Source organism: Streptomyces sp. NPDC005962 (genome assembly GCF_040629205.1).
Classification (GTDB): domain Bacteria; phylum Actinomycetota; class Actinomycetes; order Streptomycetales; family Streptomycetaceae; genus Streptomyces.
Genome location: NZ_JBEXVE010000051.1, coordinates 1 through 44,182, shown reverse-complemented (window position 1 = coordinate 44,182; position 44,182 = coordinate 1). Strand labels below are relative to the sequence as shown.

At 72.3% G+C, this 44,182-nt stretch carries 12 protein-coding genes; 9 read left to right on the top strand and 3 right to left on the bottom strand.

Going from position 1 to position 44,182, the window contains the following annotated elements:
- The 9 genes from ABZ370_RS43195 to ABZ370_RS43155 all read left to right on the top strand — a co-directional run.
- The coding region (locus ABZ370_RS43195; protein WP_358633823.1) for an SDR family NAD(P)-dependent oxidoreductase at positions 1 to 2,397 on the top strand (2,397 nt) is incomplete at its 5' end.
- Positions 2,398 to 2,444: 47 nt separating this feature from the next.
- A complete protein-coding gene (locus ABZ370_RS43190) occupies positions 2,445 to 9,044 on the top strand; it encodes a type I polyketide synthase (protein ID WP_358633820.1) in 6,600 nt (2,199 codons plus the stop codon).
- A gap of 65 nt (positions 9,045 to 9,109) precedes the next feature.
- Positions 9,110 to 14,968 (top strand): SDR family NAD(P)-dependent oxidoreductase, encoded by a 5,859-nt coding sequence (locus ABZ370_RS43185; RefSeq protein WP_358633817.1) that lies wholly within the window; start codon positions 9,110 to 9,112, stop codon positions 14,966 to 14,968.
- The gene (locus tag ABZ370_RS43180; RefSeq protein WP_358633814.1) at positions 14,961 to 15,443 is read left to right on the top strand and encodes a nuclear transport factor 2 family protein; all 483 of its coding nucleotides are present in this window, start codon (positions 14,961 to 14,963) and stop codon (positions 15,441 to 15,443) included. The genes ABZ370_RS43185 and ABZ370_RS43180 overlap by 8 nt, the downstream gene beginning before the upstream one ends.
- Positions 15,433 to 15,900: a nuclear transport factor 2 family protein gene (locus ABZ370_RS43175; RefSeq protein ID WP_358633811.1), complete on the top strand. Its 468-nt coding sequence runs from the start codon at positions 15,433 to 15,435 to the stop codon at positions 15,898 to 15,900. The genes ABZ370_RS43180 and ABZ370_RS43175 overlap by 11 nt, the downstream gene beginning before the upstream one ends.
- 26 nt (positions 15,901 to 15,926) lie before the next feature.
- Positions 15,927 to 17,357 (top strand): FAD-dependent oxidoreductase, encoded by a 1,431-nt coding sequence (locus tag ABZ370_RS43170; protein WP_358633808.1) that lies wholly within the window; start codon positions 15,927 to 15,929, stop codon positions 17,355 to 17,357.
- Entirely contained in the window at positions 17,354 to 21,418 is a 4,065-nt protein-coding gene (locus ABZ370_RS43165) for a type I polyketide synthase (protein ID WP_358633805.1), read from the top strand. The genes ABZ370_RS43170 and ABZ370_RS43165 overlap by 4 nt, the downstream gene beginning before the upstream one ends.
- A complete protein-coding gene (locus tag ABZ370_RS43160; protein ID WP_358633802.1) occupies positions 21,415 to 21,825 on the top strand; it encodes an acyl carrier protein in 411 nt (136 codons plus the stop codon). The genes ABZ370_RS43165 and ABZ370_RS43160 overlap by 4 nt, the downstream gene beginning before the upstream one ends.
- Positions 21,826 to 21,993: 168 nt before the next feature.
- Positions 21,994 to 22,860, top strand: coding sequence for an alpha/beta hydrolase (locus tag ABZ370_RS43155; RefSeq protein WP_358633799.1), 867 nt, complete (start codon positions 21,994 to 21,996; stop codon positions 22,858 to 22,860).
- A gap of 69 nt (positions 22,861 to 22,929) precedes the next feature.
- On the opposite strand, the gene ABZ370_RS43150 is transcribed toward ABZ370_RS43155, so the two are convergent.
- From ABZ370_RS43150 to ABZ370_RS43140, 3 genes are all read right to left on the bottom strand, one after another.
- Positions 22,930 to 27,921, bottom strand: coding sequence for a type I polyketide synthase (locus tag ABZ370_RS43150; RefSeq protein ID WP_358633797.1), 4,992 nt, complete (start codon positions 27,919 to 27,921; stop codon positions 22,930 to 22,932).
- Between the two features lie 25 nt (positions 27,922 to 27,946).
- Positions 27,947 to 39,976: an SDR family NAD(P)-dependent oxidoreductase gene (locus ABZ370_RS43145; protein WP_358633794.1), complete on the bottom strand. Its 12,030-nt coding sequence runs from the start codon at positions 39,974 to 39,976 to the stop codon at positions 27,947 to 27,949.
- Positions 39,977 to 40,018: 42 nt separating this feature from the next.
- The coding region (locus ABZ370_RS43140; protein ID WP_358633792.1) for an SDR family NAD(P)-dependent oxidoreductase at positions 40,019 to 44,182 on the bottom strand (4,164 nt) is incomplete at its 5' end.

The following is a 44,182-nucleotide window of genomic DNA, read 5'->3' as shown; positions in this document are numbered from 1 at the left end:
CACACCACCACAGACACCAACCGACCCAACCCCCTCGTAGCAGCCACCCTCACCCACAAACAACCCGACATCCACGCCCTCGGCCACACCCTCGCGCGGCTCCACACCGCAGGGGCCGACGTCGACTGGGCACCCTGGTTCCCCGCCACCCCGGCCCCCCGGCTCGTCGAATTGCCGACGTACGCCTTCCAGCACCAACGGTTCTGGCTCGCCCCGCCCACTCGCCGTCCCGACGGCCGCGACGCGCAGCGTGACCCGGTCGAGGCGCAGCTGTGGGGTGCCATCGAAGCGCAGGACGTAGACGCCCTCACCAGCACACTGCACCTGGAGAAGAACAGCCCCGACATCGACGCCCTGCTCCCCGCCCTCCCCCTTCTCTCGGCCTGGCGGCGACGGCATCGGGAGCACTCCACCATCGACTCGTGGCGCTACCGGATCGCCTGGGACCAGCTGCCCGACGCGATCTCCACTCCTACTCTCACCGGGACCTGGCTGCTGCTCGTGCCATCCGGTCTAGAGGATCACTCGGTCGTCCAAGCCGCCGCCCAGGCACTCGATGACCACGGCGCGGCGCGCGAGACGCTCACCATCGACACCGTTGCTACTGATCGCAAGGCCCTCGCCCAGCAGCTCGCAGGCGCCACAGACGCACATACCGCACCCGTCGGTGTGCTGAGTCTCCTCGGCCTCGACGAGACCGCGCACCCGGATCAACCGGCCGTTCCCACCGGGCTGGCCGCCACCACCGCCCTCGTCCAGGCCCTCGATGAACTCGGGTGGCGCGCAGCCCTGTGGTGCCTCACCCAGGGCGCCGTGACGGCCACCGCCTCCGATGGGCTCCCTCATCCGCACCAGGCACAGATCTGGGGCTTCGGCCGGGTTGCCGCACTCGAATACCCCCAGCTCTGGGGTGGTTTGATCGATCTGCCCGACACCATCGACGGCCGTACTCCCGGCCGTATCGCCGGGATGCTCACGCCGGGGCAGCCCGAGGACCAGGTGGCGATCCGTTCGGCCGTGCTCGGGCGCCGTCTGGAGCACGCGCCCGCCACCGATGCCCTCGCGGTCCCCTGGCAGCCGACCGGTACGACGCTCATCACCGGTGGCACCGGTGGACTCGGCGCCCACCTCGCACGCTGGCTCGCCCACAACGGCGCACCCCACCTCCACCTCACCAGCCGCACCGGCCCCGACGCACCCAGGACTGCCCAGCTCAGCGAAGAACTCACCGCTCTGGGCACCACCGTCACCATCACCGCCTGCGACGTCTCCGACCGCACCGCCCTCCACCACCTCATCCAATCCACCCCCGCCGAACACCCCCTCACCACCGTCATCCACGCCGCGGGCATCGCGGAGAACACCTCGCTCGCGGAGATCGATCTCCCCCACATCAACGAAGTCCTCGGGGCCAAGGCACTCGCCGCCACCCATCTCCATGAGCTGACCAAGGACCACGATCTCAGCGCGTTCGTCCTCTTCTCCTCCGGTGCGGCCTCCTGGGGCGGCAGTCGGCAGGCCACCTACGCCGCCGCCAACACCTACCTCGACGCCCTCGCCGAACACCGCCGATCCCAAGGCCTCCCCGCCACCAGCATCGCCTGGGCTCCCTGGAGCGACGCGGGCATGGCCGCCGACGAGGCCGTCGTCGACTACTACAACCGGCGCGGGATGAATCCGCTCGACCCGGGTCTCGCCGTCGCCTCGCTTCAGCACTCCCTCGACCACGACGACATCACCGTCACCGTCGCGGATATCGACTGGCAGAAGTTCCCCGCCAGCTTTACGGCGCAGCGGCCGAGTCCCCTCCTCCGGCGCCTCATGCCCGCCCCGTCGTCCGGCGCCGATACCACCCTGGATTCGACGGCCGATAAGACCTCGCTCCAACAACAGCTGCACAGCGGCACGCCCGCCCAGCAGCATCAACTCCTCCTTCACCACCTCCAGACGCACGCCGCCGCGATCCTCGGCCACTCCAGCACGGACGCCATTCCCCCCGCCCAGCTATTCCAGGAGCTGGGGTTCGATTCCCTCACCGCCGTCGAATTCGGGAACCGGCTCACCGCCATCACCGGTATCGATCTGCCACCCACTCTCATCTTCGATCACCCCACGCCCAACCAGCTGGCGGACTTCCTGCGCGAGTGCCTCGTCGACACGGAGGTGACCTCCGAGGGGCGGCTGCTGTCCGACCTCGACAAGTGGGATTCGGTGTCGGAGCCGTCGGCGGTGGACGAGGCGGCGCGTCGCCGGATCACCGGCCGACTGCAGCTGCTGCTGGCCAAGTGGAGCGACACGGAATGCGAAGCGGACCGTTCCACGGCTCACAGCGAGCTTGAGACAGCAACAGCGGAAGACATTTTCGACCTCATTTCCGATGAGTTCGGAAAGTCGTAAGCCCGATGAACTCCACCCTCCGCGCCGCGCCAAGGAGCTTGCGCCAGATGTCCAACGAAGAGAAGCTTCTCGATCACCTCAAGTGGGTCACGGCCGAATTGCGCCAGACCCGCCAGCGTCTGCGCGAGATCGATTCCACCGAGCCGGAGCCGATCGCCATCGTGGGAATGGCGTGCCGATTCCCGGGCGGGGTGCGGTCACCCGAGGACCTTTGGCAGCTGGTGGCGCAGGGCGACGACGCCATCTCCGCGTTCCCGGCGGACCGGGGCTGGGGGCTCGGCGAACTCTTCGACCCTGATCCCGAGCACTACGGCACGTCCTATGTGGACCAGGGCGGATTCTGTTACGACGCGACCGCGTTCGACGCGGCTTTCTTCGACATCAGCCCGCGTGAGGCGCTGGCCATGGACCCCCAGCAGCGGCTGCTCCTCGAAACGGCGTGGGAGGCGTTCGAACGGGCGGGATTACGTCGCGACACCTTGAACGGCAGCAACACCGGTGTGTTCGCCGGGGTCGGTTCCCATGACTATCTGTCGGTCATCGGGAACATCACCAGCGAGGTGGAGGGGTACGTCGGGGCGGGCAACCTCGGCAGTGTGGTGTCGGGCCGGGTGGCGTACGCGCTGGGCCTGGAAGGGCCCGCGGTCACGGTGGACACGGCGTGTTCGTCGTCGCTGGTGGCCATGCATCTGGCCTGTCAGGCGCTGCGCCAGGGCGAATGCGATCTGGCGTTGGCCGGTGGCGTGGCGGTGATGGCCACTCCGGGGGCGTTCATCGAGTTCTCCCGGCAGCGCGGCATGGCCCCGGACGGCCGGTGCAAGCCCTTCGCCTCCGCCGCCGACGGCACCGGCTGGGGGGAGGGCGCCGGGCTCGTCGTACTGGAGCGCCTCGGAGAGGCACGGCGCCGCAACCACCGGGTACTGGCGGTGATCCGTGGTTCGGCGGTCAACCAGGACGGGGCGAGCAATGGTTTGACCGCGCCGAACGGGCCGTCGCAGCAGCGCGTGATCCGGCAGGCGCTCGCCAACGCCCACCTGGCCACCGCCGAAGTGGACGCGGTCGAGGGCCATGGCACCGGTACGACGCTGGGCGACCCGATCGAGGCGCAGGCGCTGCTGGCCACGTACGGGCAGGGCAGGGCGGAGGACCGGCCGCTGTGGCTGGGCTCAGTCAAGTCGAACCTCGGGCACACCCAGGCCGCCGCGGGTGCGGCCAGTGTCATCAAAATGGTGCTGGCGATGCGGCACGAGCTGCTGCCCGCCTCGCTACACATCGACGAACCGACCCCCCACGCGGACTGGACCTCGGGTGGCGTACGGCTGCTGACCGAGCCGGTCGGGTGGCCACGGGGAGAACGGCCGCGCAGGGCCGGGGTGTCCGCGTTCGGCATCTCGGGGACGAACGCCCATCTCATCCTTGAGCAGGCCCCCGAGGAGAAGGAGCACACGGCAGCACAACCGGCCCCCGGCGGTGTCGGCGTGGTGCCGTGGGTGGTGCCGTGGGTGGTGTCGGCACGCAGCGACCAGGCGTTACGGGGGCAGGCGCGGGCGCTCGCGGAGCGGGTGGCCGCCGATGCGGACGTATCGGCGGCCGAGGTGGGCTGGTCGCTGATCCACACCCGCTCGGTGTTCGACCACCGCGCGGTGGTCGTGGGCGAGAACCGCGACGAGCTGATGGCGGGGCTCACGGCCCTGGCGGCCGGTGACACCCACCCCTCGGTGGTCGAGCCGGGCAGCGCGGCAACCACGGGCGGCACGGGCCCGGTACTGGTCTTCCCGGGGCAAGGTTCACAGTGGGCCGGAATGGGCGCCGCACTACTCGACGACTCCCCCGTGTTCGCCGCCCGCGTGGCCGAATGCGAACAAGCCCTGACCCCGTACGTCGACTGGTCCCTCACCGACGTCCTGCGCGGCGGTCCCCACGCCGCCGACCTCGGCCGCGTCGATGTCGTACAACCAGTCCTGTGGGCCGTCATGGTCTCCCTCGCCGCCGTCTGGGACGACCACGGCGTGGTCCCGGCCGCAGTCGTCGGCCACAGTCAGGGAGAGATCGCGGCAGCCGTGGTGGCCGGTGCGTTGTCGCTGGACGAAGGCGCCAGGATCGTTGCACTGCGCAGCCGCGCCCTGCGCAAACTCGCGGGCGGCGGCGCCATGGCCTCCCTCGCGATGGGCCAGGACCAGGCCGAAGACTTCCTGACCAGCCTGGGCACCCGGGCCGAGGGCGTCGGCGTGGCCGCCGTCAACGGACCCGCGTCCGTCGTCGTGTCCGGGCCACCCGAGCACGTGGCGCACGCGGTGACAGCATGCCAGGAGGCAGGCGGCCGGGCCCGGCTGATCGACGTGGACTACGCCTCACACGGCCCCCAGATCGACGAAGTCACAGACGAACTGACCGACGTCCTGGCCGGAATCGAACCGGCCCAGTCCGAGGCGGCGTTCTACTCCACCGTCACCGGCGGCCGCATCGACACCAGCGGTCTGGACACCGCGTACTGGGTGAGGAATCTGCGCGAGCGGGTGCGATTCGCCGACGCCGTACAGGCCCTCCTCGACGACGGCCACCGCGTGTTCATCGAGGCCAGCACCCACCCCGTACTCACCGTCGGCATGCAGGAAACCTTCGAGGAAGCGGGCGTCGGGGCCGTCACGGTGCCCACGCTGCGCCGCGACTACGGCGGCCGCGCCCAACTGGTCCGCGCCATGGCCCATGCCTTCACGGCGGGAGTCGAGGTGGACTGGTCCCGCTGGTTCCCGACCGACCCGGCGCCCCGCGTCGTCGACCTGCCGACGTACGCCTTCCAGCGCGAACGCTACTGGCTGGACCGCCGGGGCGGGCCCAGTGGCGATCCCTCAGAACTGGGGCTGATGTCCACCGGGCATCCGCTGCTCGGCGCCGCCGTGGAAGTGGCCGAGGGCGGTGCCCACCTGCTGACCGGGCGGCTGTCCCCGCAGACCCACCCCTGGCTGAACGACCACCGGGTGCTGGACACCGTGCTGCTGCCCGGGACCGCCTTCGCCGAACTCGCCCTGCACGCCGCCTCCCGGACCGGCTGTGACCAGGTGTCCGAGCTGGCCCTGGCCGCGCCGCTGGTCGTACCGGACGGCGAGGCGGTCGATGTCCAGGTCGTCGTCGGCGCCCCCGGCGACAGCGGTGAACGCTCCCTCACCATCCATTCCCGTCCCGCCGCCGAGAGCGATGAGACGGCGGCGTGGACGCGGCACGCCACCGGTACTCTCGCACCCGCACCCGCACCCCCGCCCGTCGCGCTCGACGGTGTGTGGCCACCGCCAGGGGCCACGCCACTGCCCGTTCAGGACTTCTACGCCCGGCTCGCCGACCACGGCTATGCCTACGGCCCGTCGTTCCAGGGGCTCACCGCCGCGTGGGGGCTGGACGAGCGTCTGTACGCGGAAGTGGCGCTGCCCGAGGGCGAACGCGCCTCCGCCACCGGGTACGGCATCCACCCGGCACTGCTCGACGCCGCCCTGCACGCCCGCGCCCTGGGCGTCGACCCCGATTCGGAGGAGGCGCGGCGGGTCCTCCTCCCCTTCGCCTGGAGCGGTCTGCGGCTGTGCGCCACCGGCGCCGACGCCCTGCGGGTGCGCATCACCCCGACCGGGGCGGACCGGCTCGCGCTGCGGGTCTGCGATCTGGTCGGCACACCGGTGGTGACCGTGGACGACCTGATTCTGCGGCCCGTACCGGAGGACGGACAGCTCGGCCGGGCCCGTGCCGCGAGCCGCAACGCGCTGTTCCAGCTCGGCTGGGCGCCGTTGCCGCTATCCGAAGGCGGGCCGGTGCTTCGTACGGCCGTCCTCGGGACCGGCTCGGAACCGCTGGCCGACGCCCTGCCCGACGCCGTTCGTCATCCCGGGCTCGACGCCGTACGGGCGGCCACGGCGGATGGCGCACCGGCGCCCGACGTCGTGTTCGCCACCGTCGCCACTCCCCCGGACGCCGACCCGGTCGAGCACACGCATCGCATCAGCACGGAAGTGCTCTCGCTGCTCCAAATCTTCCTCGCCACACCCGAGTTCCCCGGCTCCCGGCTGGCCGTCGTCACCCGGCGCGCGGTGGCCACGCAGAGCCATGACGACATCCGCGACCTGCCCGCCTCCGCCGCCTGGGGTCTGGTGCGCAGCGCCCAGTCGGAGAACCCGGGCCGTCTGGTGCTGCTCGACGTGGACGAGCATGAGCTTTCGGCGCGGGCTGTGGCGGGCGCGGTCGCGTCGGGCGAGCCGCAGGTCGCGCTGCGCGGTGGCCAGGCATATGTGGCCCGGCTGGTCCATGACGACGCCACCAAGCGGCTCACCCCGCCCGATGGCCCGGCGGCGTGGCGGCTGGGGCTCAGCGGGCGCGGCAGCCTGGACCATCTCGCCCTGGTCGACTGCCCGGACAACACGCGCCCGCTGGGGCCCGGCGAGGTGCGGGTGGCGCTGCACGCGGGCGGGGTGAATTTCCATGACGTCGTGGTGGCGCTGGGCATGGTGGAGGACCCTCGGCCGCTCGGTGGCGACGGCGCGGGGGTGGTGGTCGAAGTGGGCCCGGACACCGGCCGGTTCGCGGTGGGCGACCGGGTCATGGGCCTGTTCAACGGAACCGGGCCGCTGGTCGTCACCGACCACCGGCTGATCACCCGGATGCCGGACGGCTGGTCGTACGCGCAGGCGGCGACCATTCCGTCGGCCTTTCTCACCGCGTACTACGGGCTGGCCGATCTCGCGGGGCTGCGCTCGGGGGAGAAGCTGCTGCTGCACGCGGCCACGGGCGGCGTCGGTCTGGCCGCCGTGCAGCTGGCCCGGCACTGGGGGGCCGAGGTGTTCGCCACCGCGAGCCCCGGCAAGTGGCACGCACTGCGGGCCCGTGGCTTCGACGACCGCCACATCGCCTCCTCCCGCGCACTCGACTTCGAGGACCGTGTCCGGGAGGCCAGCGGGTCGGCCGGGTCTGCCGGAGCCGTGGATGTGGTGCTCAATTCGCTGGCAGGTGACTTCGTGGACGCGTCGCTGCGGCTGCTGGCGCCCGGCGGTCGCTTCATCGACATGGGCAGGACCGACATCCGCGACCCCGCCCAGGTCGCCGCCCAGTACGACGGAGTCGTCTACCGTGCGTTCGACCTCGTCAGCGGTGCCGGTCCGGACCGTATCCAGCGGATGCTGGCCGAGCTGTCGGTGCTGTTCGAGGACGGGACACTGCGCCCCCTGCCGACCACGGTGTGGGACATCCGCCGGGCTCCCGAGGCGTTCCGCCACTTCAGCCAGGCCCGCCACATCGGCAAGATCGTCCTGACGATTCCCCAGGCACTCGACCCGGAGGGCACCGTCCTGATCACCGGCGGCACCGGCACCCTGGGGGCCGCCACCGCCCGCCATCTGGTGGCCCGCCACGGCGTACGGAGGCTGCTGCTGGTCAGTCGCCGGGGGCTGGACGCACCGGGCGCCCCCGAGCTGGCGGCCGAGCTGGCCGCACTGGGCGCACACGTCACCGTCGCCGCATGTGATACCGCGGACCGGGCGGCCCTCGCCACGCTGCTGGCGTCTCTTCCCGAGCGTCATCGGCTCACCGCCGTGGTCCACGCGGCCGGGCTGCTGCGCGATGCCACGGTCGAGGCGCTGACGCCCGCTCAGGTGGACGATGTCCTGCGGGCGAAGGCGGACGCGGCGTGGAATCTGCATGAGCTGACCCGGGACCTGGGACTTTCGGCGTTCGTGCTGTTCTCCGCGGCCGCCGGGCTGCTCGGCGCCGTGGGGCAGGGCAACTACGCGGCCGCCAACGCCTTCCTGGACGCCCTCGCCCAGCGCCGCCACGCCCAGGGCCTGCCCGCGACCTCCCTGGCCTGGGGCTATTGGGAGCAGGCGACCGGGATGACCGGGGACATGACCGACGCCGACCGGGCCCGGCTGGCGCGGGCGGGCATCGTGGGGCTGGAGACCGAGCAGGGGCTCGCGCTGCTCGACACCGCCCTCGCCAGTGGTCTGCCCACGCTGGCGCCCATCCGCCTGGATTTGGCCGTCATGCGCCGTCAGGCCCGGGACACCGAACCACCGGCCCTCTTCCGTACCCTCGTGCGCGGTGGCGCTCCGCAGGCGGCCGCCACGGCGGCCGGGGTGTCCGCCACGGACCCGGCGCAGTCGCTCGCGGCGCTCTCCGCGGAGGACCGGCAGCAGGCGCTCCTCAAACTGGTGCGCGGCCATACCGCGACCGTGCTGGGCCACGACGCGGCGGAGTCCATCCACCCCGCGCAGAACTTCCGGGAACTCGGCTTCGACTCCCTGACCGCCGTCGAGCTGCGGAACCGGCTCAGCGCCGCCACCGGGCTGCGGCTGCCCGCCACTCTGGTCTTCGACCACCCCACACCCACCGCGGTCGTCCGGCTCCTGGACGAGCTGCTGGCCCCGGCCGGGGCGGCTCGTACCGGTTCCCTGCTCGCCGATCTGGACGCCATCGGCGCGGCCCTGGACGCGGTGGCCGACGACCGGGAGCAGCGGACGCGGATCGCGGAGCGGCTGCGGGAGTTGCTGCGCAGGGTGGACGGCGACACCGGGGAGGAGCCCGCCGGGGACGATCTGGAGTCGGCCACCGACGAGGAGCTGTTCCAGGTGCTCGACAGCGAACTGAACGTCCCCGCCGACGACAGTCTCCGCTGAGCTCCGCCGACCTTCCCCCGCCTTCCGATGAATCCAGACGGCCGTGACGATCGGGTTGATGTGACATGACGGACGACGAGAAGCTCCGCAGCTATCTGAAGCGGGCGACGGCCGATCTGCGCCTGGCCAAACGGCAGTTGCGCGAGGCCGATGAGCGGGCCCGGGAGCCCATCGCCATCATCGGGATGGCCTGCCACTTCCCCGGTGACGTGGCGTCTGCGGAGGATCTGTGGCGGGTGGTGAGCGAGGGGACGGACGTCATCTCCTCCTTTCCCGAGGACCGCGGCTGGGACCTGGACGGCCTCTACGACCCCGATCCCGAGCGCGCCGGGACGAGCAACGCCCGCGAGGGCGGCTTCCTCCGCGAGGTGGCCGATTTCGACGCCGACTTCTTCGGCATCAGCCCGCGCGAGGCCGCGGCGATGGACCCGCAGCAGCGGCTGCTGCTGGAGACGGCGTGGGAGGCGTTCGAGCGCGCCGGTCTCGGGCGCGACGCGCTGAGCGGGAGCGACACCGGGGTGTTCGCGGGGGTGGACTCGTACCACTATCTGTCGCTCATCGGACAGACGACCGGCGACTCGGCGGGCTATGTCGCCACCGGGAACCTCGGCAGTGTGGTGTCGGGGCGGGTGTCGTACTCCTTCGGCCTGGAGGGGCCGGCGGTGACGGTGGACACCGCGTGTTCGTCGTCGCTGGTGGCGACGCATATGGCGGCGCAAGCGCTGCGGCAGGGCGAATGCACTCTCGCGCTGGCTGGCGGGGTGACGGTGATGGCGACGCCGGGTGGCTTCACCGAGTTCTCCCGTCAGCGCGCGCTGTCGCCGGACGGACGGTGCAAGGCGTTCGCGGCGGCGGCGGACGGCACCGGCTTCTCCGAGGGCGTCGGACTGGTGCTGTTGGAACGACTGTCGGACGCGCGGCGCAACGGCCACCGGGTGCTCGCGGTGATCCGTGGTTCGGCGGTCAACCAGGACGGGGCGAGCAATGGGCTGACCGCGCCGAACGGGCCGTCGCAGCAGCGGGTGATCCGGCAGGCGCTCGCCAACGCCCGGCTGGCGCCCCGCGAGGTGGACGTCGTGGAGGCACATGGCACCGGTACGACGCTCGGCGACCCGATCGAGGCCCAGGCGTTGCTGGCCACGTATGGGCAGGACCGGCCGGACGGGCGGCCGCTGTGGCTCGGCTCGGTGAAGTCGAACCTCGGGCACACCCAGGCCGCCGCCGGGGTGGCCAGTGTCATCAAGATGGTGATGGCGATGCGGCATGAGCTGCTGCCCGCCTCGCTGCACATCGACGAACCGACCCCGCATGTGGACTGGACCGCCGGTGAGGTGCGGCTGCTGACCGAACAGGTCAGGTGGGTGACAGACGACCGGCCACGCCGCGCGGGGGTGTCCTCCTTCGGGATCAGCGGCACCAACGCCCATCTGATCCTGGAGGAGGCCCCGGACGCGGCGGAGTCCGCACCGTCGGTTGCCGGGTCCGGGGCGGGAGGTGTCGTGCCGTGGGTGGTGTCGGCACGCAGCGACCAGGCGTTACGGGGCCAGGCGCGGGCGCTCGCGGAGTGGGTGGCAGCCGACGAGGGCGTATCGGCTGCCGAGGTGGGCTGGTCGCTGATCCACACCCGCTCGGTGTTCGACCACCGCGCGGTGGTCGTGGGCGAGGATCGCGACGAGCTGATGGCAGGGCTCACGGCCCTGGCCGCCGGTGACAGCCATCCCTCGGTAGTCGAGCCGGGCGGTGCTGCGGCCGTGGGGGGTCTCGGCGCTGGTGGCGCGGGCCCGGTGCTGGTATTCCCGGGGCAGGGTTCGCAGTGGGCCGGGATGGGCGCCGCCCTGCTGGACGACTCACCCGTGTTCGCCGCCCGCGTGGCCGAATGCGAACAAGCCCTCGCCCCCTACGTCGACTGGTCCCTCGCTGATGTGCTGCGCGGCGGACCCGACTCCGCCGACCTCGGCCGCGTCGATGTCGTACAGCCTGTCCTGTGGGCCGTCATGGTGTCCCTCGCTGCCGTCTGGGCCGACTGCGGCGTGGTCCCGGCGGCCGTGGTCGGCCACAGCCAGGGAGAGATCGCAGCGGCCGTGGTGGCCAGTGCGTTGTCGCTGGACGAAGGCGCCAGGATCGTGGCGCTGCGCAGCCAGGCCCTGCGCAAACTCGCGGGCGGCGGCGCCATGGCCTCCCTCGCGATGAGCCAGCACCAGGCCGAAGACTTCCTGACCGACCTGGGCACCCGGGCCGAGGGCGTCGGCGTGGCCGCCGTCAACGGACCCGCGTCCGTCGTCGTATCCGGACCCCCCGAGCACGTGGCGCACGCGGTGACAGCATGCCAGGAGGCAGGCGGCCGGGCCCGGCTCATCGACGTGGACTACGCCTCACACGGCCCCCAGATCGACGAGATCACCGACGAACTGACCGACGTCCTGGCCGGGGTCAAGCCGGTGCGGTCCGGGGTAGCGTTCTATTCGACGGTCACCGGTGGCCGGTTGGACACCGCCGAGCTCGACTCCGGCTACTGGGTGGCGAATCTGCGCGAGCGGGTGCGGTTCGCCGACGCCGTACGGGCCCTCCTGGACGACGGCCACCGCGTGTTCATCGAGGCCAGCACCCACCCCGTACTCACTATCGGCATGCAGGAAACGTTCGAGGAAGCGGGCGTCGGGGCCGTCACGGTGCCCACGCTGCGCCGTGACCACGGCGGAACGGCGCAGCTGGCGCGGTCGGTGGCCCAGGCCTTCACGGCGGGGGTCGAGGTGGACTGGTCCCGCTGGTTCCCCACCGACCCGGCGCCCCGCGTCGTCGACCTGCCGACGTACGCCTTCCAGCGCGAGCGCTACTGGATCGACGGCGAGTCCGGGCCCGGTGGCGATCCGGCCGGTCTCGGGCTGGTGTCGGCGGGCCATCCGCTGCTGGGCGCGGCGGTGGAGCTGGCCGACGGCACCGCGCGTCTGCTGACCGGTCGGCTGTCGGCGCGGACCCACCCATGGCTCGGTGAGCATGTGGTGGCGGGTGCGGTTCTGGCGCCGGGTGCGGTGCTGGTGGAGTGGGCCCTGCGGGCGGCCGACGAGGTGGGCTGCGGTGGCGTGGAGGAACTGGCCCTGCAGCGGCCGCTGGTGCTGCCAGCGTCCGGCGGGTTGCGGGTACAGCTGGTGGTGGGCTCCGTGGCGGACGACGGGCGGCGTGAGGTGGCCGTGTACACATGCCCCGAGGACACCGGGGATTTCGGCGCGGACGCGGAGTGGATGTGCCACGCGACGGGTGTGCTGGCCCCGCCCGCCGCCGCCCCCGGTCAGGCGGAGGGGCTGGGTGACGTATGGCCTCCGGCGGACGCGGAGCCGCTGGATATCGATGGGTTCTACGAGCAGGTGGAAGCGGCCGGTTACGGGTACGGACCGGCGTTCCAGGGCCTGACCGCCGCCTGGCGGCACGGCGCGGACGTCCTCGCCGAGGTGGCCCTGCCCGATGCCGCCGGGGACCGGAGCGGGTTCGGCATCCACCCGGCGCTGCTGGACGCGGCGCTGCATCCGTCGCTGCTCATGGACCGGCCGGAGGGACAGGAGGACGACGACCGGGTGCGGCTGCCGTTCGCGTGGAAGGGCGTGTCCCTCTGGGCCTCCGAGGCGACCAGTGTGCGGGTCCGGCTGGCCCGCGACGAGGAGCGGCAGGCGCTGCGGATGACGGTGGCCGACACGGTGGGTGCACCGGTGCTGACGGTGGACTCGCTGGTCACCCGCCCGGCCGGGGCCGACGGGCTACGGGAGGCCACGGCCGGGCGCGGCGTGGACGGGCTGTTCACGCTGGGCTGGACCCCGCTGCCGGTGGCTGCCACCGCGCCGTCGGCGCGGTCGGTGGTGGGTGACGGCGGCTGGGTGGTGCTGGGCGACGATCCACTGGGCCTGGCGGTCTCGGTGGCCGAGGTGGCCGAGGTGGCGGAGGTGGCGGAGGTGGCCGAGGCGACGGAGGACGGCACGGGCCGGGATGTCGTGCGCTACCCGGATCTGGAGGCTCTGATCGCGGCGATCGAATCGGGTGCGCCCGCTCCTTCGATCGTTCTGACGTCCTGTCACGCGTCCGGGGACGTCGTCGATGCCCGCGAGGGGTTGCGGGTGGCGGACGGGCTGCTGGGGCTGGTGCAGGGGTGGCTGGGGCGGGCCGCGCTGGCCGATGCCCGGCTGGTGGTGGTCACGCGCGGCGCGGTGGCCATGGCCGACTCCGGCGACAGCACGGTGGATGGGGTCGGGGCCGGGGCGTGGGGGCTGATCCGCAGCGCCCAGTCGGAGAACCCCGAACGGTTCGTCCTGCTCGACCTCGACCCCGGCACAGATGGCGGCATCGCCGCGCAGGCGGTCGTCCACGCGGTGGACCTGCATGAACCGCAGGTGGCGGTGCGTGCGGGACGCGTCCTGGTGCCCCGGCTGAGGCGCGCAGGTGCCGGTGGCGCCCTCCCGGCGGACACCGCGGAAGCGCCCGGTGGCGATGTCCTCGACCCGGACGGCACCGTACTGATCACCGGCGGGACGGGCACGCTGGGCGGCCTGGTCGCCGAACACCTGGTGCGCGCCTGGGGCGTCAAGCATCTGCTGCTCGCCAGCCGAAGTGGCCCGCGCGCTCCCGGCGCCCCCGAACTGGCCGAGCGGCTGGGTGCGTTGGGCACCCAGGTGCGGATCTGTGCCGTCGATGTCACCGATCCGACGGAGGTGGCGGATCTGGTCGCCGGGGTCGACCCAGCACATCCGCTGACCGGTGTCGTCCACGCCGCCGGTGTGCTGGACGACGCCGTCCTCACCTCCCAGACTCCGGAGCGGCTGGCCCGAGTGTGGGACCCGAAGGCCGCGGCCGCTGCGCATCTGCACACGGCGACGGCGGATCTGCCGCTGGCCCTGTTCGTGATGTTCTCCTCGACGGCGGCCGTCCTGGGGTCGTCGGGGCAGTCCAACTACGCCGCGTCGAACGCGTTCTGCGATGCCCTGGCCGCCCACCGCCGCGCCCTCGGCCTGCCGGGAGTGTCGGTGGCCTGGGGCCTGTGGGCCGACGCCAGTGGCATGACCGGACACCTGGACGAGGCGGACCGGGCCCGGATGGCCCGCTCGGGCATCGGCGCGATGTCCGGTGAACGGGCGTTGGGGCTGCTGGACACCGCCGTCCGGCACGGCACGCCACATCTCGTCGCCATCGATCTGGACGTACGGGCGCTGGCCGGGCAGCCCGCGCTCACCCTGCCCGCCCCGCTGCGGGCGCTCACCGGCGGCGGTCCGGCGCGGCGCACCGCCGCCACCGGCCGGGCGCACGCCGACTGGGCCGGGCACCTTGCGGCGCTTCCCCGGGACGAGCAGCACCGGGTGCTGCTCCATCTGGTGCTCACCCATGCCGCGGCCGCGCTCGGCCACTCGGACACCGGCCGCATCCCGGCCGAACGTGGCTTCCTGGACCTGGGCTTCGACTCGCTGACCGCGATCGAGCTGCGGAACCGACTGACCGCCGTCACCGGACTGCGGCTGGCCACCACCCTCATCTTCGACCAGCCCAACCCGGCCGCGCTCGCCGCGCATCTCCACACCGAGCTGGCTCCCGGGGACGTGGACCCGCTCACCCCGGTGCTGGGCGAGCTGGAGCGGATGGAGGGCACGCTGCTCACCGCCGCCCGGGACGAGGCCGCCTGGGACGCGCTCCGCAAGCGCCTGCGGAGCACGTTGTCGAAGCTGGACGCCCTGCACGACGACCCGGCGACCCCGGCGGCCCCAGCGGCCCCGGCGGAGAGCACCGCCGAGAGCACCGCGGAGACCGCCGCGGTGACCGGCCGCATCCAGGACGCCAGCGCCGACGAGATCTTCCAGTTCATCGACCGGGACCTGGGCCGCGCGGAAACGACGGAGACAACGGAATCGACGGAAAGCGACGGAGCGCATATGGGAGCACACGTTGATTGACGAACGAAGCAGGAAGAAGCTCATCCTCGAACACAGCCGTCGGCTGAACGCCGCGGACGTGGACGGCATCCTGGAGCTCTACGCGGACGAGGTCACCTTCGAGGACCCGGTCGGCTCGGGCCCGCTCAGCGGGCGGGCCGCGCTGCGGGCGCACTTCGAGGAACTGGCCGCGGCGGGCATCGCCGAGGTTCCCGGCGAGCCGGTCGCGGGGCAGGACGGCGTACGTGTCCTGGTGCCCGTCACCGCCACCATGGGCTATCTCCCCAAGGGGCCCGGGTTCGCCGAACGTGGCTGGCTGACGGCGCCCGACACGCCCGAGGACGCCCGCATCACCTGGGACTACGTGCTGATGGTGCGCACGGGGGCCGGTGGCCTCATCCAGGAGCTGCAGAAGTTCTGGGGGAGGTCCGACATCGGCATCCCGGGTGACGAGCCGCGATCGCGGAACGGTACAGGAGGCGTTCATGGCCGATGAGGCGACCCTCAAGAAGATGGCAGTGGAGTACGCCCGGCGCATGAATGCCGGTGACGTGGAGGACGTACTCGCGCTGTTCTCGGATGACATCGTCTTCGAGGACCCGGTCGGCGCTCCGCCGCTGATCGGAAAGGACGCGCTCCGCGAACACATCGCGTGGTCCATCGAATGCCGGGTGCACGAGACGCCGGGCCGCCCGGTCACCTCGATGGACGGCCGGCGGGCGGCGGTGCCGACCACGGTCACGGTCTACGTGCCGACGAAACTGACCTTCAGCATCATCGGTGTCATTGAGCTCGGTGATGACGGTCTGGTCCATCACGCCCAGGCGTTCTGGGGCATCACGGACACCAAAGTGGGTGACGGCCCCGAGCTCACCGGCGTCGCACACTTCATGGCCGTCACCCAGAACCTCGCTCGGATGGTCCGGGCCAAGGGCAGCCCCAGTCCGATGTAAGTGGTGAAAGGGACGAGAGCAGAACCATGACCGAACCGAAGCGCGGAATTGTCCTGGGCGGCGGCTGGGCGGGGATGTTGGCCGCCCATGTGCTCGCCCGCCATCTGGAGAGCGTCACCGTCGTGGAGCGCGATGTGCTGCCCGACGGACCCCATCATCGCAAGGGCTCGCCCCAGGCGCGCCATGTCCATGTGCTGTGGTCGAGTGGCGCCCGTATCGTCGACGAACTGCTGCCGGGCACGATCGACCGGCTGCTGGACGCGGGCGCCCGCCGCATCGGATTCCACGAGGACCTGGTGACGCTGACCTCGCACGGCTGGCAGCACCGCTTCCCGCCGCGGCAATACGCCATCATGTGCACCCGGCCGTTCCTGGACTGGATCGTCCGCGACCAGATCCTGGCGGCCGGGCGGATTTCCGTACAGTCGCGCGCCGAGATCCTCGACCTCGCCGGAGACGGCAAGCGGGTCGCCGGGGTGCGGGTGCGGGACATGGACACCGGGGCGCTCGAAACCCTCGAAGCGGATGTGGTGGTCGACGCCTCGGGGCGCGGCTCGCGGCTCCGGCACTGGCTGTCGTCGCTGCAACTGCCCCCGGTCGAGGAGGACATCGTCGACGCGGGCATCGCGTATGCCACCCGGGTGTTCCGGGCGCCGCCGGGCGCGACCTCCGGATTTCCGGCCGTCAACGTGGCCGCGGACCACCGGGTGCGCGAGCCCGGCCGGTTCGGCGTGGTGTATCCGCAGGAGGACGGCACCTGGATGGTGACCCTGTCCTGCACCCGTGGCGCCGGGCTGCCCACGCATGACGACGACTTCCTGCCGTACGCCCAGACCCTGCGCCATCCGCTCGTCGCCGATCTCATCGCCCTGGCCGAGCCGCTGACGTCGGTGGCGGTCTCCCGGGTCGGCGCCAACCGCCGGTTGTATCCGGAACGGCTGGACACCTGGCCGGAGGGGCTGCTCGTCCTCGGGGACGCGCTGGCCGCCTTCAACCCGATCTACGGCCATGGGATGAGCGCCGCCGCACGCAGCGCCGCCGCGCTCGACGCGGAGCTCGGGCGGTCCGGCTACGACCCGGCGCGCACCCGGCAGGTGCAGCAGGCCATCAGCGCCGTAGTGGACGACCCGTGGATCATGGCTGCGTCCAAGGATGTCGACTACGTCAACTGCCGTACGAATGTGACAGATCCGCGGCTGACCGGTGGGGCGGTGGCGCGGCAGCGCTTCTCCGACCTCATCTCCGACCGGGCGATCCGCGCCTCCGCGGTGTGTGACGTGGTGACGGATGTGATCAGCCTGACCGCCCCGCAGTCGGAGCTGGCGTCCAGCCGCTTCCTGTCGCTGATGCAGCGGGACCGGCCGCTGCCCGAACTCACCGCGCCACCGCTGCGCCCCGACGAACTCGCCCTGGTGGATCTTAATCCGCGCAGCACGGTGGCCGGGCGACTGTCATGACGAACGAGGAAAAGCTCGTCGACTACCTCAAGTGGACCACGGCCGAGCTGCACGAGGCCCGACGGCAGCTGCGGGAACTGCGGCGGGAGCAGGATCTCCGGTCGGAGGGGGATCTGCGGTCGGAGGAGCGGGACGACCCGATCGCGATCGTCGGCATGGCCTGCCGCTTTCCCGGTGGCGTCCGCTCACCGGAGCAGCTGTGGGATCTGGTGGCCGGTGAACGGGACGCCGTCTCCGGCGTGCCCACCGACCGCGGATGGGATCTGGAGCGGCTCCTCCATCCGGGTCCGGGCCACCGCGACACCTCGTTCGTCCGCGCGGGTGGCTTCATCTATGACGCGGGCGCGTTCGACGCGGAGTTCTTCGACATCGGCCCTCGTGAGGCCGCGGCCATCGAGCCGCAGCAGCGGATGCTGCTGGAGCTGGCCTGGGAGGCCACGGAGAGCGCGGGCATCGATCCGCAGTCCCTGCGCGGCAGTTCCACCGCCGTGTACACGGGGGTGATGTACCACGACTACGCCGCACGGCTGAGCGAGATCCCCGAAGACCTGCTGGGGCATGTGGGGAACGGCAGCGCCGGAAGCGTGGCGTCGGGCCGGATCGCGTTCACGCTGGGGTTGCGGAGCGCGGCCGTCACTCTGGACACGGCGTGTTCGTCGTCGCTGGTGGCAATCCATCTGGCCACGCGGTCCCTGAGGCAGCGGGAATGTGACCTGGCGCTGGCCGGTGGCGCCGCTCTCATGTACACCCCGAGCGTGTTCCAGGCGGCCTCCGGTCAGCATCAGCTCGCCCCCGACGCGCGGTGCAAGTCCTTCGCGGACGCGGCCGACGGCATGGTGTACGGGGAGGGCGCCGGTCTGGTGCTGCTGGAGCGGCTGTCCGACGCGCGGCGCCACGGCCATCAGGTGCTGGCGGTGCTCCGCGGTTCGGCGATCAACCAGGACGGTGCCAGTACGGGGATGGCCGCGCCGAACGGCCCGGCCCAGCAGCAGCTGATCCGGGACGCGCTGGCGAACGCCGGGCTGTCGGTGGCCGAGGTGGACGCGGTGGAGGCACATGGCACCGGCACCGCGTTCGGCGATTCCATCGAGGTGCAGGCGCTGCTGGCCACGTACGGTCAGGAGCGACCGGCCGACCGGCCCCTGTTGCTGGGGTCGGTGAAGTCGAACATCGGGCACACGCAGGCCGCCGCCGGGCTGGCCGGTGTCGTCAAGATGGTGATGGCCATGCGGCACGGGGTGCTGCCGCGCTCCCTGCACATCGAACGGCCGACCCGGCTGGTGAACTGGCGTACGGGCGCGGTGCGGCTGCTCACCGAGCGGACGGCGTGGCCGGTGCGCGACGAGGGCCCGCGGCGCGCCGGGGTGTCCTCGTTCAGCGCGAGCGGCACCAACGCCCATCTCATCCTGGAGCAGGCGCCCTCGCCGGTTTCCGATGATGTTCCGCGCGCCGGAGTGGTGCCCTGGGTGCTGTCCGCGCGTCATGCGGCGGCGTTACGGGGCCAGGCGCGGGCGCTGGCCGCCCAGGTGGTCGCGGACGCGGGTGTTTCACCCCGCGATGTGGCGTGGTCGCTGGTGACGACGCGGTCGGTTTTCGACCACCGGGCCGTCGTGGTCGGCGAGGGGCAGGACGAGTTGCGGGCCGGGCTGGAGGCGCTGGCGGCCGGTGAGCCGCATCCGTCCGTGGTCGGCCCGGGCGTGGTGCGTACCGTCGGGGCGGTGGCCTCGCCGCGAAGGACGGTGTTCCTGTTCGATGGCGAGGACGGCGGCCGGTATCCGGCGGCGGGCCGCGAACTGTACGACCGGTTCCCGGTGTTCGCCACCGCCTTCGACGAGGTGTGCGCGCTGCTGGGGATGGCGGGGGAACGTCCGCCGCCGGGCTCGGAGGCCGGGCTGTTCGCGCTGCACATCGCGCTGGTCCGGCTGCTGGACGCGGCCGGGGTACGGCCCGACGCGGTGGCCGGTACGTCCGTCGGTGAGATCGCCGCTGCGCACGTAGCCGGTGTCCTCGACCTGGCCGACGCCTGCCGCCTCGTCGCGGCCGGTCCCGGCGCGCTCCCCCGGGCCATCGGCGCGGCATCCCTCCGTCGCCCGGCGATCCCGGTCCTCGACGGCCGCAGCGGCCTGCCCGTCGACGAGCGGATCAGCACACCCGGCTACTGGTGCGGTCGCGACCCGGCCGCGTCGCGACCCGGGGTCCTGAACCCGGGTGAGGCCGGTGTGATCTGGGAGCTGGGGCCCGGGCGTGGTCTGCCGGACGGGGCGGCGCCTCTGGTGCTCTCGCCCTTCGGTGGCGACGGCGAACGGTCCGAGGTGCGCGAGCTGATGTACGCGCTGGCGCGGCTGCACACCACGGGCACCACCGTCGGCTGGGCCGCCCTCTTCGGCGGTGGCACCCCACCGCGTACGGTCCCGCTGCCCACCTACGCCTTCCACCGGCAGCGGTTCTGGCTGGAGAACGAGTCCCGGGCCGATGCCGCGCCGGTGACCGAGACATGGGTGGACACCGAGTTCTGGGACGCGGTGGAGCACACGGACGTCGCGGCCCTCACCCGGACCCTCGGTGTCCCGGCGGAGCGGCAGGGCCCGCTGGCGGAGATCCTGCCCGCGCTGGCCACCTGGCGGCGGCAGCGGCAGTGGCGGCACCGGATCGCCTGGCAGGCCATGGCCGAGGTGGTGGCGCCACGGCTGTCCGGCACGTGGCTGGTCGTAGCGGCGGGCGGCCCGCCCGCCGACGCCGTTGTCGCCGCGCTGCGCGAACATGGCGCCGACGTCGTCGTACTCGGTCACGAGGGCCCGTCGGTCCGCGCCCTCGCGACACGGATATCCGACGCCGCCACCGGACGGTTCGTCGCGGGGGTGCTCTCGCTGTCGGCGTTGGACGAGACGCGGCCTCCGGCCGACGACGGCCGAAGCGCGGCGCTCGCTCCGGCCCTCCTGCTGGTCGAGGCGGTGGAGCGGGCCGGGATCGAGGCGCCGGTGTGGGTGGCCACCCGTGGCGCGGTCGGCGTCGATCGCGGGGACCCGGTGACCCGCCCGGAGCAGGCCCAGCTCTGGGGTCTGGGCCGCGCCCTCGCGGTGGAACACCCGCGGTGCTGGGGTGGTCTGGTCGATCTGCCGGACCGGTTCGACGGGCGGGCCGGACGGCGGCTGGCGGGTGTCCTGGCGGGCCTCCACGGCGAGGGCGAGGTGGCCGTACGCGCCGACTGCTGCTTCACACGCCGTCTGGTGCGGGACACACCCCGGCTGGACGTACTGGGGCAGGGCGGCGTACCTCGGCTGTACGCACCCGGGCCGGACGCACCCGGGCGAACCACGGCGGGGGGCTGGACGGCGCGCGGCACGGTGCTGATCACAGGGGCGGCCACCGCCCTGGGCGCGCACACCGCCCGGTGGGTGGCCGGGGCGGGCGCGGACCGGCTGCTCCTCCTCGACACCACGCCCCCGGACGACGACCTGCTCGCCGCACTGGCCACCTCGGGCGCACAGGTGTCCGTCGCCACCGTCGACCCGGCCGATCCGGACGCGCTCGCCGCGGCCGTGGCCGGTCTCCCGGCCGACGCGCCGCTGACCGCGGTGCTGCATCTCGCGGTGCCGCCGCCCCACGAGACCGGGCCGCTGGACGCGGCGCGGATCGAGCGCGGGTGGCCGACGGCGGTGGCGGCGGCGAGGAATCTGTACGCCCTCAGCCTGAAGAGCGACCTGTCGGCTTTCGTGCTCAGTTCCTCGGCCGTGGGTGTGCGGCCAGGCCCGGGGCTCGGCAACCAGGCTCCGGCCCACGCCTATCTCCAGGCGCTCGCGCAGGAGTGCCGCGCGCGGGGCGTCCCGGCGACCTCGGTGTGCTGGGGCGCCATCGACGCCAACGACGTCAACGACGGCGTGAACAGCGTCAACGGCGTCGACACGGCCACCGGCTCCGCCGAGCGGCGACGGAGCACGCGAACGTCCGCACTGTCCCCACGATCGGCGGCCGCCCTGTTGCGGCAGGCGGTCCTGGAGGACGCGCTGTCCGTAGTCATCGCGGACATCGACGAAGCACCCACCAGGCGGGAGAAACGATGAACGCATTCACCGCGGTCAATGGCAACGCCCACGGCGATTCCCACGACCCCCAACCGAACGGACCCGCGATGCACACGGAACAGAACGAGACCCATCTCGACGGCGCTGCCCTGCACCAGGCGCTGGCCATCGCCACGGCGGAAGAGCGCGAGGACATCCTGCGGGAAACCGTACGGGCGCAGCTCGCCGACGTCCTCTCCCCCACCCCCATCGACGACGACAGCAATTTCCTGGAAAACGGGCTCACGTCGCTGACCGCGCTCGAACTCACCCGCAATCTCATGACGCTGACCGACGTGGAAATCCCTCTCGTCGCCATTCTCGAATATCCCACCCCGGCCCGCCTCGGCCACTATCTCGCCGAGGCGTACGCGGCGCTCAGCAGCGGGGACGGCGCCACGGCATAGCGCGCAGCGCTACGCCGACGCCGGGCGGGAGGGGACCATCCCTTCCCGCCCGGCATCTCGGCGTAGGTAAGGCGTACGCAAAAGGAATCCTTAAGTGCCGCTAACGCGCGGATACTTACACCACCACAGTTCTCGAAGCGCCCACCGCGATCCGGCTAGAATTTGCGTATGGATCTTTCCGTGCCCGTAACCGACGATGTGAAATTACATTTCCGACACCGGCCTGGAACCGCATCCCCCGTATTCCTGCTGGTGCATGGCATGGCCTCGAACGCCCGTATGTGGGACGAGGTCGCCGACCATCTGGCCGCCGCGGGCCATCCGGTGTACGCGGCCGACCTGCGCGGCCACGGCGAGTCCGACACCCCGGAGAAGGGGTACGACACGCCGACTGCCGTCGCGGACCTGGTGGCGGCCTGCGCCGCCCTCGGGCTGTCCCAAGTGGTGGTGGCCGGGCACTCCTACGGCGGCAACGTATCGGTGCGGCTGACCGCCGAACACCCCGAGCTGGTGGCGGGGCTGGCCCTGGTCGACGGCGGCTGGCTCGAACCCGCCAAGGCCTTCCCGTCGTGGGAGGCGTTCCGCGGCGCGCTGCGCCCGCCCGCGCTGGACGGCGCCACGGTGCAGAGCGTGAGCGACTACTTCCGGGACATTCATCCCGACTGGTCGCCGGCGGCGATCGAAGCGGCCGTGGCCACCATGCGGGAGAACCCGGACGGTTCGCTGTCCCGGCGCATGTCCCTCGAACAGCACACATCGATGCTGCGCAGCATCTGGGACGAGCCGCCGAGCCCCTTCTACTCCGCCATTTCGGTGCCCACCCTGCTGATGCCCGCCATCCCCAAGGGCGCGGACCGGCCGTGGGCGGACCGCATCCGCTCACGCGTCGAGGCCACCACGGCCACGCTGCGCGGGGCGACCATGCGCGCATACCTGGACTCGGAGCACGACCTGCACGCGCAGCACCCCGGGCGGGTGGCGGGGGATCTGCTCGAGCTGGCCCGTACCGTCCGGCAGGTCCGCAACCCTCGCTGAGGGGCATACGAAGAACCCCCGTACGGCACCGTACGGGGGTTCTTCGCGAGGGCTCCCGGGCCGGGCCGCTCAGGTTCCCAGTTCGCGGTCGATGAGGGCGAACACTTCGTCGGCGGTGGCGGCGGCGAGGTCCCGCTCGTCCACCGGCGCCCCGCCCTCGTCCGCCGCGGTGGCCGTGTACTTCCACAGGAGGCCCTGCAGACGGTTCACCAGCCCGGTGCGCCGCGGGTCTTCGGCCGCCATCGCGGCCAGCGACGCCTCCAGCGCGTCGAGATGTCCGAGCCCCGGGTGGGCGGTGGCGGAGTCCTCCGGGGCCAGCCGGGCCAGCAGAAGGCCCGCCAGGGTCTCCGGTGTCGGATAGTCGAAGACCACCGTCGTCGGCAGGCTCAGCCCGGTGGCGGCACGCAGCCGGTTTCTGAGCTCCACCGCCGCGATCGAGTCGAAGCCCAGTTCCTTGAACGGCCGCCCCGGGTCGACCGCCTCCGCCGCCGGATAGTGCAGTACGGCGGCCACATGGCCGCGTACCAGGGCCAGTAGCCGTCCGGACCGGTCGTCCTCGTCCAGCGCGGCCAGCTCCTCGCGCAGCGCCACGGCGCCGTCCGGGCCGGACTCCCCTTCGGCGGGCTCCTGTGCGGCCTCGATGGCGTGGCGGGCGTCCGGCACCGTGTCGAACAGCCTGCTCGTCCGGGCGAGGGTGAACAGGGGCGCGAAGCGTTCCCATGTGACATCGGCGATCGTCATCTGCGGATCGTCATGGTCGAGCACCTGGCGCAGGGCGTTCAGCGCCCGGCGGGGGTCCAGGGGCGAGAGTCCCTGACGTCGGGAACGCTCGGTGTGCGGGGCCAGCGGGTCCGGCGCATCGCCGCCGTCCGACAGGTCCCACAGCCCCCAGGCGATCGAAACCGTGGCCCGGCCGTCTGCCTGTCGGCATCGCGCGAGCGCGTCGAGGTGGGCGGTCGCGGCGGCGTACGCGCCGTGGTCCTTACTGCCCCATGCCGTCGCGACGGTGGAGCAGTAGATCACGGTGTCCTCGGGGCCGAGACCACACAACGCCTCAACGTCCGCTTCGGAACAGGCGAGTTGAGCGGAGATCTCATGGGCCAGCCGTTCCGGTGTCAGCTCCGTCAGCGGTGCCAGCGCACCGGAGGCCGTGGTGTGCACGACCGTCCCGATGCGTACGCCCTCCGACGCCAGTCGCTCGACGGTACGGACGACAGCCGCCCGGTCGCCGAGCGCGCGGTCCGCGATCGTCAGATCGGCGCCGAGCGCGTCCAGCTCGGCCTTCAGCGCGGTGGCGCCGTCATCGTCCTGGTGGCCCAGCAGGATCACCCGCTGGGCGCCGCTGTCCGCGGCCCATCGGGCGATGTGGGCCGCCGGGCCGGTGGTGTCTCCGGTGATGAGCACGGCGCCGCGCGGCGCCCAGGTCCGTGAGGGCGCGCCGCGGCCGACGGGGGCGGGGACCAGCCGTCGCCCGTACGCGCCCGAGGTGCGCAGCGCCACCTGGTCCTCGCCGGACGCCCCGGCGAGCAGGGCCCGCAACCGGTCCGGGTCCACCGCGTCGGGGCTCGCGGGGAGGTCGAGCAACCCGCCCCACAGGGTGGGGTGTTCAAGGGCGGCGACCCGGCCGAGCCCCCAGAGCTGGGCCTGTGCCGGAGCGGCCACGGGGTCGGTGTCGCCGACGGACACCGCCCCGCGGGTGGCGCACCACAGGGGTGCCGCGAGATTCGCGTCCACCAGTGCGTGCAGCAGGGTGAGCGTGCCGGTCAGGCCGGTGGCCACGCCGTGGGGCCGGGGGTGTGCTGAGGCGTCGAGGGCCAGCAAGGACAGGACTCCGGCCGGTGGCGGCGCGTCGGCGTACCGATCGTGCAGCAGCTCCGTGAGCCGTGCCCGGCCGGTGTCCTCGGCGACGGTCAGCTCATCCACCTGCCCGCCACCCGCACGGAGCGCCTCGACGCAGACTTTCGCCCAGTCGTGTGCGCGGTCGGCCGGGCGGACGACGAGCCAGGTGTGCGTGCCGTCCGGAGCGTTGTCGGTGAGGTCGGGGATATCGGTGAGGGGCTGCCACTGGACGCGGTAGCGCCAGGAGTCCACGGCGGACCGCTCACGCCGCCCGCGGCGCCACTCGGAGAGCACGGGCAGCACCGTGTCCCACGACGACCGCGTACCAGGGTCGTCGGGGATTCGCAGCGCGTCGGGGAGCGCCCCCAGGTCCTCGCCGTCGACCGCGGCCCAGAACCGGTCCTCGTCTTCGTCCTCGTCCGCCCTCGCCACGCGGTCGGCGGACACCGAGTCGGGCAGCCAGTACCGCTCCCGCTGGAAGGCGTAGGTGGGCAGGTCGACGGTGTGCGGGGCCGCCGGACCGGTCGGGTGGAGGGTCGTCCAGTCGACGTCGGCCCCGGCGGTGAACGCCTGGGCGAGGGACGCGATCAGCTGCGCCCTGCCCCCGTGGTCACGGCGCAGGGTGGGCACCGTGACGGCCTCGACACCCGTGTGCTCGAACGTCTCCTGCATGCCGACGGTCAGCACGGGGTGGGTGCTGGACTCGACGAACACCCGGTGGCCATCGGACAGCAGCGCCTCGACGGCGTCGGCGAACCGTACGGGCTCCCGCAGATTCGTCACCCAGTAGCCGCTGTCGAGGGTGGCGGTGTCGATCCGTCCGCCGGTGACCGTGGAGTAGAACGCCACCTTCGACGCGCTCGGCCGGATTCCGGCCAGAGCCTCGGTCAGTTCACCGGCGATCTCGTCGACCTGTGGGCCGTGCGAGGCGTAGTCCACGTCGATGAGCCGCGCCCGGTCGCCGTTCTCCTCGCATACGGCCACCGCGGCGGCCACCTGCTGCGGGGGACCTGAAATCACGGTGGAGAACGGGCCGTTGACGGCAGCCACGCCGACCTCGGCGGCCTGGTCGCCGAGGTCGGCCAGCAGCTTGCCCGCCTGCTCGCGGCCCAGGCCGAGCGACGCCATCGCCCCGCCGCCCGCCAGTCGGCGCAACGCCCGGCTGCGCAGCGCCACGATCGTGGCGCCGTCCTCCAGGGACAGCGCACCGGCCACCACGGCCGCCGCGATCTCGCCCTGGCTGTGGCCCACGACGGCGGTGGGCGTCACCCCGCGCCCGGCCCACACCGACGCCAGGGAGACCATCACCGCCCAGAGCACGGGCTGCACCACATCCACCCGGCCCAGATCGCCCCCGGCACCGCGCAGGACGTCGGTGAGCGACCAGTCGACGTACGGCGACAGCGCCCGCTCGCACTCCGCCACGCGCGCCGCGAACACCGGCGAGGCGTCGAGCAGCCCGGCGCCCATGCCCGCCCACTGCGAGCCCTGGCCGGGAAACACCAGCACCGGCCCGGACTCGCCCGCCACGGCGGCGGCACCGGGGTGGACGATGCCCGGGTGCGCTTCCCCGGCGGCGAGCGCCGCGACGGCCGCCATCAGCGCGTCCCGGTCCTCGCCGAACGCCACGGCCCGGTGGCCGAACAGCGCGCGGGTGGTGGCGAGCGACCAGCCCACATCGGCCACGGGCAGCGGCGGGTCCTCCGCCACCCGTGCCGCCAGCGCCGCCGCCTGTCCCCGCAGGGCCCGCTGGCTACGGGCGGAGAGCACCCACGCGGTGACGTCGGCAGCCGCGCCCGCCGCGAGTTCGGTGGCCTGCGGCGCCTCGGACGGTTCGGGCGCCTGCTCCAGAATCAGATGGGCGTTGGTGCCGCTGATGCCGAAGGAGGACACGCCCGCGCGGCGCGGACGTTCGCCCTTCGGCCACGCCACCGGCTCGGTCAGCAGCCGTACGCCGCCGCCCTCCCAGTCCACGTGCGGCGTCGGCTCGTCGATGTGCAGGGTGACCGGCAGCGTCTCCCGCCGGAGCGCCATCACCATCTTGATCACCCCGGCCACGCCCGCCGCGGCCTGGGCGTGGCCGATGTTCGACTTGAGAGAGCCCAGCCACAGCGGCCGGTCGGCCGTCCGGTCCCGGCCGTACGTGGCCAGCAGCGCGTGCGCCTCGATCGGGTCCCCGAGCGAGGTCCCCGTGCCGTGTGCCTCCACCGCGTCCACCTGGTCGGCGGCGAGGCGTGCGCCGGCCAGGGCGTGCCGGATCACCCGCTCCTGCGCCACGTCGTTGGGCGCGGTCAGGCCGTTGCTGGCGCCGTCCTGGTTGACGGCCGAACCACGGATCACCGCCAGCACCCGGTGTCCGTTGCGCCGCGCGTCCGACAGCCGCTCCAGCAGTACCAGCCCGACGCCCTCGGAGAATCCGGTGCCGTCGGCCGCCGCCGCGAAGGACTTGCAGCGCCCGTCGGGAGCCAGTCCGCGCTGCCGGGCGAACTCGGCGAACGCGGTGGGGGTCGTGAGCGCGGTGACCCCGCCCGCGAGCGCCAGTTCGCATTCGCCCTGGCGCAGCGCCTGGCAGGCCAGGTGCATCGCCACCAGGGACGACGAACACGCGGTGTCCACCGTGACCGCGGGCCCTTCCAGCCCGAAGGTGTATGCCACCCGGCCGGACACCACGCTGGTGAGACTGCCGGTGGTGGCGTACCCCTCGAAGCCCTCGGGAATCCGGGGCATCCGGGACAGATAGTCCTGGCTGGACACCCCGGCGTACACACCGGTCGGGGTGCCCTTCAGCGACGTGGGGTCGATGCCCGCCCGTTCCAGCAGTTCCCAGGCCACTTCCAGCAGCAGCCGCTGCTGTGGGTCCATCGCCAGCGCCTCGCGCGGGCTGATGCCGAAGAACTCGGCGTCGAAGCGGTCGGCCTCGCGCAGGAATCCACCGTGCCGGACATAGCTGGTACCGGGCTGGTCGGGGTCCGGGTGGTACAGGCCCTCCAGATCCCAGCCACGGTCGGTGGGGAACTCCTCGATCCCGTCCCCGCCCGAGGACACCAGCTCCCATAACTCCTCGGGCGAGCCCACCCCGCCGGGATAGCGGCAGGCCATGCTCACGACGGCCACCGGTTCCTGGGACCGTTCCTCCATGTCCCGCACCCGCTGACGGGCCTGCCCCAGATCCACCGTGACCCGCTTGAGGTATTGGCGGAGCTTTTCTTCCGTACCCGACATCAGTCCTCACTCACGCTACTCGTGATCAAGACGGCAGTTCCCGGTCGATGAACGCGAACAGTTCGTCGTCCGACGCGGCTTCCACGGCCCCGTCGTCCACGGTCCGACCATCGGCGGCCTCGGGCGTGGTGTCGCCGAGCCGCCACAGCAGGGCCTCCAGGCGCTTCGCCAGCCTGCCGCGGACCTCGTCGTCGGGGACGAACCGCGCCATCGCCCCCTCCAGCTTCTCCAGCTCGCCGAAGACGGGGGCGGACGTGTCCGCGACCGCGGGGCACAGCTGTACGCGGAGGTCGTCCGCGATGGCCGAGGGCGTCGGATGCCGGAAGATGAACGTGGCGGGCAGCCGCAGCCCGGTGGTCGCGGCGAGCCGGTTGCGCAGCTCGACGGCGGTCAGCGAATCGAAGCCGAGATCCTTGAACGGGGTGTCACCGGCCACCGCCCCGGTATCGCTGTGCCCCAGCACCGCGGCCGCCTGGGTGCGTACCAGGTGGAGCAGTTCGCGGTGTTGTTCGTCCGGCGAAAGTGCCACGAGTCGGCTGACCAGCCCCGCGGCGGGTGCGCCGGTTGCGGCGGTTCGCCGTGCGGCGGCGCCGCGGGCGTCGCTGGTGAGAGCGCGCAGCAGGGCCGGGAGCGCGTCGGCGGGCTGTGCGGACAGGGCGCGGACGTCCAGGTCGACGGCCGCAGGCTGCGGATCGCCGTGCCAGCAGGCGGCGTCCAGCAGGTGCAGCGCTTGGTCGCTGGACATAGCGGCGATTCCGGACCGGGACATCCGGGCCAGGTCCGCCTCGGCCAGATGGCCGGTCATCCCGCTGGCCTCGGCCCACAGTCCCCACGCCACCGATACGCCGGGGAGTCCGGCGGCCTGGCGGTGGGATGCGAGGGCGTCACAGAAGGCGTTGGCCGCCGCGTAGTTGGCCTGCCCGGGGCTGCCCATGACTCCGGCGGCGGAGGAGAACATTACGAACATGGCCAGAGGAAGGTGTGCGGTGGCGGTGTGCAGGTTGGCCGCGGCGGTGGCCTTGGCCGCCCAGGTCCGGGCCAGCCGCTCGGGCGATTGCGAGGTGACGACGGCGTCGTCCAGCACGCCCGCGGCATGGATGACACCGGTCAGCGGATGCGCCGGGTCGATGCCCTCGATGAGATCGACGACGGTGGCGGGGTCGGCCACATCGGCTGCGACGATCCGCACCTCTGCGCCCAACTCACCTAGCTGGACCGCTAGTTCCTTGGCTGCGAGGGCGTCGGGACCGCTGCGGCTGACCAACAGGAGATGCCGGACACCCCAGACACGGACGAGGTGTTCTGCCACCTGACCGCCCAAGGTGCCGGTACCGCCCGTGATCAGTACCGTTCCGTCCGGATTCACCGGGGCCGGGACGTCGAGCACCAGCTTGCCGGTGTGCCTGGCCTGACTCAGATACCGCAACGCCTCCCGCGCCCGACTCAGCGGCCACGCCCGCACCGGAGGCGGCACCAGAGCACCGGACGCGAACAGCTCCCCCAGTTCGCCCAGCATCCGACCGATACGGTCCGGCCCGGCACCCGTGATCAGGTCGTACGCCTCGTACCGCACCCCGGGAAACTCCGCCGCGACCTGCTCCGGATCACGGACATCGGTCTTCCCCATCTCCAGCAACCGGCCACCATCGGCCAGCAACCGCAGGGAAGCGTCCACAAAGGGCCCGGCCAGGCTGTTCAGTACGACATCCACGCCACGGCCACCGGTGGCCTCCCGTACTGCGAACTCGAAGTCCAGATCACGTGACGAAGCCCGGTGTCCCTGGTCGATGCCCATGCCCTCCAGCACGGTGTGCTTGCCGGGACTCGCCGTGGCGTAAATCTCCGCACGCACATGGCGGGCGATCTGCACCGCCGCCATCCCCACACCACCCGTCGCCGCATGGATCAGCACTGACTGGCCCGGCCGGAGTCCGGCGAGGTCCGTGAGCCCGTACCAGGCGGTGAGGAACGCCACCGGTACGGCGGCGGCCTGCTGGAAGTTCCAGCCGGTGGGGATGGGAGCAACCAGCCGGGCGTCCGTGACCGTCAGAGGGCCGAAGGACTGGTCGAAGACGCCCATGACCCGGTCTCCCACCGCCACTTCGGTGACTTCGGGGCCGATGTCCACCACCACACCGGCACCTTCGCCACCCAGCCCGGTCTGTCCCGGGACCATGCCCAGGCTCACCACGACGTCACGGAAGTTGATACCGGCCGCGCGGACGGCGATGCGTACCTGGCCCGCTCCGAGCGGCTCCAGCACCTCTGGGCAGGGCACCGGCGCCACGTTGTCCAGGGTCGCCGTGCCGACGGTGTCCAATCGCCATGCGGCCGGTTGCTCCACCGGGCCCACGAGCCCCGCGCCACCCGCACCGGCCCGGACGAGGCGGGGTACGAGGACCCGCCCCGCGCGGATGGCGAGCTGTGGTTCGTCACTCTCCACGGCGTGCGTGACCGCGGCCCGTACGGTGTCGGCCTCAGCCCCGGCCCCGGCCCCGGCGTCGAGGTCGAGGAGCAGGAACCGGCCGGGGTTCTCCGACTGGGCGCTGCGTACCAGGCCCCGGACGGCGGCGGCCGCCACCTCCACACCGTCCATGGCAAAGCCCTCAGCGGCGACCGCGCTGTGCGTCACCACCGCCAACCGAGCCTCGGACAGCCGTGGTTCGGCCAGCCAGCCCTGGAGCAGGGTCAGTGTCCGTTCCGTCATGGCCAGGCCCTCGGTCGCCATCTCGTCGCCGACGCCCGTGGACGGTACGTCGGCGAAGACCACCGGCGGGGCCTGCTCCCCGCGATCGAGCGCCTCGATCAATGCCGTGAGATCCGCGAGGTGGTTCACATCCGGCCCGGCAAGGTGCGGGGATTCGGTGCCCAGCACCGCCCAGCGGCCGTCGCCGCCCGCCGGTTCCGTGGTGCCCACGGGAAGGGGCAGCAAGGTCCAGTCGAGGCTGAACAGGCTGTCCGTGCGACGGGGGTCCACCGACCGCAGCTGGTCCGCAATCGCCGGGCGCATCGCCACCGAATCCACAGTCAGCACCGGCGCACCGACCGCATCCGCCACGGTCAGGCGCAGGGCTCGTTCGCCGTCCGCGCTCTGCTCGTGGGGCGAGAGCCGGACCCGGACCGTGGTCGCCTCGGCCGCCCACAGCCTCACGCCGTTCCACGCGAACGGCAGCCACACCTGGCCAGGGGCGGTTTCGGTGTCCGTGCCGGTGGCGAGCTGGTCGATCAGCAGGGCCGGGTGCAGGGCGGCGTCGAGCAGCGCCGGGTGGAGGCCGAAGCCACCGTGTTCGCCCGCAGCGTCCGGCAGCACGACCTCGGCCAGGACGTCCGCGCCGTCCTGCCATACCGCCCGCAGGCCCTGGAAGGCGGGCCCATACGCATACCCCGCCGCCGCGACGCGTTCGTAGAATCCCTCGGTCTCCAGTGGCTCCGCGCCCGGCGGGGGCCATGCCCCACCCAGACCGGGCACGTCGTCGGTGCGGTCGGCGGGCGCGCTCAGTACGCCCTCCGCGTGGCACATCCACGTGGCGCCGGGGTCTGTATCGCCGTCGGGGCGCGAGTACACCCGAACGTCCCGGCGTCCGTCGTCTCCGGACGCTCCGACGACCACCTGAAGCCGCACCCCGCCGGACGAGGGCAGCACCAGCGGGACCTGGAGCGCCAGCTCCTCCACACCACCGGCGCCGACCTCGTCGGCGGCCCGCAGCGCCCACTCCGTCAGGGCCGCGCCCGGCACCAGCACCGCGCCCGCCACCACATGCTCACCGAGCCACGACTGCCTACGCGCCGAAAGACGGCCTGTCAGCACCCGGCCATTGCCATCGGCAAGGTCCATTGCGGCGGCCAACACGGGATGCCGGGCGGACACCAGACCGAGATCGGCGGGGTCGCCTCCGCGGCCACTGTGGCCGTCGAGCCAATACCGCTCCCGCTGGAAGGCGTACGTGGGCAGCTCCACGACCCGGGGCGTGGGCGAGGCCGGGTACAGGGTCGTCCAGTCGACGTCGACTCCGGCGATGAACGCCTGGGCGAGCGCCCGGACCAGCTGGGCCCGGTCTCCGTGGTCGCGGCGCAGCGTGGGCACCGTGACGGCCTCCACGCCCGTGCTCTCGAAGGTCTCCTGCATGCCGATGGTCAACACGGGGTGGGTGCTGGTCTCGATGAACACCCGACGCCCGTCGGCCAGCGCCGCCCCGAGCGCGTCGGAAAACCGTACGCGCTCCCGCAGATTCGTCACCCAGTACGCGGTGTCCAGTTGTGCCGTATCGGCCTGGCCGCCGGTCACCGTGGAGTAGAAGGTGATGCCTGTTCCGGAGGTGTCGTTCGGGTGGATGCCCTCCAGTTCCCGGAACAGCTCGTCGCGGATCTCGTCGATCTGGGGGCCGTGCGAGGCGTAGTCCACGTCGATCAGCCGTGCCCGGTCGCCGTTCTCCTGGCATGCGGCCACTGCGGTGGCCACCTGCTGAGGCGGGCCTGAAATGACCGTGGACGACGGGCCGTTAACCGCAGCCACACCCACCTCAGCGGCCTGGTCTCCGAGCCGGGCCAGTAGCTGTTCGGCCTGCTCCAGGCCCACGCCGAGCGACGCCATTGCCCCACCACCGGCCAACCGACGCAACGCCCGGCTGCGCAGCGCCACCACCTTCGCACCGTCCTCCAACGACAACGCCCCGGCGACGACCGCGGCCGCGATCTCGCCCTGGCTATGTCCCACTACCGCCGCAGGCTTCACACCGTGTCCCGCCCACACCGCCGCCAGCGACACCATCACCGCCCACAACACCGGCTGCACCACATCGACCCGGTCCAGATCGCTCCCGTCACCGCGGAGCACATCGGTGAGCGACCAGTCGACATACGGCGACAGCGCCCGCTCGCACTCCGCCACCCGGGCCGCGAACACCGGCGAGGCGTCGAGTAGAGCGGCTCCCATCCCTACCCACTGCGAACCCTGGCCCGGGAACACCAGCACCGGGCCCGCATCGCTTACTGGTGCCGGGACACCCGCATGCACCACACCCGGGTGGGACTCCCCTGCCGCCAGTGCCTCGGCGGCCGCCACCAACTCCGCACGGTCCTCACCCACCACCACCGCACGATGCTCAAACACCGACCGCGTCCTCACCAACGACCAGCCCACATTCGTCGGCGTCAGCCCAGGGTCCTCGGCCAGACGCGCCACCAGCCCCGCGCCCTGCCCGCGCAGCGCCTCCGCGCTGCGCGCGGACAGCACCCAGGGCACGACGCCACCGTGCTCGGGCACCGGCTCCACCTCGGGCGGCGCGTCCGGGGCCTGCTCCAGGATCACGTGGGCGTTCGTACCGGAGGCGCCGAAGGAGGACACTGCGGCGCGACGAGGGCGCTCGCCAGGCGGCCACTCCACGGAATCGGTCAGCAGCCGTACCGCACCGCTGGCCCAGTCGACATGAGGTGTCGGCTCATCGATATGCAACGAGGCGGGAAGTACGCCGTGCCGCATGGCCTGCACCATCTTGATGACACCCGCTACGCCTGCGGCCGCCTGCGTATGCCCGATGTTCGACTTGACCGAGCCCAGCCACAGCGGCTGGTCGGCGGTGCGCTCCTGGCCGTAGGTGGCCAGCAGCGCCTGCGCCTCGATCGGATCGCCCAGAGTGGTGCCCGTGCCATGGGCCTCGACCGCGTCCACCTCGGACGCCGACAACCCGGCACCCGCCAGCGCCTGCCGGATCACCCGCTGCTGCGACGGCCCATTCGGCGCCGTCAAACCATTCGACGCACCATCCTGATTCACCGCCGAACCCCGGATCACCCCCAGCACCGTCCGCCCATGACGCCGCGCATCCGACAACCGCTCCAACAGCAGCAGGCCTACACCCTCGCCCCAGCCCGTACCATCCGCAGACGCGGCGAACGGCTTGCACCGACCGTCGGGGGCCAGGCCGCGCTGACGCGAAAAGCCGGTGAACACATCCGGCGTGGCCATCACCGTCACACCACCGGCCAGAGCGAGCGTGCACTCACCCTGCCGCAGAGCCTGCGCCGCCAAATGCATCGCCACCAACGACGACGAACACGCCGTATCCACCGTCACCGCCGGACCTTCCAACCCGAGCGTGTACGCCACCCGGCCTGAGACCACGCTGCCCGACCCCGCGAGCATCGCATAGCCTTCGAGCTTGGCATCGGCGCCGCTGCTCAGCCCGGCCGCGTAGTCGTGGTACATCACCCCGGCGTAGACACCGGTCGGACTGCCCTTCAGCGACACGGGGTCGATACCCGCCCGCTCCACCACCTCCCACGCCGCCTCCAACAACAGACGCTGCTGCGGATCGGTCGCCAGTGCCTCCCGTGGGTTGATGCCGAAGAACCCCGCGTCGAACGCGTCGGCGTCATGGAGGAAGCCGCCCTCGTTCGCGTAGCTGGTCCCGGGGTGGTCGGGGTCCGGGTGGAAGAGGCCGTCCAGGTCCCAGCCCCGGCCGGTCGGAAACGCCCCGATGACGTCCCTTCCCGAGGCGACCAGCTCCCACAACTTCTCGGGAGACGTCGCGCCACCGGGGAACCGGCAGGTCATCCCCACGATCGCGATGGGCTCACCAGGGTCGGCCACCGTCACCGCCGGGCCCCGCGCCACCGTGGACTCGCCCACCAATCGAGTGCTCAGGTAGGTGGCCAGGACGTGTGGTGTCGGATAGTCGAACACCATCGTGGCGGGCAACCGCAACCCCGTCACCGCCGACAGACGATTACGCAACTCCACCGCCGTCAACGAGTCAAAACCCAGCTCCTTGAACGAAACCCCCGACCGCACCTCACCAGACGAACCAAACCCCAACACCACCGCCACACAACCCCGCACCACCTCCCCCACCACATCCAACCGAGCCCCCTCATCCAGCCCCACCAACCGCCCAGCCAACCCACCAGCCTGCCCACTGCCGTCAGCCACCCGACGACGAACCCGACCCACCACCAACCCACGCAACACCGCAGGCACACCACCACCCACCACACCCACCACATCAAGATCCACAGCAACCACCAGCGCACACCCGACCCGGCACGCGGCATCCAGCAGGGCGAGTCCACGCTCGGAGGACAACGGCCTCATTCCACGCAGCCGGGTCAGATCCATCTGGCCCATGTGCCCGGTCATGGCGCTGGCCTGCTCCCACAGTCCCCATGCCACCGAGACCCCGGGCAGCCCGAAACCACGGCGGCGCGCGACCAGCGCATCGACGTAGGCGTTCGCGGCCGCGTATCCGGCCTGCCCCGCGTTGCCCACCACCCCGGCGGCCGAGGAGAACACCACGAACAAGCCCAGCGGCAGATCCGCCGTCGCGGCATGGAGATGAGCCGCCACCGTGGCCTTGGCCGCCCACACCCGCGCCACTTGTCGTGGAGTCAGCGAGGTGATCACCGCGTCGTCCAGAACACCCGCAGCATGGATGACCCCGGTCAGCGGATGTTCCACATCGATCCCCGTCACCAGCTCGGCCACCGCGCCCGCGTCCGTGACATCCACCGGGACGACGCGTACCCGTGCACCCATTTCGAGCAGTCGATCGGCCAGCTCGTGCGCACCCGGGGCCTCGGGGCCACGGCGGCTCGCCAGCACCAGGTGCTTGACCTGCCAGGTGCGTACGAGGTGCTCGGCGACCAAGCCGCCCAGCATGCCTGTGCCACCGACGATCAGCACTGTCCCGTCCGGGTCGAGGACACCGGGCGGCAGCTCCGGCCGCTCGCTCGTGGACTCGTCACGGCCTGCGCGGGCAGCGGCCAGCCGGGGCACCAGCAACTGCCCGGCCCGCATGACCACCTGCGGCTCATCAGCCGATACAGCCCGGGCCACGGCATCGACCACACCACGATGAGGCACCTCGGCGTGGAGGTCCGGGTCGGTATCGAGGAGGACGAACCGATCCGGATTCTCCGCCAGTGCACTCCGCAGCAGGCCCCATACGGCGGCACCGGCCAGGTCCGAGGCGTCTTCCTCTACGTACGCGACCGCGCCCCGCGTCACCACCACCAACCGGGCCTCGGTCAGCCGAGGCTCGGCCAGCCAGCCCTGCACCAGTTCCAGCGCGTGTCCGACAGCGGTCAGACTGTCGGTCGCATCCGCCACGAGGTCATCGTCGGCGGGCTCACAGGCGGCGGGGAGATACGCCAAGGCCATGGCCGGAGGAGGCGTACCGCCGTCCATCGCGGCGGTCAACGCCGTCAGATCCGGGTGGCACACCGCGCCGTCGGAGCCGTTGTCGTCCCGGCCCAGGACCACCCAGTCGTCGGCTTCCACCGTGACCGGCGCGGCAGGCAAGGGCGTCCAGTCGAGCGTGAACAGCCCACCGGCACCGCGCCCGCCGACATCGCGCCCGCCCATGGACCGCAGCTGCTCGGCGTCGGCCGGGCGCATCGTGAGGGAGTCGACCGTGAGGACGGGAGCGCCCCCGGCATCCGCCACGACCAGCCGGAGCCCGCGCTCGCCCTCTGTGCTCCCCTGATGTGGCGTGAGCCGCACGCGGACCGTGGTCGCGTCCGTGGCCCACAGGGATACGCCGTTCCAGACGAACGGCAACCACAGCTGCTCGGCCACCTCCGCCGCCTCGGAGTCGGCGGCGAACCGGTCGGCCAGGAGAGGATGCAGGGCGGCGTCGAGGAGCGCCGGGTGAATACCGAAGCCGTCATGGTCTCCGGCATCCTCGGGCAGCGCCACCTCGGCCAGCAGATCCCGGCCATCACGCCACACTGCCCGAAGCCCGTGGAACGACGGGCCGTACGCGTACCCCATCGCCGCCGCCCGCTCGTAGAACCCCGACGCGTCCAGCGGTTTCGCGTGCGCGGGGGGCCACGCGCCGCACAGTTCGTCCGCCGGGCCGCCCGGGGACGGTGGGCTCAGCACACCTTCCGCGTGGCACACCCACCCCTGGTCGCCGCCCGGTTCGGCGGTGCGGGCGGGGCGGGAGTAGACCCGTACGTCGCGCCTTCCGTCCTCGGCCGCCTCGTCCACCACGACCTGTACGCGCAAGCCGCCCGACTCCGGCAGCACCAAGGGCACCTGCAGCGCCAGCTCCTCGACGCCGCCGCACCCGGCTTCGTCGGCCGCCCGCAGCGCCCACTCCACCAGCGCCGCACCGGGCATCAACACCGCGCCCGCGACGGCATGTTCGGCCTGCCATCCGCCACTTCCGGCCGAGACCCGGCCGGTCAGCAGCAATCCGCCGTCGGGCAGCCCGACCGCAGCGGGCAGCAAGGCATGCTCCACACGCTGCAACCCCGCTGCGGCCACATCGCCCACCCGACCACTCGTGGCAGTCGCCCAGAACCGCCGACGCTGAAACGCGTACGTCGGCAGATCCACCGTGCGCGGCTTCGACTCGGCCGGGAACAGGGTCGTCCAGTCCACGGGGACACCCGCGTTGAACGCCTGGGCGAGGGAGCGCACCAACTGGTCCTGGCCGCCATGGTCGCGGCGCAGCGTCGGCACGGCCGTCGCGTCGACGCCTGCCCGCTCGAAGGTCTCCTGCATGCCGACGGTGAGCACGGGGTGGGTGCTGGCCTCGATGAACACCCGATGCCCAGCGGTCAACAGCGCCTCGACCGCCTCCGCGAAGCGCACCTGCTCCCGAAGGTTCGTCACCCAGTACGCGGTGTCCAAACCGCTGGTGGAGATCCGGCCGCCGGTCACCGTGGAGTAGAACGTGATGCTGCTTCCGGAGGTGTCGTTCGTGCGGATGCCGTCCAGTTCGCGGAACAGCTCGTCGCGGATCTCATCGATCTGGGGACCATGCGAGGCGTAATCCACATCGATCAGCCGCGCCCGGTCGCCGTTCTCCTGGCACGCGGCCACCACCACGGCCACCTGCTCCGGCGGCCCCGAAACCACCGTAGAAGACGGCCCATTGACCGCCGCCACACCTACTGCCACTGCCCGATCGCCGAGGCGGGCCAGCAGCTGTCCGGCCTCTTCCTGGCCCACGCCGAGCGACGCCATCGCCCCACCACCGGCCAACCGACGCAACGCCCGACTGCGCAGCGCCACCACCTTCGCACCGTCCTCCAACGACAACGCCCCCGCCACGACCGCCGCCGCAATCTCACCCTGACTGTGGCCGACCACCGCCGCAGGCCGCACCCCATGACCCGCCCACACCGCCGCCAAAGACACCATCACCGCCCACAACACCGGCTGCACCACATCCACCCGACCCAGATCACCCCCGACACCGCGCAAGACATCGGTGAGCGACCAATCCACATACGGCGACAACGCCCGCTCACACTCCGCCACCCGCGCCGCGAACACCGGCGACTCATCGAGCAGTGCCGCACCCATCCCCACCCACTGCGAACCCTGCCCCGGAAACACCAACACCGGACCCACATCGCTCACCGGTGCCGGGACACCCGCATGCACCACACCCGGGTGGGACTCCCCTGCCGCCAGTGCCTCCAGCGCCGCCACCAACTCCGCACGGCCCGCACCCACCACCACCGCACGATGCTCAAACACCGACCGCGCCGTCACCAACGACCAACCCACATCCACCGGCATCAGCCCCGGAGCCTCAGCCAGACGCGCCGCCAACACGCCCGCCTGGCCTCGCACGGCCTCCACGCTCCGCCCCGAAACCACCCACGGCACCACACCACCCTGTTCGGGCACCGGCTCCGCCGCGGGCCGCGCGTCCGGGGCCTGCTCCACGATCACATGCGCATTGGTGCCGCTGATCCCGAAAGAGGACACCCCTGCCCGCCGTGGCCGGTCGCCGCGCGGCCACACGACGGGCCCGGTCAGCAGCCGTACGCCGCCTCCGTCCCACTCCACGTGCGGGGTCGGCTCGTCGGCGTGCAGGGTCGCGGGCAGCATCTCGTGCCGTAGCGCCATCACCATCTTGATCACACCGGCCACGCCCGCCGCGCCCTGCGTATGGCCGATGTTGGACTTCAAGGACCCCAGCCACAAAGGGCGGCCCTCCGGCCGGTCCTGCCCGTAGGTGGCGATGAGCGCGTCCGCCTCGATGGGGTCGCCCAGTGTGGTGCCGGTGCCATGGGCCTCGACGGCGTCCACCTCGGAGGGGGCCAGCCGGGCGCCGGTCAGCGCCTGGCGGATGACGCGCTGCTGCGACGGACCGTTCGGCGCGGTGAACCCGTTGCTGGCGCCGTCCTGGTTGATGGCCGATCCACGGATCACGGCCATCACCTGGTGACCGTTGCGCCGTGCGTCCGACAGGCGTTCCAGCAGCACCAGGCCGACGCCTTCACCCCACCCCGTACCGTCTGCGGTGGCGGCGAACGCCTTGCAACGGCCGTCCGGGGACAGGCCACGTTGCCGGGAGAATCCGGTGAACACCTCGGGGGTGGCCATCACCGTGACCCCACCGGCCAGGGCGAGCGTGCATTCGCCCTGCCGCAGTGCCTGACTCGCCAGGTGGATGGCCACCAGCGACGACGAGCATGCCGTCTCCACCGTGACGGCCGGGCCTTCCAGACCGAACGTGTAGGACACGCGTCCCGACAGCAGGCTCGGGGCGTTGCCCGCGTAGCCCTCGGATGCCTGCTCCGGGAGGTCGCCGGAAGCGGCACCGCCGGTGGTGGCCGTACCGGCGTAGACCCCCGTGGGCGAGCCCTTCAGCGACAGGGGGTCGATACCGGCCCGCTCGAATGCTTCCCAGGCGGTTTCGAGCAGCAGCCGCTGCTGCGGGCTGGTGGCGAGTGCCTCGCGCGGGCTGATGCCGAAGAACTGGGGGTCGAATTGGTCGGCGTCGTCAAGGAATCCGCCCCGGCGGACGTAGGTGGTGCCGGGGTGATCCGGGTCCGGGTGATAGAGGCCCTCCAGGTCCCAGCCACGGTCGGTGGGGAAGTCGCCGATGGCGTCGACTCCTTCGGACACCAGCCGCCACAGTGCCTCGGGCGTGTCCACTCCGCCCGGGAAGCGGCAGGCGACGCTCACCACGGCCACCGGTTCCTGGGACCGCTCTTCCACCTCGCGTAAGCGCAGCCGCGTCTCGTGCAGATCCGCGGACACGCGCTTCAGGTACTCGACCAGCTTCTCTTCGTTCACGTTCACATTCACCATGAGGTTTCACCCGGCCTTAAGCGGTCGTCGCGCCCGGCGCATTCAGGACACACCCAGTTCGTTGTCGATGAAGTCGAGGACCTGGGCCGCGGACGCGGACTCCAGGCGCTCCGCGGCGGTCGAGTCGCGCCCCGCCAGGTTCCGCGCCGCCTTCCACGTGGCCAGCAGACTCTCCAGCCGGGCCGTGATCGCCCCGGATTCGCCGTCCGCCACATCGAGTCCGGCCAACGTGGCTTCCAGCTTGGCCAGTTCGCTGAGGGCCGGGTCGGCACCGGACCGGGCCCGTGGGCCGTCTTCCTCGGGGGCGAGGCGCTCCAGCAGATAGTCGGCCAGGATGGCAGCCTCGGGGTAGTCGAAGACGAGGGCGGCCGGCAGCCGCAGACCGGTGGCGGCGGCGAGCCGGTTGCGCAGTTCCACCGCGGTCAGCGAATCGAAGCCCAGATCCTTGAAGCTGGTGTCCGCCTGGACGGCTTCCGCATCCGCGTGGCCCAGCACGGTGGTCGCGTGGCCGCGGACCAGGTCGAGCAGCGCCCGACGCCGCTCATCGGCGGACATTCCCGCCAGTCGGCCGGTCCAGTCGACCGGCTGCGCACCGGCGGCGGCCGCCGTGCGCCGTGCTGCCATACGCCCTTCCGTCGCACTCCCGGCAAGGGCACTCGCCGCGACCAGGGCGCGCAGCGCGGCGGGCAGGGTGTCCGGGGGCTGGGCGGCGAGGACGCGCGTGTTCACATCGGCCGCGACCAGTTGGTGGCCGCCGTGCTGGACTGCGGCGTCGAGCAGTGCCAGGGCGTGGTCGCCGGTCATCGCGGCGATACCGGAGCGGGCCATGCGTGCGTGATCCGCTTCGGTGAGGTTTCCCGTCATCCCACTGGACGCGGCCCACAGCCCCCACGCCACGGACACACCTGGCAGCCCTTCGGCCCGGCGGCGGGCGGCCAGCGCATCACAAAAGGCGTTGGCAGCGGCGTAGTTGGCCTGCCCGGGACTGCCCAGCACCCCGGCAGCCGAGGAGAACATCACGAACAAGCCCAGCCGCACATGCGCCGTCGCCGCGTGCAGATGAGCCGCCGCCGTGGCCTTCGCCTCCCACACCCGCGCCACCCGCTCCGGGGTCTGCGAGGTGAGCACCGCGTCGTCCAGCACACCGGCCGCGTGGATCACCCCGGTCAGTGGGTGTTCCGGGTCGACTCCCGCCACCAGGGCGGCCACCGTGGCGGCATCGGTGACATCCGCCGCCTCGATCCGTACCCGCGCGCCCAGTTCGCCCAGCCGGGCCGTCAGCTCCTTCGCGCCGTGCGCGTCGAGGCCGCTGCGGCTGACCAGCAACAGGTTCCTGATCTGCCACGTGCGCACCAGATGCTCGGCGACCAGGGCGCCCAGGGTGCCGGTACCGCCGGTGATCAGTACGGTGCCGTCCCAGTCGACCGGGGCCGGGACGTCCAGCACGAGCTTGCCGGTGTGCTTGGCCTGGCTAAGGTGGCGCAGCGCCTCCCGTGCCCGGTCCAACGGCCAGGCCCGCAACGGCGGCGGTTCCAGGACGCCGGTGGTGAAGAGCGCGCCCAGTTCGGCCAGCATCCGACCGATACGGTCGGGTCCGGCGTCCCCGATCAGGTCGTAGACCTGATAGCGCACACCCGGGTGGTCGGCCGCGATCCGCTCCGGATCGCGGATATCGGTCTTGCCCATCTCCAGGAGTCGGCCGCCCTCGTGCAGCAGCCGCAGCGAGGCGTCGACGAAGGGTCCGGCGAGGCTGTTCAGCACCACGTCCACGCCACGGCCGCCGGTGGCGTCCCGTACGACGTGCTCGAAGTCCAGGTCGCGCGAGGAGGCCCGGTGTGCGGCGTCGATGCCCATCGCCTCCAGCACCGCGTGCTTGGCGGGGCTCGCCGTGGCGTACACCTCGGCGCCCAGGTGACGGGCGATCTGCACCGCCGCCATGCCCACACCACCGGCGGCCGCGTGGATCAGCACCGACTCGCCCGCCCGGAGGCCACCCAGCTCCACCAGCCCGTACCACGCGGTGAGGAACACCACCGGCACCGCGGCCGCCTGCCGGAAGCTCCACCCGGTGGGAATCGGCGCCACCATACGTGCGTCCGTCACCGCCAGCGGGCCGAACGCGCGGTCGAAGACGCCCATGACCGGGTCGCCCACCGCCACCTGGGTTACACCCGGGCCGACCGCGACCACCACACCAGCGCCCTCGCCGCCCAGCCCGGTCTGTCCCGGGACCATGCTTAAACTGATCAGGGCATCACGGAAGTTGACGCCCGCCGCGTGCACCGCGACCCGCACCTGGCCCGCGCCCAGCGGCTCCAGCACCTCGGGGCAGGGCACCGGTTTCACATTGTCCAGCGTCGCCGCGCCCGTCAGTTCGAGCCGCCACGCGGGCTGCCCGGCCGGGGCCACCACTCCCCCGCTGCTCGCCCCACCGGCGCGCATCAGCCGGGGTACCAGGGTCCGCCCGGCGCGCAGCGCCACCTGCGGCTCGTCCATCGCCACGGCCCGCAGCACACCGTCCACCACGCTGTCGCCGGGGGCCGCGTCGGCCGGTTCACCGGCGGGGCCGAGGTCGAGCAGAAGGAAACGGCCCGGGTTCTCCGCCTGCGCGCTGCGCACCAGCCCGCACACCGCGGCACCGGCCGCGTTCACGCCACCGTCGCCATGCCCTTCGTCCTCGGACACCCCGACCGCGACCGCGCCCCGGGTGACGACCACCAACCGGGCATCGGACAGCCGCGGCTCGGCCAGCCAGCCCCGCAATAGCGCCAACGCCTCTTGTGTCAGGGCTAGTTCGGCATCCGCCGCGTCGCGGTCCTCGGTGGGCGCGGACAGGAAGGCGATGCCCACCGAGGGAAGGGGCGCACCACCATCGAGCGCGGCGACCAGCGACTCCAGGTGTGGATGGCAGCCCGCACCCTCGCCGATCGGGGCCACCGCCCCTACCTGGCCCAGCACCATCCAGTCGGCGGCATCCGACACGTCGGCGCCGTGTCCTTCCGGTGGCGTCGGCAGCGGGGTCCAGTCCAGGGTGAACAGCCCGTCCACATCGGGCTCCGCGGCGGCCCGCAGCTGCTCCGGGTCGGCCGACCGCATCACCAGCGCATCGACCGTCAGCACCGGAGCGCCCACCGCATCGGCCACGACCACCCGCAGGCCCCGCTCCCCCTCCGCGCCGTCCGCCTGCAACGGTCGGGGCGAGAGCCGGACCCGGACCGTCGTCGCGCCGCCCGCCCACAACGACACGCCCCTCCAGGTGAACGGCAGCCACACCCTGGCGCCGTCCCGTTCCGCCTCGGACGGGTCGAGCAGCAGCGCCGGGTGCAGGGCGGCGTCCAGCAGTGCGGGGTGGATGCCGAAGCCATCGCGGTCACCGGCGGCTTCGGGCAGCGCCACCTCGGCGAGAACGTCCGTACCGTCCCGCCACACGGCGCGTACGCCCTGGAAGGACGGGCCGTACGCGTATCCGGCCGCCGCCGCGCGCTCGTAGAATCCGGTCACATCCACCGGCTCCGCCTCCGCGGGAGGCCACGCCGCTGACCGCTCCTCCGTCCCGCCATCGGCGGAGGGCGGGCTCAGCACACCTTCCGCGTGGCACACCCACCCGGGGTCGGTGCCCGGTTCGGCATCGCGGTCGGGGCGGGAGTAGATCCGTACGTCGCGCCGCCGGTCCTCGGGGGCCGGGCCCGCCACCACCTGTACGCGCCGCCCGCCGGACGGGGGCAGCACCAGCGGGACCTGGAGCGCCAGCTCCTCCACCCCGCCGCACCCCGCCTCGTCGGCCGCCCGCAGCGCCCACTCCACCAGCGCCGCACCGGGCACCAGCACCGCACCGGCCATCACGTGTTCGGCCAGCCAGTTCCTGCCGCCGACGGCCGAGATGCGGCCGGTGAGTACCACCGCGCCGTCGGCCAGCCCCACCGCCGCGGGCAGCAACGCGTGCTCCACGCGCTGCAACCCGGCGGCAGCGACATCACCGATTCCACCGGCCGCGGACAGCCAGTACCGCTCGCGCTGGAAGGCGTACGTCGGCAGCTCCACCGTGCGCGGCGCGGGGTCGGCCGGGAACCAGCTCGCCCAGTCCACGTCGGTGGCCGATGTATGGAGTTGGGCGAGGGTGTGGCCGAGGGCGTGGATGTCGGGTTGTTTGTGGGTGAGGGTGGCTGCTACGAGGGGGTTGGGTCGGTTGGTGTCTGTGGTGGTGTG

Bases quoted from the DNA above. Each gene is read 5' to 3' on its own strand.
- ABZ370_RS43145 (WP_358633794.1), bottom strand. From the start codon at position 39,976: ATGGTGAATGTGAACGTGAACGAAGAGAAGCTGGTCGAGTACCTGAAG.
- ABZ370_RS43175 (WP_358633811.1), top strand. From the start codon at position 15,433: ATGGCCGATGAGGCGACCCTCAAGAAGATGGCAGTGGAGTACGCCCGG.
- ABZ370_RS43165 (WP_358633805.1), top strand. From the start codon at position 17,354: ATGACGAACGAGGAAAAGCTCGTCGACTACCTCAAGTGGACCACGGCC.
- ABZ370_RS43155 (WP_358633799.1), top strand. From the start codon at position 21,994: ATGGATCTTTCCGTGCCCGTAACCGACGATGTGAAATTACATTTCCGA.
- ABZ370_RS43185 (WP_358633817.1), top strand. From the start codon at position 9,110: ATGACGGACGACGAGAAGCTCCGCAGCTATCTGAAGCGGGCGACGGCC.
- ABZ370_RS43160 (WP_358633802.1), top strand. From the start codon at position 21,415: ATGAACGCATTCACCGCGGTCAATGGCAACGCCCACGGCGATTCCCAC.
- ABZ370_RS43150 (WP_358633797.1), bottom strand. From the start codon at position 27,921: ATGTCGGGTACGGAAGAAAAGCTCCGCCAATACCTCAAGCGGGTCACG.
- ABZ370_RS43190 (WP_358633820.1), top strand. From the start codon at position 2,445: ATGTCCAACGAAGAGAAGCTTCTCGATCACCTCAAGTGGGTCACGGCC.
- ABZ370_RS43170 (WP_358633808.1), top strand. From the start codon at position 15,927: ATGACCGAACCGAAGCGCGGAATTGTCCTGGGCGGCGGCTGGGCGGGG.